The organism is Microcoleus sp. w1-18aA5 (assembly GCF_036701705.1).
Classification (GTDB): Bacteria; Cyanobacteriota; Cyanobacteriia; order Cyanobacteriales; family Microcoleaceae; genus Microcoleus.
Window position 1 is genome coordinate 1 of the sequence record NZ_JAUPTE010000006.1, and the last position, 57,671, is coordinate 57,671.

Below are 57,671 nucleotides of genomic sequence, written 5' to 3' on the forward strand. Positions count from 1 at the left end.
TTGGTTCCGCTGCGGGTGTGGGTGTTGGTTCCGCTGCGGGTGTGGGTGTTGGTTCCGCTGCGGGTGTGGGTGTTGGTTCCGCTGCGGGTGTGGGTGTTGGTGGTATCGGCGCGGGTATCGGCGCGGGTATCGGCGCGGGTACCGGTGTTGGTGGTATCGGCGCGGGTATCGGCGCGGGTGCCGGTGTTGGTGGTGTCGGCACCGGTGTCGGCGTCGGTATCGGTCCCTTAAGGGGAATGAGAGAGACAGTGGCGACTGCCGCACTGGTGGCGCCGAGGTTATCTGTAGCGCTGTAGGTGAAGTTAGCCCCTATGAAATTGCCCGATGCCTGGAAGAACAACTGGGTAATTTGCTCGGCTGTAAGGGTTTGACCTGCCGTGACCCGCACTCCTTGGCTGGGTTCGCCTAAGAACAGCGTGCCTTCATTGGGTGGCGGCAAGGTGTTTACGGTAAAGGAAACCACCGTCCCGTCTGGGTCGGTTCCTCCGAGTCCGGGGATGTTCACGGTTGTTTCCAGCAACAAAGCGACGCTGGAGTTGTTGGCGACGGGTGGCTGGTCGATGGGAGGTAATAGTGCTAGCAGGGAGGCTGTAGCGGGGGCTGGACTGATGGCGCCGCGGCGGTCTGTGGCGCTGTAGGTAAAGTTGGTGGCGGCGAATTCGCTGGTTGCTTGGAAGAATAACTGGCTGATTTGAGTTGTGCTAAGTCTTTGGCCTGCCGTGACCCGGATTCCCTGACTGGGGTCGCCCAAGAACAGGACGCCTTGATTGGTCGCCGGTAGGGTGTTGATAGTGAAGAATTCGATCGAGTCGTCGGGGTCTTTGGCCGTCAGCCCTGTGAGGTTGACTGTGCTGTCTGGCGCCAGGGTCTTGCTGAAGTTTGTGGGTACCGGCGGGTAGTTGAACGCCAGCGACAGCAGAGAAACTGTGGCGGCAGGACTGCTGCCACCGAGATTGTCCTGGCTGCTGTAGGTAAAATTAGCTCCTGTGAAATTGCCGGCCGACTGGAAGAATAACTGTGTCATTTGCTCGGCTGTCAGGATTTGACCTGCTGTGACAGCGATTCCCCCCGTTGCGGGGTCGCCCAAGAACAGGACGCCCTGATTTGTCGGTGGCAGGGTGCTGATGGTGAATGTAACCACTGTGCCGTCAGAGTCTCCGCCTCCGAGTCCGCTAATTTGGACAACGCTGTTTGGCGCTAGCGCAGCGTTGCTGCTGTTGGCTGATGGAGGTTTGTTGGGTGTGGGCTGGGCGAGTAAAATGGCGGTGGTGACGGTGGCTCTGGACTCGGAACCGTTGTTATTGCTGAGTTCGGGGTCAAAAGTGGTCGATCGACTCTGGGAAGTATTGCTAATAGTGCCCGTCGCTGGAACGACTAATGTTACCTCGCGGTTGATGTTGCTGCCGCTAGTCAAACTGGGAATTGTTGGGAAGGTGACAACCCCTGTCACCGGGTCGTAAGTGCCGTTATCGGATGCGCTGACTCCCGTTAAACCGGGAATGATGCTGTCTGTAATCACTACGTTTTCAGCAGCATTCGGCCCATTGTTGGCAGTAGTTATAGTATAAGTCACGGAACTACCAGCAGGAGCAGATGTGAGACCGCTCTTGGACGTAACCAGGTCGGCCACAGGCTCGATCGAGGTAATGACTTGACCCCCCGCTTCACCCGGCACTGCGACTGTCGAGCCGTTGTTGTTTGTTAAGTCCGGGTCAAAAGTGGACGATCGACTTAATACAATGTTGGTGATGCTCGTCAGGGTAGGCGGGGGTACAAAAATTAGGCGGCGGATGACACTGCTGCCGCTGGCTAAAGTCGCGATCGCTGGGAACTCGATCACTCCTGTGGCAGCATTGTAGGTTCCGCCATCGAACACGCTGACATTACTTAAGCCGGGAATCAGGCTGTCGGTGATGACTACGTTGGTCGCAGGACTCGGCCCGTTGTTGGTAGTAGTAATTGTATAAAGGAGGGTGTCGCCCACCTTGATGCTGGCCGGAGCCGTTTTTTGGGTGACAACATCGGCCACAGGCTCGATCGATGTGGTGACGGTGGCGTTGGGGTTTGTACCGTTGTTGTTGGCCGGAGTTGAGTCGGAAGTGATGGAGGTACTTCTGGCCGTGTTGCTGATGGAAGTTAGGGTGGGCGGTACTGTGAAGTTGAGCGTTCGGGTGACAGTCTCCGCGTTGGCGATTGCCACGGGCGCGAAGGTGACAATGCCGGTTAGTGGATCGTAAACGCCGCCGTTCGATGCCGTGACTCCGGTTAACCCAGGAACTATGCTGTCCGTGATGGTTACAGCTTCTGCAGGACTCGGCCCTAAGTTGACTGTGGTGATCGTATAGCTGACCGAACTACCAGCATTAGCACTCGTAGAGCCCGTTTTTGTGGTTGCGAGGTCGGCGTTGGGCGCAATACTTGTCGTAACCGTAGAGTTAGTGGGAGTGCCGTCTTTGTTGGTTGTCGAACCGTTGTTGTTAGTGACGATCGGATCGAAAGTCGCCGCGCTACTCCGGGCCGTGTTGCTGATGGCAGTAACGGTGGCTGGGGCACTGAAACTGACAGTGCGGGTCGCAGTAGCCGCATTTGCCAGCGCCGTCAGTGCTGGAAAGGTGACAATGCCCGAAACACGGTCGTAAGTCCCGCCGTCCGATACGCTGACTCCTGTTAAACCCGGAATAATGCTGTCAGTGATGGTCACATCGGCAGCCGGGTCGGGGCCTATGTTAGTGGTAGTCAATGTGTAGGTGACGCTTGACCCGGCCGAGGTAGTCACAGGGCCACTTTTGGTAGTAACTAAATCCGCGACTGTATCAACCACTGTGGTAGAGACTACACCAGGCCCCTCGATTTGCCCTGGCGCAAGTACACCGCTGTTGTTACTGAGGTCGGGGTCGAAAGTCGAGCTAGTGCTGAATGCAACGTTGGCAAAACTGCTACCGCTGGTTAAACCGGGCGGCAAATCAATTGTCAGGGTGTAAGTCACAGTCTCGCCGGCATTGAGAACCGGAATTAACGGCCAGGTGACTGCCTTGGTTTGGTTCACGTAAGTGCCGTTGTTGGAGGCACTGAGAATCGGTGGCAATCCGCCCGGACGCAGCAGTTCTAAAGGTATTTCGTCTTGAATCAGAACATTTGTAGCAGGCGCTGGCCCCTTGTTTACTGTAGTAATCGTGTAGGTAATGCTGCCTTCGGATTTGACGAACTGCGGACCGGTCTTGATAGTGGCAACCTCAGCGGCGATACTCGGAGGATTGATAGTTTCAACTACCAGGTTTTGAAGTTCGTGAATGTTGTTGGCGGCTCCTGTGGAACTGCCAAAACCAAATTTGAAAATTGGCGGTACTGGGCCGTTTTCAGTTGCTAAGTTGCGGATGTCGATCAATGTAGTTTCGTAGATGCCGTCTAAATTTTCATCGAAGGCAACGGTGAGGCGAGAAGGTTCCACCGGATCGTTAGATGGATTCAGCGTAATTTGAACGGATCTTTTGGCTAAATTGCGATCGCTCGTGAACGTATTGCTGAAGTTAAAAGTGGTGCCGGGAGGGCCGATAAAGTTAATACTCGTAGGAATGTTATCGATGCCGAAGGGAACGATCGCATTTGTTAAAAACCGATAACCGTTTGCTTGATTTCCTCTAACAGTTACTGAATCAGGTCTGAAAGAACCAATAGAGGAGCCGGGAATCGGAGGTGGCTGTGGGCCAGAGCGCCCTTCTGTAGACGTTGAAAAATTGCCAAACTCGTCGAGCCCAATGCCTAAATAACCTCCCTCAATACCGGGTATACCCGTTCGTGGAGCGTAAGCCACAGAACCGCCATAACCCCCAGTCCTGGTTGGGCTAACAGTGCCGTCAATCAGGAAGAAACCCAGCCCGTCCCCAGGCTGAGGGGTAATAAATGGTTGCGGAGTATTAGATTGCTGGTTTGAACCGTAAGAATAAAAATCAAACTGAACTCTGATACCGTCGGTTGAAGGAATGGGGTTGTTGTAGATGACGAAGGCTTCTCGAAGGTTTACTGCTGGAGTTAATAGCAGAGCGCCATCGCCGGGACTTGCACCGCCCAAAGCCGGAAGTACGCCGGATACAGTGCCTCCGGTAATGCCGGGGATACGTTGATTGGCTGCTGCAACCCCGTTGCTGGGATCAAACAGTGCCCCGTCGTTTCCCCCGTAAATCCAAGGCCCCCTAACTGTGGAGTTTTTGAAAGTTTCGTTAACTAATGTGCCGAGGGCGTAAGGGTAGGCTGCGAGCACTTCTTTTTCAATGGCGATTCTCGCTTTTATTTCCCCGGTCGCAAATTTTAATTCCCAGTCGCCACCGAGTGCCGCACTCCCCGTCAAGTTGTCGGAAGCTGCAATATCTGCACCGACTATCAAGCTCAGCCGCCGCACGAAGGCCTCGCCGCTTTCCCCTGCTGCGACGCTGCACCCGAATAACAAAATACCTCCTCTCTCGCTGAGGGCTTTTCCCCACTGCTGTAGGAAATGGCTGTAAGTTTCTAAGTTGTCGCTGCAGAGTTCGATCGACCCTAGCTGCACCCCCGCTTCTCGACCGTGAGAAACTATCTGAAGGCTGTCTAAATCGCTGTAATTAGCCAAAACTCTAGTAATTTGCTCGACTCCATCCCCCGTCGAGTCCAATACAAATACCTCTGTATCGGCTGTTCCTCCTCTTGCCAAGCTGTCGCAGTTCTCTACTCTGGCATCGAGGAACAGTACATTTTTTAGAGTCTGGACACCCAGAGACTCGGTGGCTCGCAAAAATTCTCTGTGGGGATGCCCAATTCCTCTGTCGCCACGCAGTTTCTGGGACAGGAAATACTCCTCTGTTTTTACTTGTTTTATGTTTTTTTTCTGATGATAAGTTGCGGTTGTTCGGGATTTTGCGACCGCATTCCTTGCGGTGGAGTCACATATTTTGGGGGTGATAAAAATTGGTTTGTTGCAGATGCTGTGCATGGTCAAATTGGCTCACGAATTGTAGATGATGTACCCATTTCCAGATGATCATTATCACTTCTTGAAAAGGTTTAATTGCAGAGTAAGAGGCGGTGCAGCTTGACTTGAATCAAGAGCAAAAAGCGAATTTTACTCAGCACAAAGCCCTGCTATCTTGATATTTAATAGCATTGCCAAGATCGCCGGCAGAAGCGCTGAGGATTTGGGGTTTAAATCCCCAGAATCTCTGTATCGGGTGATATTTGGCTTTCGACTTTTTTCTTTTCTGTTAGCGAGTGTATCTGTTACACGCTTATCTCTTACATCGCGCAGTAGATAATAACACCAGTTCTCAAAAATTTACTTAATGAGGTTTTCTGTAAATCGTCTAATGCACTTTATTTGCAGATAAAATTCACTATTTCTAGACGTATAAACCTGGTTTGAGGGACGAAAAGACTTCTTGGCAGCCCTCGCTCCCGGTAAAAAAACTCGGTTTCTTTGCTTTTGGTGTGCAAGCCCTGTTCACAATAGCAACCAGACATTGATTAGGGAGTGATAGCCGTCACATAATTATGCCGACCTTGCCCGAAGTGTCATTCAACTGATATCTTTTACCATTCTCAATAACCTTTCTATGGGTAGTTCTCCTGCCCAGCCCATAAGAAAATTCACTTATTGTGGAACAGGCCACAAAGCCTATTCTTGAAAATGGTGCAACATATGAGATTCAATTGAAATTGGCATACCCTGTATCGACGAAGCGTCTTAAAAATTCATGACTTGCAGTCTGGAGATAGCAATCTAGGTTTGAGATTGTTTCGCGACGATCGCAAAAACAGATTAGTGCTGCCCACAAGCAACTTCTCAAACTATCAACAAGCTAGTCTTGGAGCTGGTTTCTGTTTAAGATAAAAGCTCGGAACAATGTTTCGTGCAGAATTTTTCATGATGTTTGGGAGAAACTGATTTAGAGACTGGCCCCTCAGCTACTTACGATTTTTGTTGGCTAATTTTTTTAACTGCAGGAGTTACGCGCAGGAGACTAGAAACCCAATTTATTTCTAGATTTCTCGCCACCCAACCAAAATTTATTATCTAAACTTCGTTTCTGATCGTAAATCCTCAACTAAAAAAACACCGATCGCAATTCCCCTGTTATGGCAACTTTAACCACCAACTGTAACCAAGCAATAATGCTCGAATAGGTTTTAACTGCTGAGTTTGGGCGGGGTTCGTCCAAAACAAGCTTCAACCATAATCCTTACACGTAAGTACATATTAACTCATTGATTATTACATCCGCAAATAGGCGTAGATACAAGCACCAATATAAGCTATATCTTTTCACCACGAGCGTCAAGAGCTCTGGCTTGGTAGTACCGACAATCTTGACAGGGCCCAGAAGGATTGACCGCGCAGCGAATGTAATTAGAGCGGGCGTTATACTCGCAAGTGATATCGCCGATCGCATAACCGAGGCTTTGTATGTAAGTGCGATCGGCAGTTTGTAGTTGAGTTCGCATGGATCTATTCGCTACCGCCTGTCTGGCCGCAGCAATTCTATCGCGGGCTTGGCTTTGGGCAGAGCGCATCACCCACAAAGACAGCACCGACGGAGCTAAACCTATGAAAATAATCAGGAGAGCAGTTAGCACTTTTTCAGAGCTTATGTGGAGAATATTTGTTTTAATTTAGGCGATCGGCAACAAAAAATCCTCCTCGACAAGACGGTTTTAAATAAGAAAAGTTCCCGATCAAGTCTCAAACTATGCCGCCCCTGTGTTAACCGTTAGCTGGCGGCTGAGGAAGGCGAATTAAATAACTTACAATTTTAATTGTTATTGTGGGACGGGCGGGACGCCCATCCCACAAACTTTTTGAGAAACCCGGTTGCTCTTCAAAACCAAAACGGTTAAACCTTAGCAATATCCCCCGCTAAATCCATCAACGAACCCGCACCTTCCACCTTAGCAACATCCAACAAAGTCTTCAAAACCGAATCGGGATTCAAACTAATCGAATCAATTCCCAACTCAACCAAGAAACGAGCAAACTCAGGATAATCGCTGGGCGCTTGACCGCAAATCCCAATCTTGCGATCGTACTTCTTGGCCGCTTTAATGGCAATTGCTACCATGCGCTTGACAGCTTCATTCCGTTCGTCAAAAATGTGTGCGACCAAAGCAGAATCCCGGTCTAATCCTAATGTTAACTGAGTTAAATCGTTAGAGCCGATCGAGAATCCGTCAAAAACTTGGGCAAATTCGTCAGCAAATATAACATTGCTCGGCAATTCGCACATCACATACACTTGCAAGCCGTTCTCGCCCTTAACTAAACCGTGTTTTGCCATCTCGGCTAACACTTTTCGCCCTTCATCCGGGGTGCGACAAAATGGAATCATCGGAATCACATTTGTCAAGCCCATTTCGTCGCGAACTCGCTTTAATGCTTTGCATTCTAAAGCGTAAGCTTCGCGGTAATTTGGGTCGTAATAGCGAGAGGCGCCACGCCACCCGATCATCGGGTTTTCTTCCTTGGGTTCAAACTGCCGCCCTCCCAAAAGATTAGCATATTCGTTGCTCTTGAAATCGCTCATCCGCACAATAACTGGATTTGGATAAAATGCGGCGGCAATTGTGGCAATTCCGTGGGCGAGTTTGTCGGTGAAGAAATCGGGTTTGTGTTGGTAAAGTGCTGTCAGTTCTGCAATTTCTTCTTTGACTGATTCATCCACCAATTCGTCAAAGTGAATCAGTGCCAGCGGGTGTGCTTTAATGTGATTGGCAATTATGAATTCCAACCGCGCTAAGCCTACGCCGTCGCAAGGAATTGCGGATAAACCAAAGGCTTCTTCTGGGTTCCCGACATTCATTAAAATTTGAGTGCGGGTGCGGGGTAAATTCTCGATCGCAGTTTCTTGAATTTCAAAAGGAAGCAAACCGGCATAAACTTTGCCTTCGTCTCCTTCGGAACAAGAAACAGTGATTTCTTGCCCGTTTTTCAAGATTTGGGTGGCGTCGCCAGTGCCGACAATGGCGGGAATTCCCATTTCTCTGGCGATGATGGCGGCGTGACAAGTGCGACCACCGGAATTGGTGACGATCGCACTTGCTTTTTTCATAATCGGTTCCCAATCGGGGTCTGTTTTGTTGGTAACTAAAACTTCTCCTGATTGAAATTCAGCGATTCGGTGAACATCTAAAATTACGCGGGCTTTGCCTTGTCCGATTGATTCGCCAACGGCGCGTCCTTTTGCTAAAACTCCACTGCTACCTTGCAATTTGTAGTTTCGCAAAACTTTAGCAGATTTTTGAGATTGTACTGTTTCGGGTCGTGCTTGGACGATAAACAATTCGCCCGTATTGCCGTCTTTTGCCCACTCAATATCCATCGGGGTATAAGTCCCGCGCACTTTAGAGTAGTGTTCTTCGATGATGACGGCCCATTTTGCGAGTTGCATAATTTCATCATCTTGGATGGCAAATTTATTTTTTTCGGCTGCGATGACGGAGACGTTTTTGGTGTATTTAGAACCGCCGATATCGTACACCATTTTGAGGGTTTTGCTGCCGAGACGTTTGTCTAAAATCGGACGAAAACCTTGTTTTAAGGTTGGTTTAAAGACGAAGTATTCGTCGGGGTTGACGGTGCCTTGGACGACGTTTTCGCCTAATCCGTAGGCGGCGGTTACTAATACGGCGTTTTTGAATCCGGTTTCGGTGTCGATGCTGAACATGACGCCGGAGGATGCTAAGTCCGATCGCACCATTTTTTGGACGCCGACTGATAGGGCGACTTCAAAGTGGTCGAATCCCCGCTGTTGGCGGTAGGAAATCGCGCGATCTGTGAATATGGAAGCAAAGCATTTGTGACAGCATTCGAGGACGCCAGCGCAAGCTTGGACGTTGAGGTAGGTTTCTTGCTGTCCCGCGAAACTGGCGTCGGGTAAGTCTTCGGCTGTGGCAGAGGAACGCACTGCTACGTCTGTACTGTCGCCGTAGCGATCGCACAATTTTTCGTAAGCATCCGCGATCGCCGCTTGGAGTTCTCGCGGAAATGGTGTGTCGAGAATCAGTGCCCGCGCTTGCTTGCCTTTTTGTCGCAGGTTCTGCAGATCTTCTACGTCTAAATCGGCAAAAATTTCGCGCAATTTAGCTTCTAAACCCGCTGACTGGATGAAGTACCGGTAAGCATATGCTGTAGTTGCAAATCCGTTGGGAACTCTAACTCCTTGGGGGCTTAACTGTTGAATCATTTCGCCCAAAGAAGCATTTTTTCCCCCTACTAATGGGATGTCGGCGATGCCGACTTCATCAAACAACAATACTAAGGCTTTTTCTTTGGGAATTAAACCGGTTTTTTTTTCAATTGCTAAATTGTCGAGCATTGCTTTTTTCCTCTCAACTTCAGCTCATTTCGGTCAAAGGACAGTAAACAAAAGACAGTTTATTGGGAATTGTAATTTTGTTACAAAAATTCTCAATTTTTCTCCTAGGCTGTATCAACCGAATTTTCGATTGCCTCTATTTAAAGACTATCACTTTTTGGCTAAATAGCAAGGCCTATGGAGATATTTTATTTGATTGCAAAAAGTAAAGAAATTGCAGTAATGAGTTTATGTAAGGTATTATAAAAGAAGGGGTAAAAATATGAATAGCGAAGATATTTCCCACGGCTTTTTTGGCGTTGAGCGCTCATGGGTGTGGGGAGATAGCTTGGATTGTGTTGGTAGCGGAATCCAATGGCAATAAAGGGTGGGGTTCGATCGCGCGATCGGCTGAACCCGCCCAAAAACCGATACTTATTTTCCGAGAAGAGTCGTGAGTCGCCGAAAATTGGAGATTCTAGTTCCACATCCCCGATTCATCTGTGGACTAAATCTAAAATCTAACATCGTGTCACAGGGGCGATCGCCGAAAAAAATACTAAGCAGCTTAGTTTCCTCCTGAAACCCAGCGTCTAAAAACCTTAAAAAATTTCCCCCTGATTGCGTTAGCCTACTTAGAGGAAAAACACAATCGCATAGATATCAGATATTGTACCATTTTTAATAAGCCTTTTAAGGGCTGGTTAGAAGAAACCCTCCCCAGAAAATTTACTATTTGTGAAATCGGCAGGAAAACCCCTTCTTTAGAACCGTCCAACATCTGAGATAAAGTGCATTGTAATTGTTGAACCAAAGAGTTTTTAACTGGTAACGGCAGGATTTGTGGCTAGACAATTCTTTATATGCTATAATAGTTGGCTACACTGCCTTCTGACAAAAAATAAGGTATATGATATCAGTTTTGAGCCCACCCGCAAAGCGAAACGGCTTTAAAGTTCTTCTGGTCGAAGACAATCAAGCAGAAGCCGATCTGATCGAAGAATTATTATTAGAAACAAATGTCAGTAGAGCCGAACCCCAAAGGCTATCAGTAAGTTGTACAGACCGTCTCAGCAAAGCGCAGCAACTTTTGGTCAGCGAACATTTTGATGTGATTTTACTAGATCTTTCGCTGCCCGATAGCCAAGACTTAAATACAATTGTCAAAATACAAGAATATAGCCTAAATACTCCGATTGTCGTACTGACTGCCCGCAACGATGAAGAGCTTGCCGTGCAGTCAATCCAAGCCGGAGCTCAAGATTATCTAGTGAAGCGAAAAATCGACAGCGAAGTGTTAATTAGATCGCTTCGTTACGCAGTCGAGCGACAGCACAACCAAGAAGCTTTGCGAAAAAGTGAAGAAAAATATCGCTCGGTAGTCGAGAATTCTCTCGTCGGAATTGCCATTCTTGCTCCTCCTATTTCCCCCTCAGCACCAGAAAAATGCGAGTGGTTAGAAGTGAACGATGCTTTGTGCGATTTGCTGGGATACGATCGCCAGGATTTTTGGCATGAGAATTGGGAGATGTGGGTTTTTCCTGAAGACTTGCAGGCAAGTTTAGAACAGTTAAAAAAAATTTTTGCAGGGGAGAGTGAAGGCTATGTTCTAGACAAAAGGTGGCGCAGAAAAGACGGACAAACAGTTTATACTAGAGTTTCCCTGCGCTGTATTCGCGCCCTAGACGGCTCGATCGACCACCTGATTAAAGTAGTCTTGGACGTGAGCGATCGCTACCGTTACGAAGCTCAATTAAAAGCATCAGAAGAGTTTTTAAATCACACAATTAATTCTACTCCTGACCCGATTTTTGTCAAAGATGAGCAGCACAGATGGATCGTATTAAACGATGCTTTTTGCAATTTGATAGGAAAAAGGCGATCGGAACTGATTGGCAAGTCAGGATACGATTTTTTACCCCCAGCACAAGCGGCTTTTTTTGGGCAACGAGACGAGCAAGTATTGCAAAGAAGTTTTGCTGAGGAAACAGAAGAATTGTTTACCGATGGCGGCGGTCAAGAACGCATTATATCTACTAAAAAAACAGTATTTAAAAAAGCCGATGGGACTAAAATGTTGGTCGGAACAATGCGAGATGTGACTGACTACAAACGCCAGCAAATAGCGTTGCAGGAAAGCGAAGCTCGATTTCAAATAATGACGGACAACGTGCCGGGAATGATTTATCAATATCGGCTTTATGGAAATGGAAAAACATCTTTTACTTACGTTTCTTCTGGCAGTTGGCAGCTCTACAATTTAAAGCCAGAACAAATAGAAGAAAATGCCACGTTGGCTTTTGCAACTGTTCACCCGGACGACATCTCAGACTTGCAGCGATCGATCGCAAATTCAGCGACGACTCAGCAAGCTTGGCAACACCAGTGGCGGCAAGTTATGGGAGATCGAGTGAAATGGCTGCAAGGCGCGTCAAAGCCAGAAAAGCAAGCCAACGGCGATATAGTTTGGGACGGTTTGGTGATGGATGTTACGGAATTGAAACAAACCCAGCAAGACCGCGATCGATTTTTTAATCTCTCGCTGGATTTACTTTGCATTGCAGGTTTTGACGGCTATTTCAAACGATTAAACCCCGCTTGGTCAAATTTATTAGGTTATAGCAGTGATGAAATCTTAGCCAAACCTTTGATAGAATTCGTGCATCCAGAAGACCTAGAAATTACTCTAGCGGAATTAGAAAAGCTTAAAAAAAGCCACCCCGTTATTAGCTTAGAAAACCGCTATCTTTGCCAAGATGGTACTTATAAATGGCTATCGTGGACAGCATCGCCGTTTGCAGAAGAAGGTTTGATTTATGCAGTGGCTCGCGACGTTACATTTAGCAAGCAAGCTGAAGCTGAATTGCGTAAGAGCGAAGCCACCAACCGCGCTCTTTTAAATGCGATACCAGACATGATATTTCGCTGTCTGGCAGACGGCACTTTTGTAGACTTCAAACCGGCCAAATATTTCGAGAATATCCTACCACAACAAGCATTAATTGGCAAAAAAGCACAAGACATATTACCGCATGCTTTTGCTGAAAAAATCTTGTCCGGCAATCAACAAGCGATCGACACTGGCGAGATTCAAGTTGTAGAATATCAAATGCCAGTTAATGATGAATTGTACGATTTTGAAGCGAGAATTGTTTTCTGCACGGATGACGAAATTATCGCGATCGTCCGCGACATCACCAATCGCAAACGTTTCGAGTCAAAACTCCACCGGCAAGCAGCAGCAATGGCTGCCGCTTCCGAAGGTATCGCCATATTCAGTGCCGACCAAGAGGTGATTTATTGCAACGCAGCCCGACTCAAAATCTACGGTTACGACTCTCTCGAAGAAATCTTAGGTAACAGTTGGAAAATATTCTACCAAGGTGCAGAGCTGCAAAGGTTCGAGCAAGAAGTCCTGCCGAATTTAGTGCAGAAAGGTTCTTACAGCACCGAAGCAGTAGGATGCCGTCGCGACCGCTCGGAAGTCCCTATAGATGTCTCGCTGACAATGCTGCCCGACGGGGAAATCATTTGCATTGTTCGCGATATTTCCCAAAGAAAAAAAACAGAAGCAGCACTGCGGGAAAGCCAGCGGTTAACTCAACAAATTGCTGGGGCAAGTCCTAATATGTTGTATGTTTATGACTTAATAGAACAAAAAAACATCTATGCGAACGCTTCTATATACCACATTCTCGGCTATACAGTAGAGGAGATTCAGGCAATCGGGCCGTGGATGATGTCAACTTTAATCCACCCCGAAGATTCAATCAAAATGCCTGATTATTTACTGCAAGTAGAAACAGGCAGCGAAGGAGATATCTTTGAAATTGAATACCGAATTAGGCACAAAGATGGTTCTTGGCGCTGGATGGTCAGCCGAGATACTGTATTTGCGAAAACAGGAGACGGTAAGTTAAAACAAATTCTCGGTACGGGAACTGATATTACAGAAAGCAAGCAAGCAGAAGATGAAATAAAGCTGTTGCTGGCAGCAACTCAAGCTATTAGTCAGTCGGCAGATTTTCACAGCGCTCTCCCAGATATTTTGCGGTTGCTGTGCAATGCGATCGGCTGGAATTTTGCGGAAGCTTGGATACCGAATGCTAATGGTACTTTTTTGGAACACAGCGAAACTTGGTACGCTAGCGATCGCGATTTAGATAGGTTCGGCCGCGAAAGTAAAAAAATTAGATTCGCCGCCGGAGTGGCAGTACCTGGACGGATTTGGTCAACCAGAAATGTAGAATGGATTGAAGATATTTCTCTAGCCAAAAATCATCTTTTTGCCCGATCGCAAATGGCGAAATCAGTCGGATTGAAAGGTTGTTTCGGAGTGCCAATTCACGCTAGCTCAAAGGTGCTGGCAGTTTTAGTATTCTGCAAGCGCGATCGCTCGATTATGGAACCGCGTATAGTAGAGTTGGTCAAGGCTGTAGCGACTCAGTTGGGCGATCATATTCAGCGCAAACAAGCTGAAGAAGAATTGCGTAAAAGTGAAGAACGCTGGCAGTTAGTTCTCAAAGGCAATCAAGACGGAATTTGGGACCTGAATCTTCAAACAAATGAAGCTTTTCGATCGGCCCGCTGGCAAGAAATTATCGGTTACGCAGAGGGCGAAATCGACAGCAACAACAGCGCATGGATCGAGCGCATCCATCCAGACGATCACTCACGAGTGCAAGCAGCGATCCAAAGTTATCTCGATCGCCAAACCCCCAATTACGCCGCCGAATACCGCTTGCAGTGTAAAGACGGTAGCTATAAGTGGGTTCTCGCCCGCGCTCAAGCAGTGTGGGACGAAGCCGGAAACCCTCTGCGGATGGTGGGTTCAATGACGGATATTAGCGATCGCAAAGCAGCAGAATTAGCTTTACTGCAGGTCACTCAAGCCGTCGAAAGTACCAGCGACGCGATCGTGATCGCCGACTTGAAAGGGCGGTCTATTTACCACAATCAAGCCTTCATTCAGCGCTACGGCTACACGGTGGAAGAACTCAATGATATTGGCGATATGACCGCGTTTTATGTCCGGTATAAAAATTACAAACAAATCTATAAAAACCTTCGCCAAGGTCGCTCTTGGTGTGGCGAAGTTGCGCTGCAAACTAAAAGCTACGAAGCAGTAACTGCTCTGGTGCGAGCCGACAGTATTCAAGATATTAATGGAAATTACATCGGCTTAATTGGAGTAATTACCGACATCACAAAACGCAAAGAAGCTGAACTGATTTTGCGGCAGAAGTTAAAGCGCGAACAGTTGGCAGTAGCCATGCTGGAACGCATTAGATCTTCTCTCAATCTTGAAGAAATTCTTACCAAAAGCGTCGAAGAAGTGCGGCATTTTTTGCAAGTAGACCGCACTATTATTTACCAATTCAATCCAGATTGGAGTGGATTTATCGCTGTCGAGTCGGTTGCCGAAAATGTCCGACCAATTGTAGGAATGGAAATTTATGACCCCTGTTTCGGGGCAGCCTACGTTCCTCTTTACCAAGACGGCAGAATTAAAGCCATAGAAGATGTTCACAATGCTGGCCTGGCCGACTGCCACTTGGCTTTGTTGACTCGTCTCGATGTTAGAGCGAATCTGGTAGTGCCGATTTTGCAAGGCGAAAACTTGTGGGGGCTGTTAATTGCCCACCACTGCACGGGCCCGCGTCCCTGGCAGCAATTGGAGGGAGAGTGCCTAAAACAATTGGGGGTGCAGTTGGCGATCGCCATTCAGCAATCAATGCTATTTGAACAAGCACAAAGCGAAATTGCCGATCGCAAACTTGCAGAAGCCGCCCTGCAATTAGCTAAAGAAGCCGCCGAATCCGCCAACCGCGCTAAAAGCGACTTTCTCGCCAACATGAGCCACGAATTGCGGACGCCTTTGAACGGCATTTTGGGATACATCCAACTGCTCAAAGTCGATAAAAACTTTACCGCAGATCAGCAGGAAAGCCTTAACAACATTCACCAGTGCGGCAACCACCTGCTGATGCTGATTAATGACGTTTTAGACCTCTCGAAAATCGAAGCTAGTAAAATGGATCTGTCGCTGACAAACGTGCATTTTTCTAGTTTTGTGAAAAGTATTATTGATTTGTTCCAGATGCGCTCTGCTCAAAAAGGAATTGCCTTTAATTACGAGCAGATGTCAGCGCTGCCAGACGGCATTTTGGCAGACGAAAAAAGGTTGCGTCAAGTTTTGATTAATTTGCTCAGCAATGCCGTTAAGTTTACGAACAGCGGCAGCGTTACATTCAAAGTCGGTTATGCAGAAACTTTCCCCGATAATTATCCTCAAACCAACTGCAAAAATTCTAGTTTGACAGCGGAAATTGCCCCTCCAACAATTAATTTGACCGCGAATATAGACGCGGAGCAAATGTCTAACCCGCCGCTAGGAACAACAGAAGCGCGCGAGGTGAAAACAGACAATACTGGCCGTGCCCCTACCCCTAAAATTCGCTTTCAAATCGAAGATACCGGCATTGGCATCGGGCAGAATAAATTAGAAGAAATATTTTTGCCTTTTCATCAAGTTGGCGATCATAAAAATTTCGTTGAAGGTACGGGACTGGGACTTTCCATCAGCCAAAAATTAGTCAAAATGATGGGCAGCCAAATTTGCGTCCAAAGTACCTCTGGCAAAGGCAGCATATTCTGGTTGGATCTAGACTTACCCGCAGTCGCCCAGTCTTCGGAACTCCCCTCCCGGCAAGAAAAAAGGCGGCTTGTAGGTTTTATCGGCCTCCAGCGGAAAGTGCTAATCGTGGATGATCACGAAGTAAATCGCGCCATGTTGCATAGGCTGCTTTTTCATTTAGGCTTTGAAATTGCAGAAGCTACAGACGGCGAAGACTGCTTGCACAAAGCACAGGAATTTCTACCGGATATAATTTTAATGGATTTGCTGATGCCCGTAATGAACGGTTGGGAAGCTACCAGGCGGCTACGACAGTTGCCGGAATTAAAAGATACGGTTATCCTTGCTTTGTCCGCTAACGTTTACGAGACTACCAAGCAAGAGAGCATACTTGCAGGTTGCGATAATTTTCTCACCAAGCCGATTCAAACTAATGAGCTTTTAGAATTATTGCGCCTGCATTTGAGACTAGAATGGGTTTACGAAGAAAGAGCACAAACCAAAAAGCGCACAGATCAAACTGCAAAAGCATCTTCTGAGATTGCTGCTGCTGACTCAACGATGGTGTCTCCTGCCTCAGAGTCAGTCTTGGCGTTGTTAAGATTGGCTGCAATGGGCGATATTGAAGCTATTCTGGAAGAAACTGCTAAACTCGAACATTCTGACCCGACATTAGTGCCTTTCGTTCATCACCTGCGCCAACTTGCTAAAGGATTTCAGCTCAAGCAAATTCGAGATTTTTTGAAGCAACATTTGTCCTAAAATTGACGGTAGCTAACAGACAACTCAAAATCAGTTAAATCTCGCGCCCAGAGTACCATTCTCAATTAGGTGTTGTGGCCTCCCGCGAAGCGACAACTTAATTTGCTTGGGCGGCCCGGACTCGCAGCCGGCTCCTCAAAGGGTTATTGCAAATAGAAGCATCTAGGAAGCAACCGGGTTTCTAGAGCCGCCAAAAATTCATTGAATCCGATTTAACGTCACAACCCACAACTCAAAAATCAAAAATTTGAATGTTTCCCTTGAATATGAACGATAAGAATTCCGACAGAAGCATCATACTAATTGTCGATGACAACCAAACAAATCTTGACGTGCTTTTCGAGTTGTTAAGGAATTACGGGTTTAAAGTATTAGTGGCTCTAGACGGCGAAAGTGCGATCGAGCAAATTGACTACATCCATCCCGACTTGATTCTTTTGGATATCATGATGCCAGGAATTGACGGTTTTGAAACTTGCCGACGTTTGAAAGCAGACCCGTCAACGCAAGATATTCCCATCATATTTATGAGCGCCCTTTCCGATACGCCTGATAAAGTAAAAGGCTTTCAGACAGGAGCAGTTGACTACATCACTAAGCCTTTTCAGCACGAAGAAGTTTTGAGCCGGATTCAAACCCACTTGACAATCCGCAGCTTGCAAAAAAAACTCGAAGAAAAAAACCTCGAACTTGCCCACCTCAACCAAAACCTTGAAAGACTTGTTGAACAAAAAACCAAGCAATTAATAAACCAGGAAAAAACAGCCATCATCGGACGTTTGACTCAGGGCATGGTTCACAACCTCAAAAGTCCCCTGCAAGTGATCCAGACTAGCGTCGATTTGATTGAAACAAAAGCCACACAAATTCAAGAAGACTCTCTGTTTAACTATACTAAGTATATTTTTCAAGCCGTCACAAAAATCAATCAGATCATGGATACCCTGATGATGAAAAGCCGAAACGAGCAAAAGCAAGATTTGCACCCGGTGAATATCAACGATTTAGTGCAGCGAGAAATTCAGCTATTGGAAGGCAACCTGTATTTTAAAAATAAAATTAGAAAAAAATACTTTTATGACGAAGAAATTGCCAGTATTCCATTAATTTATTCCTATCTTTCTCAAGTATTTTATAATTTAATCAATAATGCAATGGATGCTATGTGGGAAAAGAAAAGCAGAGAAATAACTATCGTGACTCGGCAAGACGACTCGAACATATACATGGATATTGCAGATACGGGATGCGGCATATCATCTGAAGATTTGCCAAAAGTTTTTGACCCTTTTTACACATCCAAGCCGCCTAAAGGCGAGGAAAAAACCGCAGGCGAACCGACAGGAACAGGTCTAGGACTTTATACTTGTATTGAACTTTTAAAGCCTTTTAACGGTGAGATTGCTATTAGCAGCAATGTCGGTCAAGGCAGCGTATTTACAGTTGTGCTGCCCAAACCGCAGACAAATTGAGCGACTCAACTGAGTTAAATTATGTCCGGTTAGACAACCATAATTAAGTTTGTAATTAAATTTGTAGCAAGGAATGCAAGTCTTGGTTACTCGATCAAGAGAGGACTTGCATTGCTCAATACAAGCGCTAATGGCGGGCAATTAACCGGACACAATCTCAGAGCGTATTTTGTAAATCAACGGTAATTCTCGTAGCTTAGTAGTAATACCATTTCACAAATAAATAATTTAACTTTAGGCAAGCTTTAAGCGGCAATTTAAAATCTAAAATTTCAAAGGCTATCAGCAATGCCAATCCTGATTACTCCGCGCTCTTTTGACTTGCCTCTTGCTATTCCCCTGCCAAAGGTTGTAAATTAAAATAGAGTAAAGTTGCAATATTTGTAAGACTATGATAATTTTGGCCCACTAGGTTTGGGGCCAGGCGGAAAACTTGCAGCGAACAACTCAATTCTACAAATAAATCTGGGGGGTCGGCAAGCACACAGCGCACTCTAAAGCGTGTGCTTCAAGTTCCCCAATCATGAGCTAGGTAGCTGCATCCGTTGCTGAGATTTTATAATTACTAAAAAATAGCAAAAGGATAGCAGTAAAAAAATGCTACTGTACGCAATAACCCAACTGCGATAGTCATCAGTCATTCCAAATCTCAAATCAAAAATATAAAATATAAAATGGTATGACATCTGTTTTTGAGTCAACTTTAACGCCTGGTTTAAAAATTCTTTTAGTAGAAGATTGTGCAGAAGATGCAGAATTCATTCAAGAACTGCTGTCTGATCCCCAACTAAGACAATCAATTGATGTCACCAATGTAGTTCGCCTCCGGCAAGCGATAGAAATTTTAAGCGACAAAATTTTTGATGTAATTTTATTAGATCTTTCACTTCCTGACAGCCCAAAATTTAATACTTTTTTCCGAATTCAAGGTTGCGGTATCAATACTCCGATCGTCATTCTGACAGCGGCCGATGACGAAGAACTGGCTGTGGAGTTAATTGCCGCCGGCGCCCAAGATTATCTGGTGAAAAGACAGGTAGACAGCCGGCTGCTGGTGCGGACGCTTAGGTGCGCGATCGCCCGCCAGAAACGGCAAGCAGAATGGCAAAAAAGTCAAGAAAAATACCAGCAGGTTGTTGGCAATATCAAAGAAGTCGTTTTTGAAACAAATACTGCTGGCAATTGGACTTTTCTCAATCCGGCTTGGACAGAAATTACCGGATTTACCGTTGATGAAAGCTTAGGAACTTCCTGTTTGAGTTACATTTATTCTGAGGATCAATACCAATATTTAAATTCGTTTAGATGTCAAAGACAAAATCAAGAAATATCCTGTTGTTACCAAAGTCGATATGTTACCAAAAATGGGGAAATTCGGTGGGTGGAAGTGCAAGAATTTTTTATGTTTGGCGGGAACGGCGAGGCGCAGGGGACGACAGGAACTATCAATGATATTACAGATAAGATTTTAGCACTTTCCGAACTAGAAGCTAGTAAAAAGTTTTTAAATTATACAATCGATGCAGTTGCCGATCCACTTTTTGTCAAGGATGAACAGCACCGCTGGATACTGTTAAATGATGCTTTTTGCAAGCTGATAGGTAAGCAGCGCGAGGAACTGCTGGGCAAATCTGATTATGACTTTTTCCCAAAACAAGAAGCTGAAATTTTTTGGCATACTGACCAACAAGTGTTTAGGACGGGGAAAGAAAACGAGAGTGAGGAAATATTTACGGACGCCAACGGTACAAAGCACATTCTGTCTACTAAAAAAAATGTCTTTGAAAATACCGACGGCAGTAAAAATCTCGTGGGGATAATTCGAGATATCACTGAGGATAGGCGCAAACAATTAGCGCAGCAAGAAAGCGAAGCTAGACTTCGGCAACTTGCAGCCAATTTACCGGGAATAATTTATCAATTTCGTCTTTCAACCGACGGTCATAAAAGTTTTCCTTATATTTCTTCTGGCAGTCGCTATTTATTTGAATTGGAACCAGAAAATATTCAGCAGAATCCTCAACTACTTTTTGATTTTATTCATCCAGATGATCGTCAAAAATTTGAAGAATCTATTGCTGTTTCTGCAGCAGATATGCAGCCCTGGCAGCAGGAATGGCGGGCGATTGTACCGTCGGGAAAACTTAAGTGGATGCAAGGGGTTTCGAGACCGGAACGAGTTGATCGTCCGACGGAAATAGGACAGGAAGGGGATATAGTTTGGGAAGGCATGGTGCTGGACATTACTGATTTAAAACAGGCTGAAGCAGCTTTGCGGGAGAGCGAAGCCAGATTTCGATCGCTCGTTGAGAATATCCCAGGCGCTATCTGCCGCAGCTTGTACGATGCTGAGTGGACGATGCTATTTATTAGCGATGAAATTGAGGTAATTAGTGGGTATCCTGCTGGGGATTTTATTCGCAACAACCCCTTGAGTTTTGCGAGCATTGTCCACGAGGCAGACAAGGAAATGGTCGATCGACAAATCAGCGCAGCAGTAGAGTCGAAACAGCCGTACAATCTAGAATACCGGATTGTTCGCGATGACGGGGCGGTGCGGTGGATGTCGGAAAGAGGTAGGCCAACTTACAATCTGGAAGGGCTGGTTTTGTGGCTCGACAGAGCGATTTTTGATATTACCGATCGCAAACAAGCCGAACTGACTCTGTGTCTGGTAACTCAAGCTGTAGACAGCGCTAGTGATGCGATCGCGATCGCAGATTTGGACGGTTATTCCGTTTATCATAATCAAGCATTTATTCAGCGCTACGGCTATACAGTTGAGGAACTAAATAATGCCGGCGGCCCAGCAGTAATGTACCCCAAATCTCAAGATTTGAGAAAGTTATTTAAGGTGCTACGGAAAGGTTTTTCCTGGGAAAGTGAAATTGAAATTAAGAGTAAAAAGGGCGATATTATAGAAACTTTTTTGCGAGCTAACTGCATTAAAGATAGCGCTATGCAACCGATAGGAATGATAGCTATCATTGCCGACCTCACAGAAATAAAACGCACCGAATCGGCATTAAAACTCAGTCAAGAGCGATTACAGTTGGCGGTTTCCGGCAGCTCTTTGGGGCTGTGGGATTGGAATATAGCTACTGGCGAAACTTATTTCGACTTTTATTGGAAATCAATGCTAGGCTATGCAGAAACCGAAATTGAAAATAACCTCAAATGTTGGGAAAGTTTGTTGCATCCAGAAGACCGAGTGAAGGTAATGGAATGTTTAAATTCCTATATAGAAGGTGAGACTGATATCTATGAATTTGAATTTCGGATGCTCAACAAAGCGGGCAATTGGCAGTGGATTCTGGCGATGGGCAAGGTAGTCGAGTACGACGAATGGGGTATGCCGCTGCGGATAACAGGCACTCACAAAGATATCAGTGCTCGCGTTGCAGCAGAAGCCGAAAAAACGCAGTTGATCGCATCTTTGCAACAACTGGCCGAACAGTTGCAAGCAGCGCAAAAAATAGCCCGCATCGGCAATTGGGAATTCGATAGGGAGGCAGGAGTTATTACTTGGTCGGAAGAACTGTTTCGAGTTTACGGTCGAGAATTGAATCAGCCGCCAACAATGGAAGAACTTTTCGAGCAAATTCATGCCGATGACAAAGAAAGGTTTGCAGAAGTTGTCCAAAAGGCAGTGACTGAAGGGACAGCTTACGATATCGACCACCGCATCTATTTTCCATCAGGAGAAATCAGGCACGTTAACGCTAAAGGACAATCTGTTAAAAATGAGTTGGGTCAAGTGGTGAGGCTGTTTGGCACGGCAATGGACATTAGCCATCGCAAAAAAGCAGAAATTGCTTTACAAGAAAGCGAACAGCGATTTCGCGCTGTATTTGAACAAGCGGCGATTGGCATTGTCAAAGTGTGGCGCGACGGTCAATTTTTGAATGCAAATCAAGGGTTTTGCAATATTGTCGGCTACTCAGAATTAGAGCTAAAATCGCGAAATGTTGGGGAGATTTCTCACCCCGAAGATGTAGCAGCAGATGTTGAGTCGCGCGACAGACTGTTAGCTGGGGAAATTTTTAATTATTCGATTGAAAAACGCTTTATTCGCAAAGACGGTTCATTTGTTTGGACTAATATGACGGTATCTTTAGTGCGGGATGGGTTTGGGGAACCTAGCTATGTAATTGCTGTGATTGAAGATATTAGCGCTCGCAAACTTGCCGAGGCTATCTTGCGCCAGCAATTAAAGCGAGAACGCCTGGTGGTAAAAATGCTGGAACGCATTCGCTCTTCTCTCAATTTAGAAGAAATTTTGACAAAAACTGTTGCTGAAGTACGGCAATTTTTGCAAACAGACCGGACAGTTATTTATCAGTTTAATCCCGATTGGAGCGGTTTTGTAACAGTCGAGTCTGTGGGCAAAACTTGGCTGGCTATTCAGGGAATAACTATTGACGATTCCTGCTTTGAAGACCGCTATGCTTCTGCTTATGAACACGGTCGTACTGTAGCTGTGGATGATATTTACCAAGCTGATCTTTCCGAGTGCTACATTAATTTATTAACTCAATTTCAGGTGCGAGCTAATTTAGTAGTGCCGATTTTGCAAGGCGAGAAATTGTGGGGGCTATTGATTGCCCACGAGTGCGCGGGCCCCCGCCACTGGCTGGAAATTGAGGTCGAGTGTCTCAAACAAATTAGCGTGCAGTTGGCGATCGCGATCCAGCAATCAATGCTGTTTGAGCAAGCACAAAGTGAAATTGCCGATCGCAAACAAGCCGAGTCAGCTTTGCAGGAATCGGAAGCGCGAGAACGTTCAAAAGCGCTAGAGTTAGAAGCAGCTATTAACAAACTCCGAACGACTCAAGCTCAGCTCGTTCAAAATGAAAAAATGGTGAGTTTGGGTCAGTTAGTTGCTGGTGTTGCTCACGAAATTAATAACCCTGTTAGCTTTATTCACGGCAATCTCAGTCCGGCTCGCAATTACACTTTAGATTTGCTGGAATTGATTAAAGTTTACCAGCATTACTGTCCTCATCCTCCAGCCCAAGTCTTGGAGAAAATTGATGAAATAGACTTGGATTATATTGCTGAGGATTTCCCAAAATTGTTTAATTCGATGCAAGTAGGAACCGAGCGAATTGTCGAGATTGTGAAATCGTTGCGTAATTTTTCCCGATTGGACGAGTCCGCTGGGAAGTCGGTTAACATTCACGAGGGAATTGATAGCACTTTGATGATTTTGCAAAATCGGTTAAAATCTCACAGCAGTTATGGAGAAATTCAGATATTTAAAGATTACCAACTATTGCCGCCAATTGAATGTTTTCCGGGCGAGTTGAATCAGGTATTTATGAATATTTTAATTAATGCGATCGATGCTTTGGAAGAACGGGACAAGCAGCGTTCGATCGAGGAGTGCGATCGACATCCCAGCACGATCGCTATTCGCAGTTATCAGGCTGGTGCGGGCTTCGTAGCAGTATCGATTGCGGACAACGGGCGAGGGATACCGGAGTCCGTGCGATCGAGGCTGTTTGACCCCTTTTTCACGACTAAACCTGTGGGCAAGGGCACGGGTTTGGGACTGTCCATTTCTCACTCGATTATCGTCGATCGCCACGGCGGCAGATTGAGCTGTATTTCGACACCGGGAGAGGGAGCGGAGTTTTTGATTGAAATTCCAGTGCGGCCGAATTTAATATCAATTCCGGTTGCACCGGAATGATTGTTGACTGTTGACTGTTGACTGTTGACGGGCGGGTCGAAAAACTGAATGGTTGAGTGTTAACTGTTGACTCGATTTTATTATTCCGATGCAACCGGAAACGATATAACAGGTAGAAATTCAAGTTTGGCGCAATAAATTAGCAATTGGTAATTGGAAATTGGGGAGCCGAAATGGGTAATATCTCACATATTGCACCATTTTCAAGAACAGGCTTTCCGGCCTGTTCCACAAAGAGTGAATTTTCTTGTGGGAAAAGCCGGAAAGCCTGTTCCTAAACAAGTAATTGAGAATGGTGCAACATCTCAGTAATATCAAAGAGTGAATTTTCTTCTGGGAAAGGCCGGAAAGCCTGTTCATAAACAAGTAATTGAGAAGGCTGCAACATCTCAGTAATATCAAATACCGTAACATCGGAATTATACCCTGCAAGCGAGCATTATCCTTGCTCCGGGTCACTCGATCGCATCCCGCTGACAGTGCACTCAGAAAATTATTATTCTGATGCAAAGGTCAACAATATGAGTTATGAGTTGTGAGTGAAAAATAAAACACGATATTACAAATTACCTTCAACTTTTACATAAAAATCGGGGAAGATTCCGAGTTACTGCTGGCGTGACAAATGCGATTTTTGCCTTCGGTTTTGGCTTGAAAAAGGGCGCTGTCAGCGCTGCGAATTAGGGCATTGGGAGATTCCTGGGCAGAAGGAATCGCTGTCGCAATGCCGCAACTGAGGGTAACGTAGGGGCCGATCGACGATCGCGCGTGGGGCAGTTTCAAGCTGGCGATGCCGTCGCAAATTTTCTGGGCGACAGCGTTTGCCCCTTCGGCGCTAGTGTTGGGCAGCACTAGCGCAAATTCTTCGCCACCGTAGCGGGCAGTCAAATCCCCAGCCCGGTTGGTGGCGCTGGCGATCGCCCCCGCCACTTGGCGCAAACAATCGTCCCCGCCGAGGTGCCCATAAAACTCGTTGTAAAGTTTAAAAAAGTCGATGTCAAACATAATTAAAGACAGCGGCAGTTCCTCTCTTCCCAATCTGCGCCACTCTAAGCTCAAAACGCGATCGAACTGGCGACGATTGGCAATGCCAGTCAGTCCGTCAGTAGTTGCCAGTTGCTGCAATTTTTGATTGGCTATTGCTAGCTTGCGGTAGAGTTGAGATTGTTCGATCGCGATCGCCACTTGATTTGCCAAGTGCTGTAAAAAATCTATTTCCCACTGCTGCCATTCCCGGACACCGCTGCAATTGTATGCTGTCAGCATTCCCCACAAACTATTGCTATTTTCTGCGATCGAATCCGGCAAATTTTTACCCTGCGCCTGCGGTTTGCCACTCGCCTGGTGCCAGATATAATTTTCCGCTGCATCTTGATTGTTCTCGACTTCCCAAACAGTAGCTTCTTGTGTTTCTTTTGCCGTTTCCCAATCGCCTGATTGCCAAATTGGCACGCTGATAACTGCTGCAATTTCACAATCTGTCAACAATTCTTTGCAACTGCCAGCCAAGGGGGCAGTGTTGACATCTGCTATTGCTTGTACCGACTGGGATTCGACTAAAACAAAGCATGACACCGCCAAAGCAGCACTAATATTTTGGTTTTCAATATAACCTTCTGGCAAACCGTCACCTGCGACGATCGCACCTTTTTGCTCTTCCCCGTCCAATTGAGACACCCAATCTTGACAGCGATAAATTAAAACGCGGTCTGTTTGGAGAAATTGGCGCACTTCTGCAACGGTACTTTGGAGAATGCTTGCCGGATCTATTGACGATCGAATATGTTCGATCATTTTGCCCAACAGCCGCTGTCGCAGAGCCTGCTGCCGCAATTGTTCTTCGATTTGCTGGCGTTCGATCGCGTAATGGATTGCCCGCACCAGCAGAGTTCGGTGAAATCTTCCCTTTACCAAACAATCTTGAGCGCCCCAGCGCAATACTGACCGGGCAATATTTTCATCGTTGATATCTGTCAGCACCACAATTGGCAATGTGGGCCATCGCCCTTTCAAAACTGCGATCGCCTCGCTTCCCTTTAAGCTGTCTGACAGTGACAAATCTAATAGTACAGCGTCAAACTTCTCTACTTCCAGACGCCCAACTCCTATCTCCAAAGACTTAACAGTTTGGAGAAGAAAGAGAGACTCGCTGAATGACCCTAGAAGGTCTTCGATCATTGTCGGATCTCCGAGGTCATCCTCAACCAACAAAATTTTCAGACATTGGTTACGTGTTAACACAACTATAGCGTTCGGAGCGAGTCGAAGGCAACTTTTTTGTTTTGAGAGCGATACTTGCGATCGGCAAATATTTCAGCTTATCAAATTCACTATACACTCTAACTAGACATTTAGCGCTCCATTAAAGCTTACATATCTGATGGGAGTGAAACGATCTCAAACCAATACTCACATAAAGTCTTCATGACTTCCAGCAATCCTTCAAAAGTTACTGGTTTGGATATGAAAGAATTGGCTCCCAATCGGTAGCAAAGTAAGACATCTCCTCTGCGGTGGGAAGTTGTGAGCATTACAACCGGAATTTGTTGCAAATGGGGGTCAGCTCTGATCAAAGTTAGTGTTTCTCGCCCGTCCAGCCTCGGCATATTCAGATCCAAAAGTATCAAGTCGGGCTGATGCAAATTGCTGCTACCAAGATATTGACCGCGACGGTACAAGTAGTCTAGCACTTGTTCTCCATTTTCCACAAATTCGCTCGTAATTGCTAATGAAACTTCTCGCAGTGCTTCCTTTACCAAAAAGCGCGTGTCCTCGTCATCGTTTGCTATTAAAAGAGTAAATTTTTTCTTTTGATAATTCACGGCTTTGTCTCACTACGAACGTCTTTTGTGAGGTTGCGGGACTTTGAGCCGTGTCTGAGTACCTGCAAAGAATCTCTTACCATCATCCGGTAAATCTGGCTGAGAACACTGAAATTGTGTTGCAGTAATTTACCGTTTTTCTCTATTTGCAAAGGTTTGCGAATCATGCTTGTTTCACTTGGCAGTCTTTCTGAGAACCTGCAAACTGCCAACACATCACAAATCCTTCTGGGCGAACTACTAGGGAAACTATTGCATCCCAAAGCAAGATGCTCTGGATACACTTGAAAAAAATTAACAAGTCTTGCGCGCACCGCTGATTTATAAGTTGTGTAAGGATAGAGCTAATAGATTTATATTGATAGATTTATAGCTCGATGTCATCAGTGAATATGCTACACTTTATAAGCATTTTTGTAAAGAACAGATAAAGATATTTAAAGCTTAAGTAAAGGACGGGTGACAATCAAGCAATTTGCTCACAAGCCCCCGGATTCATCCGTGGGGTCGCTTTCTTAAAATCTAAAATCTAAAATCTAAATTCTAAATTCTAAAATCTAAATTCTAAAATCTAAATTCTAAATTCTAAAATCTAAAATCTAAATTCTAAAATCTAAATTCTAAAATCTAAATTCTAAAATCTAAAATCTAAATTCTAAAATCTAAATTCTAAAATCTAAAATCTAAATTCTAAAATCGATTGGCTGCTTCAGGCGGACTGCTAGCTTCACTTTGGTATAGGAATAGAAAAATAAAAAGTTGAGCCTCGATTGGGTGCTGATTCTACCCACAGATTGCCGCCATGCCGATCGACAATTCTTTGACAAATTGCTAAACCGATACCGGTTCCCGAATACTGTTTTTGGGTGTGCAAGCGCTGAAAAATCTGAAAAATTCGCGGATGGTACTGTGAGGCAATCCCAATACCATTATCCTGCACTGAAAACACCCAGCTATCCCCCTGACGCGAAGCGTCCACCTGCACCACCGGCGCCTCACTGCTGCGGTACTTAATGGCGTTACCAATTAAATTTTGAAACAGTTGCAGCAGTTGAAAACAGTCACCTTTTACCTTTGGCAAATCTCCCCTAGTAACTGAAGCTTGATTCTCGCGGATGGCCAAATGCAAATTAGCACAAACATCCTCAAAAACCCGATTGCAATCTATCATCTCAAAAGGTTTCTGACTGCGACCGACCCGCGAATACTCCAGCAAGTCATCAATCAGCGCCTGCATCCGCTCGCAAGAAGTAACAATATTGCGGATAAATTTATTCCCTTGGGCATCAAGTTGGTTGGGAAAGCGTTTTTCTAATAGTTGAGCGTAGCCGGCAATCGTGCTCAAAGGCGCTTGCAAATCGTGAGAAGCCACGTAAGCAAACTGTTCTAGTTCGGCATTAGAACGAGTTAATTCTTGAGCGTAGCGGGTTTGAGTGTCTAAACTCGTTTGCAGCAGTTCTTGTACCAGCTTGCGTTCGGAAATATCCTCGATCGCACAAATCAAATACTGTAGCGTCCCCTTGACATCGCGCATTGCCGAAACAGTAACATTTGCCCAGCGCACAGCTTCATCTTTGCATAGCAAACGCTTTTCCACAGAAAAAGTTTGAATCTTCCCGGATAACAGCGAGCGCAGGTATTCTCGATCGGCTTCTCTGTCATCTGGGTGAGTAATTGCCTCCCAATTTTGCTGTAACAATTCGGATTGTGCATAGCGGACAATTTGACAAAAGCCAGGATTTACCCGCATAAATTTACCACAAAGTGCGGTTTTAGCTATGCCTACCGCAGCTTGCTCGAATATCGCGCGGAAGCGTTCTTCGCTGTCTCGTAGGGCAATTTCTGCTCGTTTGCGATCGGTAATATTGCGAAATGTTACTGCCAGACCGTCGTTTAATTTGACCGCCACAAGGTGCAGCCAAACAATTGGCTCTTGCTCCTGTTCGTAATAAAATTCTTGGTCTACAGTTTCTCCTGTTTCTACTACAGAAACATACAAATCAAATAACCCATTATTGCTAACTTGGGAAATTTCGGCTAACAAATTCTTGCCAAGGATCTCATTTAATAGCAGACCATAAAATTTTTCGGCAGCCGGGTTGATCAAGAGCCACTGGAAATCTACAATATTTCCCTCACTGTTGCGGACAGCAGAATAAGCCACCACACAGTCTAAGGAACTATTTAATATGCTAGCAAGCAGCGACTGTGACTGTTGCAGTTGATAATTTTGTTCTTTTAATTGCTGTTGCAGCTTTTGCAAGCGGACTTGCTTGTCTATGCGTGCTAAAACTTCTTCAACTTGAAAGGGTTTAGTAATATAGTCGGAACCTCCTACTCGAAAAGCTTGTAATTTATCATTCATTTCATCTAATACGCTTAAAAAAATTACCGGAATTTGTTCAGTTTCTGGTGTCGCTTTCAGTCTCCGACAAACTTCATAACCGTTCATTTCTGGCATTCTAATGTCGAGCAAAATTAAATCCGGGCAATGGGCGATCGCAACATTCAACGCCAGTTGACCGCTAATAGCTCGGTAAACTTGATAGCCCTGGGATGTTAGCAGTTTGGATAAGAACCGCAGATTGCTTGGTTGGTCATCAACCACCAATACTTTAATTTCGCTATTATCCATTTATTTTAAACTCGATTGAGTTAAATTCATTATCTTGTCGAGTCGGTAATCGGCAAGCAAATCTTTTAAAGCCTCAGCTAAGGTTGGATGACTTTCCCAGATGCGATCGACAAGTTGAATCGCCAGCTCTTCATTAACATCATTAGCTGCGTCATGGAGTTCCTTCACCCAGCTTTGAGGCATTTGAGCCAGCAGCCCTCCGAAAAATGAATCGGGTTTTTCGTTCACACAATAACGCCGTAAAGCCCCGACTGGGAGCCGGGGCAACTCTTGATAAAGATAGCGCACTCCCAAGTAGCAAGCCATCTTATCAAAAAGGATTTGTTCTTGAAAAGGTTTCCGCACAAAATCGTCGCAACCTGCGGCGATAATTTCGCCTTTTCTTTCCTCAAAAGTGCTAGCAGTCAGAGCAATAATTACAGTTCGTCGCTGAGTTTGTTTCTCTTTAGCTCTAATTTGTCTGACAGTTTCAAAACCGTCCATTACTGGCATTCGCGTATCCAGCCAAATTAAATGAGGCTGCCAACTTTCCCAAATTTCAACCGCTTGGTAGCCATTTTCCGCTTCTCGGACTTCAAAACCAATTGGTTGCAACATTTTAACCAGCAGCAGCCGATTTTCTTGATTGTCGTCAACTGCTAAAATCCGATAAACCGGTTGATCTGCTTCTAGTCCGATCGCGCGCTGGAATGTCGCCACGGTTATTTCCGACGAAATAGCGGCAAATACTCGGATATTAAATTTAAAACTGGTTCCCTCACCTAAAACACTTTTTACCCAAATATCCCCACCCATTATCTGCACGTATTTTTTAGTAATTGTCAAACCCAATCCCGTACCATCAGCCGCTTTTCTCCCCGCTTGTGTTTGCACAAAAGCATCAAATAAAGTATCAATTTCTGCTGCTGCTATGCCAATTCCCGTGTCTTCAACTTCAAACAAAATTAACAATGGATCGACGAAAGTATAGTTAAGATGACTTTCCGATTCTGCCGGCTGTTGCTGGTTGTTTTCCACGCTCACGCGCAGCCAAATACGGCCCCCGTCGTTAGTAAATTTCATGGCATTTGCCAGCAGGTTAATTAAGCAAACGCGCAGCTTTTTTTCGTCAGTTTTTATATATTGGGGAACATTAGCCTCGACGGAAAATCTCAGTTGCATTTTTTTTGTTTCAGCTTTAATTTGAAACATTTCTTCGAGAGTGTCGAGGAGTTGATAAAGGTCAAAGCTGCGTTGATCTAAGCCAATTATCCCTGCTTCTATTTTCGACAAGTCTAAAACATCGTTAATTAGTTCCAGCAAATGTTGACCGCTGCGGTTAATAATTCGGAGATTTTCGAGATTTTCGTGGCTGAGCAAAGAGTCGCGGCTCATGACTTGGGTAAAACCAAGGATGGCGTTCAGGGGAGTCCGCAATTCGTGGCTCATGTTGGCAACAAATTGACTTTTTGCGAGCGATGCAGCGGCCGCTGCTTCTTCGGCTTTTTTGCGTTCTATTATTTCTTCTTGCAGTTCTTTATTGCGATCGAGCAATTGTTTTTTCAGTCTCTGAATAGTCAGTTGGTGTTCGATTCGTGCTAAAACTTCTGCTACATGAAACGGTTTTGTGACATAATCAACCCCTCCCACTTGAAAGGCGGTTAGTTTGTCCAATACTTCATCTAAAGCGCTGATAAAAATAACTGGAATTTCGGATGTCTTCGGATCTTCCTTGAGCTGGCTGCAGACTTCGTAGCCGTCCATATCCGGCATTTTGATGTCGAGCAAAATCAAATCGGGACAACCAGAGCGCGCGGCCCTGATTGCCATTTTGCCGTTAATTACGCCGCGGACTTTGTAGCCCCGATCGCACAGCGTTGCTGATAAAACTTGTAAATTTTCTGGAGTATCGTCAACAATTAATATGTTGCCTTTATTTTCTTCTATTTGATTGTTGGTCATTGCTGGCTATTTTTTGTTAATTTAAGAAGTGTTGAAATTAGGAAAACTTGTTAAATAGTCACTATAGCACTCCCTCTTCAATCAACTGCTTTGATATTTACATAACTTATCGTAGTTGAGATTTTAGATTTGATATGTGAGATTAAAGAATTGGGAATGACGGATGATTAGCAGGGTGTGGAGCTTGGCTACAGGTAAATTAGTCTATCGCCCGCAAGCGAGTTTACAAATAGGCGATCGACCTACACGATCAATAATCCTGAACCTGCCCCTATTATCCCTTCTTCTTTCATCCTTCAACAATTTCTAAACTCGTCAATCAAATCGATAATCCGATCGCACCGGAAGTTATTCGCCAAATCGGCGATCGCGCTGCGGAAACTAGCATTAATAGGAGGAATCGACAACAACAGCCGAAAAATCTCCTCGTTATCAACCGCATCCGCCGCAGAATACAATTCATCAACCCATTCAGCAGGCATAGCTCGCAAAAATGAAGTATTCAGCGTAAAACCCAAATCAGCCGTTTCAGTTGCCGTGGAAACCTCGGCGGACACCGCAGCATCAGAACTTAGCGAAGCTTCTCGATCATAAACATAGCGGACTCCCAGATACTTAGCCATCTTTTCCAGAATCACTTGCTCCCGAAAAGGCTTCGCTACAAAATCATCGCAACCAGCAGACAAAATCAGCGATCGCTCCTCATCAAAAGCACTTGCAGTCAGAGCAATAATCACCGTTGCTTGACCTTTCAAATGCGCTTTAATCTGTTTAGTAGCTTCGTAACCGTCCATCACCGGCATCCGCATATCCATCCAAATCAAATGAGGTTCCCAACTCGACCACATTTCCACAGCTTGAACGCCATTTTCAGCTTCCTGCACCGCAAACCCAAGGGATGTCAGCATTCTGACCAACAGCAAGCGGCTTTCCAGGCGATCGTCAACAGCTAAAATCCGGTATTCTGGCTGTCCGGGTTCCAGACCCACCACTCGGCGAGCTGTTTGAGCCACCTGAATTTCCACTGCATTAGGGAGCGAAACTTTAACATCAAATCTAAAAATGCTGCCGCGACCGAGGGTGCTTGTTACCGTCATCTTCCCTCCCATTAACTTAACGAACTGCTTGCTGATTGGCAAGCCCAAACCGGTTCCTTCTTGAGCTTTTTTACCGCTTTCTGTTTGCGCGAAAGGTTTAAACAAATTGTCCATTTCATCTGCAGAAATTCCTGAACCAGTGTCTTCCACTTCAAATAGCAAAGAGCAATTCTCACTTGGCGAAATTTCTGGGATTTTTTTATTTTTTAGCAGCTCATGTTTAAGTCTCAAATTAACACCACCTTCCGCAGTAAATTTAATAGCATTACCGACTAGATTTATCAATACTTGTCGCAACTTGCTTTCGTCAGCTTCTATATATTGAGGTAGATTTGGTGGGCAATCAAAAATTAACTGCAACCCTTTTTTATCGGCTTGCAATTTCAGCATATTTTCAGTATTTTTTAGCATTTTATGCAAGTCAAAGGTACTGTTATTAAGTGTCACCAGCCCGACTTCAATTTTTGACATTTGCAGAATATTGTTAATCAGAACAAGCAAATGTTCCCCGCTCTGGGTAATAATTCCTAAGTATTGCTGTTGGTCGGCATCGAGGTCTGGGTCGCGGGCTAGCAGTTGACTGAAACCGAGAATTGCGTTGAGGGGAGTTCGCAATTCGTGGCTCATATTCGAGAGAAATTCGCTTTTTGCCCTGTTCGCTCTGTCGGCTTCTTCTTTGGCTTTTTGCAGGACTATTTCAGCTTGTTTGCGTTCGGTAATATCGCTAGCAGTGCCTGTTGTGCCGATGATGTTTCCTTCAGCGTCCCTGCGGGCGATCGCCTTGGTATTTACATCAATCTTTCGGCCGTCTTTTCCTAATACTATGTTTTCGTACTGAAACACAGTTTTGCCCGTCAGCAAGCGCTGCTGAAGTTCCCATTTCCAGTCTATTTCTCCTGGAGCCAAGAAATCGCTAAAAGAACACCCTAGCATTTCTTCAGGCTCGTAACCGTAGATTTGTTTAACTGCTTGATTCACAAAAGTAAGGTGTCCTTCAGCATCGCAAGACCAGATAATATCTTGGGAAGTTTCAACTAAATGACGGTATTTTTCTTCGCTCTCTGCTAGGGCTATTTCTGCCCGCTTGCGGGGGGTAATGTCCATCAAAGTTGTGAATAGTTTTGTCACTTTACCTTCTTGATTGACAACTGCTTCTCCTCTGGCTTCGATGTAGCGGATGAAGCCGGCTTCACTTATTTGTGACTGGCAATTATCCGCACCCATTGTCGGTGCCAGCCGCAGGATTCGATATTCCAAACTGTAGGATTGCCCATTAGCAATAGCAGCGTCGATCGTTGTTTGCCACTTTTGTCGATCGTCCGGATGCACGTATTGCGAAAACTCAGTTAGTGTTGGCGCAGCCTGGGTTGGCTCAATTCCAAAAATCCGAGATAACTCTTCCGACCAAGTAGTTGTGTTGGCAGAGAAATCGCATTCCCAATTACCAACACGGGCGATTCTTTGCGCTGCTGCTAAAGAAGCCGCTAGAGCTCGGAGTTTTTCTTCGGCTAATTTGCGATCGCTAATATCTTGAATCACAGAAATCACGCAGGTTTCGCCATGAATGTCAATGATCTCTGCTGACAGCAGCCCGGTTCTGAGTCCCCCTGTTTTAGTGCGAAAATCAAATTCATAGTTGAGAACAATTTTTTTTTCGTCTAACATTTTAAACAACTCAGCGCGGGCTTGTATCTTTTGCCAAAGATTCAAATCAAGCGCCGTGCGGTCGAGAATTTCTGCGGCCGAATAACCGATTGTCTGGCAAAAAGCCTCATTAATTTCTAAATAACGACCGTCATTAAGTCGGGTAATAGTAATCGGGTTGGGAGAAGAACGAAAAGCTTTAGCAAACTTTTCCTCAGACAAGCGCAGTTGTGCAGTCCGCTCCTCGACTAAAGTTTCCAATTCTTGATTTAGCTTTTGGAGTTGAGCATTTTGTTGTGCTAATTGCTTCTCCATAAAATAGCTATTAATCGCTTCTTTTACCGTCAACTTCAAATCTTCTGACTGCCAAGGTTTCGATATGTATCGGTACAATTTAGCATATTTAATAGTATTCGCCACTGCTTCTAGGTCTGCTTGCCCTGTCAGCATAATTTTGATAGTTTTTGGCGAGATTCTGTGAATCTGCTTCAGTAATTCGTCCCCTTTGATATTCGGCATCAGATAGTCTGAAATCACTGCTACGATTTCACAGCCCTCTGCCAGTAATTCCTCGATTAACTCTAAAGCATCTTCACCGCCTTCAGCGGTTTCTAATAAGTGCTCTTCCCCCAAGGTTTTTTTTAACTCAATTTTCAAACTTTCAAGAATTATCGGTTCGTCATCAACACAAATAATCACAGGTTTATTGTTCATATTTTTGTCCAACCAGATTTTATAGTTTCTACTAATTCTTTGCGTTCCCACGGCTTGTACAAACAACGGTGCAAGTTTGCTTGCTCTTTCACCCGTGCTATTGCTACTTCGTCTGCTTGCCCGGTCAGCATAACTTTCACAATTTTAGGATATTTTTGGTGAACCATAATCAAAAAATCATCTCCTTTAATCCCTGGCATTAACCAGTCAGATACTATGACTAAAATATCACTTTCATCTTCTTTTTGAATTTCCTCCATAATTTCCAGAGCTTCATCTGCATTTTCTGCTACTTCATAGAGGTAAGCATCCCCAAATTCTTTTTTAAGTTGAATTTTTAAACTATTTAAGACTACAACTTCATCGTCAACGCACAAAATTACTGGTTTAGGCATAAAACTTTACTTCTATTAAATTTTAAATATTGGGGCATTTCCCTCTTTTACTTCTTGCTATCAAGGGATTCCGACCGGCAAGAATATAGTAAATTTTGTTTGACCAGGCACGCTTTCTACTTGCAGTTCACCTTGGTGTTTTTCCAGAATTTTTTGAACTATATCTAATCCCAAACCGCTACCTTCCCCTGGAGGTTTAGTTGTGAAAAACGGCTCAAAAATTCTCGGCATAATCTCTGGAGGAATGCCGGGACCACTGTCTGTAATACTAACTGATATTGCGTTCGCTTGGTGTTTGACATCAATTTTTAACACGCCTTTGTTGCCCATCGCTTGTAAAGCATTGTGAACTAAATTTGTCCAAACTTGACTGAGTTCATCAGGATAGCATAGCACAGAGGGTAAATTAGTACCATAGTTTCTGACTACTTCCACACCGTGTTTGATTTGGTAGTGGTAAAGCGTTAAAACAGTATCAATACCATCGGTGATATTAGCGATTACTTTGGTACCCGACTGGTCGTAACGAGAGTAGCTTTTCAAAGCAAAAACGATTTTGGCTGCCCTATCCGTGGCGGTAGCAATATTTTTAGTGCTTTTTTGTACCGTAGCAAATTGGTAGGCGGTTTGTACAATATTTCTACTTTGGCTGTCTTTCAACAAAGGTAAAAAAGGTTCTACATTATTGCCGATGCCGATATCTAACAAAGTACAGGCAAGACTGGCGGCGTCGTCAATCTTTTCTGATTCTAATTGCCCCTGCAAAAGTTTTTTTAACTGACGTTTTTCTTTACTAGATAATGTATCTGTTTCTTGGCTGGACTTGTGTAGCAAAGCCAAGAAATCCTGCCGCCGTTCCGGGGATAGTTGTTGAAAAAATATCGGCAACTGCTGCAATTGTTCCGTCCAAAAGTCGGCGATGTTCTGCACAGAAGAGCGAATCGCCCCTAAAGGAGAATTGATTTCATGAGCAACTCCGGCAATTAACTGTCCGAGGGCTGCCATCTTTTCTGATTGAATAAGTTCTTTTTGAGTCCGCTTCAGTTCTTCTAAAGTATGAGATAACTCTGCATTTTTTTTGCACAGCGCTGACTCGGCTATTTTGCGGGCGTTGATGTTGCGGGCAACCCAAATGACTGCATCTTTTGAAAACAGAGAAATGCAGGCAGAAAACCAAATTGCGCGGCCACAAACTGTTAAACTATAGTCAAAATTTATAGTTTGTTGGGTTTCTAAAACTTGCTGAACTAACAGCCACCAATCATCCGGTTTGTCGTCATCAAAAAAATGTTCTATGGTCAAGCTGACTATATCACAATCTGGCTCAGAAGCCGCTGCCACATTCGTTGGCAAAACTTCTATGTTCCGCTGACTGTCTAGCACGAGAATGATGTCGGTCATCGCTTCAAAAACGGCGCGGACTTTCCTTTCAGAAAAGTGCAATTTTTCTTCGAGCAATTTTCTACCACTAATTTGTTGCTGCAATTCTTCGTTACTGGCTGCTAGTTGAACCGTGCGGTCTAGAACTCGCTGTTCGAGTTCGGTGTTCAGGCGGCGAACTTCAGCTTCTGCGGTGGTGCGGTCTTGTATTTCCTTTTTTAACTGACTGTTGGCATTAATTAATTCTAAAGTTCGCTGTTTGATTTGTTCTTCCAAATTATCATTTAATATTCGCAATTTTTCTTCTATTTCTGTTCTCCGCAACGCTTCTTTTTGCAATTCTTCGTTCATTTTGTTCAACTCCTGAATTTTGTCGGCAACTGTTTCCTGCAAAAGCTCGACATTTGCGTGCATTTCTACCGGATCTAAGGCCTGCAGCAGGCTAATTTCAGTCACAATTCCAGCTAAATATCCTTCCTCGTCCACCACCACCAAGCGCCGGATGCGGTGCTGCTGCATTAACTGGTGAGCCTGCCACAAGGTGGCTGTTACCTGCAATGCTATCAGCGGAAAACTCATGGCGGCGGTGACGGGAGTACGTGCGAAATCTAGTCCAGAAGCTTGGAATTTAACAATGTCGCGTTCTGTAATTATGCCCACAGGTTTTTGATTTGTGTTGTCGCTGTCAGTGCAAATGACTATGCAGCTTTTTCGCTGGGTTCTCATCTGTTTTGCGACTTCTAAAACTGAGGCGCTGCTTGAGGTAACTATTAATTGTCTAGTCATAATTTCTTCGGCACGCCACATTTTCAGCAAGTCTGCCGGTTTGAGGATTTTACGGATGCTTTCGCAGGTGATAGCGCCTAGCAAGTTCCCACCTTCGTCTAGGAGGGGTAAATGACGGATTCTTTTCGATCGCAATATGCTCAATACTTTGAAGATATTTCCCCCTTGATCGATGGAAATAGCGATCGGGTTTTCAGTCATCACCTCAGAAATTGCTACCCCCGCTAGCGGTATTTCGCTAGCAGTTATTTTCACAACATCGCGTTCTGTAAAAATTCCGAGCAATTGCTGCTCAAACGCGATTAAAATACAACTGGCACTCGCCTCAGTCATGGCAGCAATTGCGACTTTCACAGGTGTGTCTGGAGGCAGCACCGGTGGTTTGGCGTCGATCGCCTGTTCTAGCAAGCTTTGGGTATCAGAAACTGTTGTTGACATGGGCAAATCAAGGGGGATAGATGCAGGCGGAACCGGCACTTAATACCATTTTAGATTTCCGACTTTACAGTCGCGGTAGGCTAACCGCCATCCTGGTTTGACATCGGTCTAGAGGTTAATTTTTAGTCGCGCATTGGTATAATTTTTAGTGTGATCGCGCTAAACGGCGATCGGAATTGACACAATACACGTCCTTTGACCGATAACTGATGTTACTTCTATTTTACCCGAATACTTTTCCACACTTTTTTTAATAATCTCCAGTCCCAACCCGCTGCCTTCGTCGGCGGGTTTTGTGGTAAAGAAGGGAGCAAATATTCGTGGCAAAATTCCCGGCTAATTCAGTTGCCACTGACGATCAGGCTCGGATTTTCGGCTCTCACCTCTACTTTTAAAACTCGGCAATTCTCTATAGCTTGTAAAGCATTGTGCATCAGATTTATCGAAACTTGTTTTAGTTGGTCTGGCTCAGACAACAATTTCGGCAGTGGCGCTTGAGAATTTATGACAACTCCTACTCTCTCTTTTACTTATTTTAATCAAAATTTAATAGAGTTTTAATGGATCAGTAATATTGGCTATTACTTTTCTCCCACACAGTTATATCGAGATTATTTAAAACTAACAATTAAATTTGTGGCTATCTGTAGCCAATTCTCTTTCTCTTCTTGGGAAGCTGTGAATAAATGGCAGAGACTATCTGCCTGACTCAGCAAGTTAAGCACCCTTTAATGAAATATTTGATTGTAGTGCAAGTTTATGGATTCATTCAGTTGAGCAAGCAGGTTGCTAGAGTCAGCAATTTCGCGTTTTATTTCTCTAACTTATGGAGCTACAAAATAGGAATATTGAGATTTTGGGTACAATAACCGACCACTTCAAACTCAGCGTTTTTGAGAACACTTTAATAGCTTTCTCGGAATATTGGCTGGGTTTCCCTGACATGATATTTGCTGTGAGCGATACAAGCTGGTACTCAATCTAATATCTTGCCTCTGAGGCTTTTGGCATTGAACATCGATAACTGTAGCAACCTGTTGCAGTAACTAGCAGCCAAAAAAATCACCGTACCCGCAATTGTAAATAATAACCCTGCCTTTGCGCGCAAGCATTCAAGGCAGGGTTATTATTGAGTATTCCGAATTCTCAAGGGTGAAGCGAGGACGCTGCTGCCGACTTCGGCTGCCCAGCAGTGCACTACTCGCCCAATCGAGTTATTTTAGCGCTGCGTTCGGCCAACATCAGCACTACATAAATAGTCATTACATAGCCGGCGGCCAGAATGGGAATAATTAGAGGAATATCGCGATAAATCATAATTAGAACCAAAAGTCAAGGACGAGGAGGAGCAGGACAAGTTCAAGACCTACTACATTAAGTCAGCACGCAAGACCATGCCTTGGTTCTGAAGGCTGTTTTTCCATATCAAGCCTGCGGGAACATTTAGGCGTTCCCGGTCATCAATAATGATTTACTGCTTTACAGATGCTTAAACAGCCTAAAACTATCCACTTTAGCTGCTTTGAGCTACCGTGTACATAAGATGCGCTACTCTTAACTTCTGATAACTTTTAGCCGCGAGGAACTAAAAATCTGTCCCAGAAATTTTGGCTGCGATCGACTAACAAGGCTGGCTCTACGAAACTTTTACAGGCACCTAAAAGCTACCTGCCAGTCTGGCTGTACTTAATGTATAGAATTGTTTAAATCCTTAATACCCATAATAACACAGGGTTTTTGGGATTTAGAGATTTTTTGGCAGTGTCCTTAACAATTCGATACAATAGGGGCAACCCCTCTGAGAGTCGGCAACTCGCCGATGGCAGTCGGGTGACTCCCATCGGGCGGCAGATGACAAATAACTGCCGATCGCCTAGATTTTTCTTTTCTATTGCAGAGAATTACCTTAAAATAAAGATATGATATGTAAAATTTTGTTACTTTACGGCTTGAGTCGGCGTATCCATGATCTCTAGCACTCTCCTATTTTCCTCGGTTGAAGAAGACCTGCGACTGTTGACAGAAAACTTAAAACAGTTAGTGGGTGCCCGTCATCCCATCTTGTACGCGGCTGCAGAATACTTATTCGGCACAAAGGGAAAACGAGTGAGACCCGCGATCGTTCTGTTGATGGCCAAGGCGACTATGCCCGATCGGGAAATCACGGAAAAACACCGTCGCCTCGCTGAAATTACGGAAATGATCCACACAGCTAGTCTAGTCCACGACGACGTGGTGGACGAGTCGGATCTGCGGCGGGGAGTGCCGACGGTTCACAGTCGGTTTAACAACCGAGTGGCAGTATTGGCGGGAGACTTTCTGTTTGCTCAATCTTCCTGGCATTTGGCCAATCTCGACAACCTGCCAGTAGTCAAACTGCTTTCAGAAGTGATTATGGATTTAGCTGAGGGGGAAATTCAACAGGGACTCAATGGATTTGACACCAGCTTGTCGATCGAAGCGTACCTCGAAAAAAGTTATTACAAAACAGCGTCTTTAATTGCCAACAGTTCCAAAGCAGCGGGCTGTTTGAGCGAGGTGTCAGCGGAAATAGCAGACGATTTGTACAACTACGGTCGGAACATTGGTTTGGCATTCCAAATAGTAGATGATATATTAGATTTCACCGCTTCAACGGAAACTTTGGGGAAACCAGCAGGCTCGGATCTCAGAAGCGGTAATCTGACAGCACCCGCACTATTTGCCCTAGAAGAAAAACCTTACTTGGAAGTTCTCATAGAACGCGAATTTGCCCAAGAAGGAGATCTAGACCAGGCCCTGGCACTGGTAGAAGATTCTAGAGGCATAGAGAGATCCCGAGAACTAGCCACAAACCACGCACAGAAAGCCGTCGAATACTTAGCTGCGCTGCCCCATTCAGAGTCCCGTCAAGCTTTGATTGATTTAGCTGAATACGTTTTGAGCAGACTTTATTAGAGGTTAAAAAGTTACACTTTATTGGTAATGGGGAATTGGTAATGGGGAATGCCCAATGCCTAATGCCCTGTTACCAATTAATAGAAAATTGAATTGTTTAGGCAATATCTGGCGGTGGAGCCGATCGATACTGTTGCAAGTAAACGTTAATTAAACTCTGTACTTGCTCGCGAGGGATTTCCGTCCCGACTTCCTGATTTCCGGGACTTTCAAAAAAAACAATGCTGTCAAGACCTTCCAGAGCTATCATCTGAAATAAAATGTGAGTAACAGGCAAAAGCACCGGTCTGAGACGATCGCCCCCAGCAGCCGCAGCCTGCGACGCATCTTTAATACTTGTCCAAGCATAAATCACCTTCTTCTCCCGTCCCGGTTGCTTGAGGTTGCTCAAAACCACGATAGCCCAACTTTGGTCTACCGCTTGCAGGATCGAGTATTCGAGGTGCTGTAGCTGTTGGGCAATTAACACCAGGGCCGGGGCGATCGCCTTTAAGATTTCTGGCGTTGAACCGTCGGGCGGAGCTTTTTCGATCAATGCTTGAATCTGTTGGTCTAAATCCATCAGTCAGTTCTTTGATATCTAAAATTAAAAATTTCAGGTTAGCAGGTCCGCATCCAAGTATATATTACCCAGCACTGCCCTATTAAAGATAAGCTGACACCCCTCTAAATTTAAGATTTTGCAGCCTAGAGTCCTTGTAGCGAGCATTTGGGCCAAAAAATTAAGTGCGTAAAAGCTTACACAATGTCATCCAAAAAGTCTAACCATAGGGTGCTGAGCGCTAGCGCTGTCAAGGTGTGTTAAATCGGAGCCCGATAAAAAGCCGAAAACGGCTATTTCACGTTCGGATTTTTCACACTTAAAGCCATAAAAACTGTTTGGGGGAGTTTGGTTTCAAAATCAAAGCGCCCAAAGTTAGTAACTTCGTTGTGTATTCAGTCCACCGGTGCTTACCGCGCACTCATGAGCGGGCTGGGTGCTGATGGCGCACCTTACCCCAGATGGCGACTCAAAGAATTTGTTGGCCCCACTCCTATATATAGCGGTGCTCAAGCGTTGTGAGGTATGGGGGCGAGTCCTATGCCTATGCCCACGGAGGCCACGGAGGCCACGGAGGCCTATGAGCACCTCATGTTACTGAGAAAGGCTATATCTATTGTTGATATTTATAGTTGGTCGATCGTCCTTGACCAGGAATTTCAAAGGTGGTACCCGCCACGTGATTTATCCGTGGAATCAATCCCAAATCGAAAATCAAAAATTCTCAAGCCCCCGCATTTATCCGTGGGGTCGCCTCTAAAATCTAAAATCTAAAATCTAAAATCGATTGACGCTACCCATACCTGCCGCTGCACCTCGGACTCATCAGTTACACCCCTAACTTTTTCGTTGTTAACTGCCCCAGAGTCACATCCAATGTAACGAAATATTACAAGATGACGCTAAAGCAGCATAGAGGCTTGACAGCAAAGAATTAAGTGGCTAATCTGATATACATACCCGGGTAAGTCAATTCACTGTCATATGCAAGAAAAGCAAAAAGTTACATTGTATCTTCCACCAGAACTGCATCGCCAGCTCAAAATCCGAGCCGCAGTCGAAACTGAACCGATGTCATCAATTGCAGAAAGGGCAATTGTCTTCTACCTAGGAAATCCCGAACTGGTTGACGAAGTAGAAGCCTCCTACGGACAAACCCATCGGGTATACAACTGTCCAGAATGCACGGGTTCAGTAGTAATGCGAGATGGAGAACTGGCATCCGTAACAAGTCAGCCGAGCGTATTGGCTGAACAGGATCTTCCAGTAAAGCAGGTGTCGGGCGTCAGTGCCAGCACGGCCAAACCGGGAGAGGAAGAATTGGTTCCCTGCTAAGAATGCCTTGCTTCCCCAAAAAGCTAAAACTGAAATTTTCAGTAAGAGGGCTAAGGGCAGCATTGAGATTCAGCAAAGATAGCACCGTCTCTAGTGGGTCGAGGACTATGCAAGAAGAGATCAGTATTCTAATCCAAGCTCAATATCCTCTGATCTACCTCGTGACATCCGAGGAAGAGCGGTGTGAGCAAGCAATTTCGACAATAGCTCAAGCCAAACCACAGCGACGAGTATTTATCTGGACTGTAACTCACGGCATTGTGGAGTATGGTCAACCCCGCACCACCACCCAACACAACACCGTCTCGCCAGAGGCAGCAATTGAATGGGTGATCAGGCAGCGAGAACCCAACAGTAACGCTAGCATCTACATTTTCAAAGATCTGCATCCTTTCATAGATTCTCCTCCGGTAACGAGGTGGTTGCGCGATGCGATCGCCAACTTCAAAGGAACGCAAAAGACAATTATACTGATGTCTCCTTTGCAGCAAATTCCAATCGAGCTAGAAAAGGAAGTAGTGGTATTAGACTTCGCGTTGCCAGACATGAAGGAACTAAACCAAGTATTGTCTGGTCAGTTGGAGCAAACGCAATCGCGACGCATTACCACAGAAGCGCGAGAAAAACTTTTAAAAGCAGCCTTGGGATTGACCAAGGACGAAGCTGAAAAAGTTTATCGCAAAGCCCAAGTTTCGACTGGGCGCCTCACAGAAGAAGAAGTAGACATAGTTCTTTCGGAGAAAAAGCAATTAATTCGGCGCAACGGCATTCTAGAGTTTATTGAAGAAGACGAAACCCTGGATGCAGTCGGCGGTTTAGAAGAGCTGAAGCGGTGGCTGAGACAGCGTTCCAACGCCTTTACAGAAAGGGCGAGAGAATACGGCCTGCCCCAACCAAAAGGGATGTTAATTCTCGGCGTACCGGGATGCGGAAAATCACTGATTGCCAAGACCACCTCCCGCCTCTGGGGACTGCCCCTGCTGAGGCTAGATATGGGTAGAGTCTACGACGGCTCGATGGTGGGCCGATCGGAAGCCAACCTCCGCAATGCCCTCAAAACCGCAGAATCCATCTCTCCAGCCCTCCTCTTCATCGACGAACTAGACAAAGCCTTTGCAGGAGGCACTGGTTCGGCCGACTCAGACGGAGGCACCTCCAGCCGGATTTTCGGTTCATTCCTCACTTGGATGCAAGAAAAGACTTCCCCAGTCTTCGTAATGGCAACAGCCAACCGAATCGAGCGGTTGCCGGGAGAATTCTTGAGGAAAGGCCGATTTGACGAACTCTTCTTTGTTGATCTGCCTACTAAAGAAGAACGCCAAGATATATTTAAGATTCACCTGTCAAAGCGCCGTCGGGAAATTACTCGCTTCGATTTAGAGCAACTTTCCAATGTTTCCGAGGGCTTTTCAGGTGCAGAGATTGAGCAAGCGCTAGTAGCCGCAATGTACGAAGCCTTCGCTCAAGATCGAGAGTTTACGCAGCTAGACATCATCGCGGCCATTAAATCTACAATGCCACTGTCTAAAACAATGACCGAACAGGTCACCGCCCTTCGAGATTGGGCTAGACAGCGTGCACGGCCCGCTGCGTCTTCCGTCGCTGAATACCAGCGAATGGAATTCTAAAAGCTTTCTCCTGGTCCAAACAGGAGCAAAGGCTAGCAACAGCTAGCAGTTCGATTCAAGAGCCGCCCAGCGGCACCGTTAAATCCAGACCGTTGTTGTTTCTCTCTCAGTTTTATTAGGAGGAAATCCAATGTCTCACTTTAGCACTCTGCGTACCAAAATCACCGATGCCGAAATCCTGAAAGCTTCCCTGCGCGACTTGGGCATTTCTGTCAAGTCAGAAGCTGATGTTCGTGGCTATAACGGTCAGCGCGTTCGCTCCGACATCGTGGCGATTCTCGAAGGCGAATATGACCTGGGTTGGTCTCGCAATAGCGATGGTTCTTTTGACCTGATTGCCGACCTCTGGGGCGTCGCCAAAAAGCACAATCAAACTGAGTTAATCAACTCCATCAACCAGAAGTACGCAGTCAACAAGACCTTGGCAGCAGTCAAGCAGCGCGGTTTGCAAAATGCCAACGTTAAGCTGGTAGTGCAAAACTAATTGAACTGCATGTTTCCAAGCTCGCGGGTTAACCCAAAAAACGGGTTAACCCGTTTTTAGCTAGTTAGGGTGTAGAGCGCGGCTTTGGGCCACCACATACTTTTTTAGCACCCCCAAGCAGCAGCTTTCAACCTGAAAGCTGCTGCTTTATGCTTTAATGGTCGGCTACCTAATGCTTCGGGCAATCGTCGATCGTTTGTTGATAAATATCAAGTATTCGATCGACTTTGCGTTCCCAATCAAAATGCTGCTGGACTCGTTCCCGTCCCGCAGAACCCATACTCTGTCGCAATTCTGGTGAATGAGCCAGCTTGAGCATCGCATCTGTCAGTCCCTGGACAAATCCTTCTTTAGAAGTCGGTTCTACTAAAATACCGCAAGTGGAATTCAGATAATCTGCAGGGCCACCCCAGTTCGTTGCTATGACAGGCAAGCCCACTGCCATTGCCTCCATCACCACTGCCCCCCCGCATTCCCGCAAACTGGGAAAAACCATTGCATCAGCTTGTTGCATTTTGAGAGCGCAGTCTTCCTGAGACAGCCAGCGACTAAATACAACGTTGCTGTCGATGCCTAAACGAGCTGTTTGAGCTTCGAGTTCCCCTCGGAGGTGCCCATCACCGATGATTTCCAAGACTGCATCAGTTTGAGCGACGACGGGTGCGAAGGCTTCCAGCAGCAAATCTACAGCTTTCCAGCCGATCAGCCTGCCTAAAAATATAAAATGAACCTGCCCGGTCGCTGCTCTTGATAAGCTAGAGTCCAATCGCCACACCGAGAAATCCACGCCGTTTTCCACAAGTTCAATAACTTTACCCTGCACTCCAGATGCCAGTGCCTGCTTCGTCCGATCGTTTGCCACTAACAGCGTCTCGGCTTTGATTTTACCGGGAAAAAGACGATTGAAGAAATCGACGCACTGGTAACCGATCTCGATTAAAATATCAATGATAGGACTTTGGCGCGATCGAAAAGCCAGAGGAAATTTAACCGACGTGTTCATCGGCCCGATAACTACCGGAACTCCCAACCCGAACATCAACGAAGGAACTGTTGCCGAGACTGGTGTCGGTTCGTGTACAATATCAATCTGGTGTTTGCTCACCAGCCACCGGACAATACGACGCTGTAGCACTTGGGTGTACAGGTGAGATAGCAGCCCAAAAGTAAACTCATTAACTCTTTCAGGGATAAATCGCCCGAAATTGTGAAGCAGTCGGTGCAGCCAAGTGTCCGGTACAAAGTGCATTCGATCGCAGTCTTCTGGAAACAGCTCTGTGAGTTCTGCCTGGGTGCGGGCGTGCGCCACTAACCATGTCTCTATTTGGCGCGATCGAAGTATCCGGAAATAGTTGACCGGCAGCAATGACTCGCCACCGAATTTAGTTGAAGCGTTCTGAGCAACAATTAAAATTCGCATAACTTGTTTGGACTCAACTGGATTTATGTAATCTGAGATTAAATTTGTTCTTTGGCATAACTAAGACGGGTTAGTTTTTCCAAGTTTTTCCAAACACTGAGCTAAAGTTTCTGCACTGCGGCCGTGGCTAAATTTCGCCATGATTTTTTTCCGGGATTCCTGACTGAGGCTCAAAGCAAGTTCGGGATTTTGCAGTATATTGACGATCGCATCGGCCATTTCTTCGGGTTTTTCTGATTGGACTAATACAGCATCCACGCCGTCATCTACTAGCTCAGAAGTTCCGCCTACATTAGTAACAACCGACGGCACTTCCATCGCCATTGCTTCCATCACAGCAACCGGAACTCCTTCATTCAAACTTGCCAAAGCGAAAATGTGAGCTGCTTCTAGACCTTGGCGAATTCGCTGTTCCGAAACAGCCCCAAGTAGCTCCACGAATTCGGACATCGATTTATCTTCAATGATTTTTTGTAGCTCTTGGTGATATCCGCTGCCCCCTTGTTCATCCTCGCCTGCAATTTGCAGCCTCACGTCAAATCCCCGATTTCGCAGCAATTCTACAGTCTCAATCAAGTATTTATGACCTTTCACCGGGTTGAGGCGGCCGCAAGCAAAAATCTTGCACGGACTTCCTTCTTGCCAAGGCTTGTAAGGGCTGCTGCGTTTAATTTCTGCAATATTAACTCCCATGGGAGCAACAGCTAATTGTTTGGGAAGAAAGTTCGCTAATTTATTTTTGACATCATTGAGAAGCAGTTGAGATATGACGATCGCAAAAGCAGCATTTTTCCACTTTTGTTCCTGATTTGACCCGTACACTTCTAGAGTAGGCCCGTGAAGAGTGATACTGTAAGTACAGCCTGTAAGAATTGAGTTAAATAAGGCTATATTGGCGGAATTGGCACAGGAATGAACGTGGATGTGAGACCAACCTTTTGTTTTTGTTAACGCGGCTAGTTTCCCAGCAACCAAAATCAGTGCTAAGAGTTTAACTTTTTCAAATAACGATGTATCTCTCGCTTTGGCAATAACTGCTAAGCACTGCCACCATGCAGCGGGGCCTGCTTTGAGAACCTCTAGGAATGAGTTAATAAAATCTTTCGCAGCAAAGGGAAATAGATAAATAGTATTTTTTTGAGCTTCTTCTGCCCATACGTGAGAAGCGATCGCTCTGGGTGGCGGTTGAGTTGATACTAAATCTGTTTCAATTCCAAGTTCTGCAAGAAATTGTCGCTCCCGCCACAAAAAGATGTGTGTTTGTCCCGGAAATTGGGGAATAAAGTATCCGATTTTTGCCTTCATTTCTCACCTACTTTCTAATTTTTACTTCAAGAATATTTATCTACTCTACTATGCCGATGCACGAACACCTTTCTCACCGAGCATTTTTTCGTAAATCTCGACGATTTTTATGCCCTTGTTCTCCCAAGCAAATTCTCTGGCTTTTTCGATCGCCTTAGCTGACATACTTTCCCGCAGCCGATCATCTTCGACTAACAGCTTAATTTTACTTGTCAACTCCTGTGTTAGATACTCTCTAGAAATCGGCTCGATCTTAAAACCAGTTTCTTCATTCACGTATTCACCAATACCGCCGTTATTGGCAACTATGCAGGGGAGTCCGCAAGCCATAGCTTCCATTACCACTGCGCCCCCGAACTCTCGGATTGAAGGGAAGCAAAAAATATCTGCTTTCCTGTAATAATCCAGAGTTTCTTGTTGATTTACCCATCCGGCAAAACTAACTATTTCCCCTAGATCAAGCTCCTTTACTCGGTTTTCCAAGTTATTTTTTTCTGCCCCGTCTCCTACTATAGTTAAGCGGATTTTACTTTTAATTTCCTGCTCTAATTTCCCAATAGACTCAATAACAATATCGGCACATTTGTAAGGCACTAATCGACCCACAAAAAGCAGATTGATATGGTTAACATCTTTAATTGGGATACTTGTCTGGTTTAAGAAATCCTCCGAAATGCCATTTTCGTAAAACAAATCAATTTTTTGGTCCGGTATTGCAAACAAATCTTTTAGCATATTTAAAGTATATGTTGAACCTGCTAAAATTTTGTCGGCTTTTTTGTAAGTTTCTACATAACCTGGAATTAATGCTCGACCAACTGCTCTCAAAAAGTTGAATTGAGCAAATTCTTGTTTCGCCGTTTCTTGAAAACCTGGTGGAAAGGGAATGCCCCCATTCACAGGGCCTAGAATAAAAGGAGTCTGCTGGCAAACACTGACTACCTTAAACGGATACCGCGGCATCATCGGGGTAATTGCATGAACTATGTCATAATCTCCGTTAAGGATTTTTCCTTTAAATTTTTCATATACTTGCTGATTAAATTCTTCATAAATTGGGTAGCTCAAGGTATTATAAAGAGGCCAATTGACTCGCCCGTTTGCGGTGAGTTTTTCGACTATTTTATAATATTGTTTGGTTAACTTTCCTTCTTCAAGGTAGACAACTTTTTCGTATTCTGGGTGTTTTTCGAGAGCTGGTTTATTTCTAATATGGGTGACGAGGGTTACATCAGCTAAATTATTGATTTCTTGAAAAAAATTGTACCCCACCAAAGGTACTGATGCCCAGTCAGGATTGCACTGCTCTACAATTAGTAAAACTTTTAATTGTTGATCGCTCATTTGTTTGCTACTCAGGGGTGGACTTTCTGGGACGTTAGCTGTAATTCTAGCTGGCTGAATGAATAGAGTTGGTTGTTTTGTATTCGATCAACTTGCTCTGCTGCCCCAGCAATCGGCGCTGGTGAAACTGGATTTGACCTTGTAGCTGGGGAAATTTGGCTAATACGCAAGACAAAGCGTAGATGGCTGAGTCTTTAGTGGTGAGAGCCCGATGCTTTAGATAATAGTTATAGGTGCGATAGGTTGCTAAGGGGTAGCCACTCAATAGTAACAAGCTCCAGCCTTTTGTCGGCCATATCATTGCCAAGGCTAGGGCTGGCAAAACTAAGCCCCAAAACCAGGTGCTCCGGGTTTCTTTGACCCAATGGCGCTCTGGTTCGCTTCCGTGCATCCAGGAACCCTCGGCGTAGGCGTAACCAGCTCTTTGGGCGCGCTTCCACCACTGAACAAAACTGGTCATTTGCGCGTCGTGCAGGGTCATTTCTGCGTCTAAGCGGAGGATTTTCCAACCTTTTTGGCGAAGTCGCAAGCACAGTTCGGGTTCTTCGCCGGCTATTAGTGCGGGATTGAAACCTTCGACTTGCTGAAATGCCGTGGCGCGCATCATGGAGTCGCCACCGCAGGCTTTGGTTTCGCCAATGGGGGTATCCCACTCGATGTCGCACAATTGGTTGTAGATGCTTGCTTTGGGGTATCGTTCGCGCCTGCGCCCGCATACTGCTGCTACGTCTGGTTTGGCTGCGAGTTCGCTGTAGGCTCGATCGATCCATCCATCAACTACTTCGCAGTCACCGTCCACAAATTGGACAAATTCGATTTCTGGTGCTATTTCCAGCAAGCGGGCAAAGCCTTCGTTTCTGGCGCGGGCTGCGGTAAACGGTATAGATAAGTCTAGTTCTACTGTATCGGCTCCGAGCGATCGGGCTAACTCTAGGCTACCGTCTGTTGAGCCGGAATCGACGTAGACGACGCGGGCAACTTTGTCTGTGGCTGAGACTAGGCACTGGCGGAGGCGCTGCCCTTCATTTCGTCCGATCGCCACTAATCCAATTTGTTTCAAGTTTTACCTTTTGAATGCGACTACTGAGCAGTTCCTTTTATATTTTAATAAAAGTCCAGCTAATTTCATAATTTTTCTGCGACTTTTAGAAATTATTTGTCAGACTTCCTGGGTTTTTTTTCGATTATTTTTGCCGGTATTCCCACTGCGGTTGCACCGGGTGGCACGTCACAAATCACCACAGCATTGGCACCAATCAAAGCATGATCGCCGATCGTTACGGAGCGAATAATTTTAGCTCCGGCACCAATATCGACATGACCGCCGATTTTGACATCAGCAACAATTGTCACCTGCTGAAGAATCAGACAGTTAGGGCCAATGGAAGCACTGGGATGAATGACAACGCCATTAGGATGAGTCAGCAGCAGTCCTCCTTGTATTTGGCAGTTCAAAGGGATGTCTGTTGCAGTGACAACGCTCCAAAATCGATGCTGGATCACGTTCCAACGGCATAAAATATATCCTCCAATTCCACCCTGCTGCTGCCACTTTTGATAGTTGCGGATAGATTTGAGCAGTTGGCGACTGGGTTCCCACCACTTGCTAAGTTTTTCGCGGCTCCAGTCTGGTTCTGTAGCAGAAATGATTGACTTAGTGATTGACTCAACCATTGTTTGTACAATTTTTTGATGATGTAGACAATTGTGCCTATTTGTGTGGTTTATCTTAAGATTAATCTCTAACTAGACTAGGGAGATTTATTTAATCTCCGCAGAGTGATAGCAGAATCCATAAGAAAGAAAATGATTTAAGCATTGTTTTCAGCAGGCCGGGATTTGATAATTTTGGCAGGGATACCAACGGCAGTTTGGCCTGCGGGAATATCTGATAAAACTACAGCATTGGCACCGATATTTACGTCGTCTCCTAGGTTAACCTTGCCGAGGATTTTTGCACCAGCGCCGACGTTAACCCGATCGCCCAATTGAGGGGATTCTAGCGGTTTGTCCAAATAGCGGTTTCCCAACGTTACACCTTGGCGGAGAATACAGTCGTCGCCGATCGTACAATATCCGTGAATAATAATAGCGTTTTGATGTTCAATCACTACGCGACGACCGAGCTTCACAGTGTAAGGCAAGTCTATCCCGTAACTATTGCGGACTTTTCGGTAGAGTGCTCGATAAATAATGCTCAAAGGAGCTCGCAGTAATTTCGGTTCTACCTGCATTCTCCAGACGCCAAAACGCTGCACTGCTACGGCGCGAAATCCCGGTTTTGTCCAATCTCGACCATGAGCAATCCAGTCTTCTTTAATTTGCTGCCACAATCCCAGGCCGGGGCTTTCTACTTGATTTTCACTGGTGATTAAGTTTTGCTCAGTTACCATAAGCTCTAATTCACGCTATTTCTTGTTTACTCTATTGCTAGATGCCGACGATATTAATGGGTCTGTCAGGTTTCTGAGGAAGGAGCAATCCGGTTTTATCGATCGAGAATACTAATTTCTCGGCTGCATCCTAAAATATTTTGCTTGCCTAGGTTAACCTGGTTTAGTTAGCTTTTACCGATTTACCAACTCCCTTTAAAAGTTTTTGGATTTTTCAATCTTACCCCCCTTAAAAAATACACTATTTAATACAAAATCCCTCAGCAATTCTGGTGGATCGCCATCGGGTTTGCCTTGAAGTACGCGGCGAACCCTCCACGCTGCAAAACCGGAAGCCCAGGATATATCAGTTAATGCTGTGTAAACCAAGCCGTAGTTTTTGATAAAGTACCTACGTCGGGAATCAAACCAATAGGTGGGCAGCCGCTTGGCGGGCTTTTTGGTGTCAGTGACGCCTGAGCTTTGGCCGACTAAGTGGACAACACGACTTTCGGGTACGTACCAGCAACTCCAGCCAGCTTTGTTCGCTTGCAGACAAAAGTCCATTTCTTCGCAGTACATGAAATAAGCTTCATCCATCAAGCCAATCTTTTCAAATACTTCGCGACGCACGATCATGCTGGCTCCAGCTACCCAATCAGTTTGACAGGTTTTTTGAGAAATGGGAGGCGCTGCGGCCCAGTTGGCTAATAACTTGGATATAAAGCCTGTCCGCCAACCAAAATCGAGTTCGGTAAAGAGGTTGTGAAACCGAAAAGCTGACTCTTGGGGCGTGCCGTCGGGGTCTTCCAAGCGGCTGCCGGCGATGCCGGCTTCGGGGTGGGATTCCATGAAATCGACGAGGGCTTTTAAGGCACCGGGGCGAACTATGGTGTCTGGGTTGAGCAGCAGGAAGTAAGGAGGAGGATTGGTGGATTGGAGGGCGGGACGGATCACGGCGTTGTTGCCGAAGGCAAATCCGCCGTTGCGGTTTAGGGGAAGGAAGGATGCCCATTCATTCCAGCCTTCTGAGGCGATCGCACTACTAATTTCTTCGACGGAGCGATCGCCTGAAGCATTGTCGCCAACTACAACTCGCATACCGGGCAGCGATTGAACTTCGCTAACTAGAGAGCGCAAGCAGTCTATTGTCAAACTAGAGGTTCGGTAGTTAACAATGACAACCAGCAGTGGATAGGGGTGATTGGACTCGCTGGCCTTCGACATAAGTACCGTTGTTGGTTTAACAACTTTTTAGCTCAAGTTGTATCCATCTGGCAAGCTGGAGCGATCGCCCGGAGTGCAGGTATCGCCTAAGTAGATGAGTCGGAAAATACACAAGTAGTCAAAAGCGAGGGTCACTCCGTGAAACGAAGCAATCCCAAAGCTTCTGACAGCTTTACATTCCTTTACACAGCCCGGTTTATTTGCGCCTACCTACTTACTTTTTTGATTGCTCCAACATTCTTAACAAAAGCTGCCACCGCTGCCGGTGCATTTCTTCGTGAGTCAGGCTGCGAGCCTGTTTCAGACCTGCCATGCCCATATTTTGAAGTAGGTTCAAGTTTTCTCCCGACTGTTTGAGCAAGTTTGCTAAATCAACTGGGTCATTGCAATTACCGATCAAGCCTGTGATAACGTTTTCGATACAGTCGCGGAGTCCGGCGGTGTTGTTTGCCAGTACCGATACGGCCTGGGAATAAGCATCGTATGCTATTCTGGGCTGTTCGTCTGAGGTACTGGGAACCACAACAGCATGATATTGTTGCAGCCGGCCGAAGAATTCTCTGCCGTAAGGAATAGTTCCCAAAATTTCTATCTGTACCGATTTTTGCATTGCCTTGCTGGCTGCTTGGCAGTTGCTTAACAGTTCGCCTTCACCTAGTATGTCCAGCTTGACGGGAATGTTTTCCTCCTCCAAGACTTTCATTGCTTCTAGGAGAACTAACAGGCCTTTCTCTGGAACCAATCTGCCCGCAAATAGAATTTTTAGTTGTTTGGGCGAGGCTGACAGTTTTTCGTGCCATATTTTAGTCGCCTCTGCTTCCGAAATAATATTTTCTTCATCTATCCACGAAGCATGAATTATCTGACTTTGCTTGTGTCGTTTGTTTAATAAACTTTGCTGATATTCTGCCTGTGTAAAGATTGTCAAGTCGGCGCTGTTGATGCACCAGCGATTATATGTTTCGTATATGTAAGCTTGAATTTTGGCTTTAATGCTGGCAGGGGGGCCCGGCAGCAGCAGCCACGGTGCGGACTCAACTATGAGCAGGTATGGTTTCCGCTGTATCAGGACTATTGGCGTCACTAACCATGCCATCGGAATCGGCCAGCCTGCTACGGCACTATGTACGATATCTGAAGATGCGATCGCGCCCCAAAGCTGGGCAACCGTTGCCGGCAGCAGCAATATTGCTTTGGCAAAGCTATTTGGGGAGGGAAGGTCAATAAATTTAGCATCAGCAAATGATGTTTCCGAATCCACCTTTATTGTATTTTCGGGGGGGGTTCTCGCACGCACGGAGATGCTAGCGTGAAGTTTTTCAAATACTTGAAGTGTTGGGTTATGTCTTTAGCCCACACACATTAAATCGAGATACCTGCTGCCTTTGAAATCGCAGAACAATGGGATGTTGAGGACTAGCAGGTAGCGCTTGTCTATGGGCATCAAAGTTGGTTCTTTATCTCCATCTTCTGTGATATTTAACGAGTTGGAGTTCATAAAATACACTACAATTAAATGCGATATATCTATTTTAATACCACTTTCAGCTAATCCGCATTTAAATTGCATAGTAAAATAAATTTTTCCCCTTTTGGGGAGTAGGGTTGGGCCCGAAAGCCCGCCCTCAAAATACAAATTAAATGCACAACAGCTTAGCCAGTTTTTAGTATTAATTGACACCCTAAACACGGAATCATATCGCCAAACAATACTGAAGTCAATTTTAAATCTCGCCCCTCTGGATCAAAGTCGATACTGCCTATAGGCTTGACTGGCAGCTCGGTGCAGCAGCGAATGCCGATAAACTAACCCCTTAGCGTCATCGCAATAGCCCCCGCCAATCACGCAGGCAACGGGATAGCCACCAGCCAAACACGCCATCAAAACTTGCATTTCCCGGCGAAATAAGCCCGTATCAGTTAAAGCTAATTTTCCCAGTTTGTCACCGTGATGAGGGTCTACTCCAGCATCGTACAAAACTAAATCTGGCTTGACATTTGACAGCAAATCTGGTAGGAATTTATCCAAGGTTTGTAAATATTCGTCGTCCTCCATACCTACAGGCAAAGGTACATCTAAATCGCCCTTTTGTTTGATGCCGGGAAAATTGACTTCGCAGTGCATCGAGAAAGTAAAAACGCTACTGTCATCTTGGAAAATTACAGCGGTTCCGTCTCCTTGGTGGACATCTAAATCGACAATTAAAACTTTGCGAACTAAACCATTTTTTTGTAAGACGCGAGAGGCGATCGCCAAATCATTAAAAATACAAAAACCAGACCCAAAAGCAGGGAAGGCGTGATGAGTTCCGCCCGCAGTATTGCAAGCCAAACCGTAGTCTAAAGCGAGCTTGGCAGTTAGTACAGTTCCTGCAACCGCAGTGTAAGTGCGATTAGCAAGAGCCCGACTCCAAGGCAGACCAATTCGCCGAGTCGCTTTGTTATCGAGCGTCCCGTTGCAGTAAGCTTGAACATAGGAGTGGTCGTGGACTAATTCAATCCATTCTTGAGGGGGAAGTTCGGGAGCGTGAAATTGCGATTTATCTGCTACCCCGTCCGCGAGCAGCATCTCGTAAAGCATCCGAAACTTTGCCATCGGGAAGCGGTGAGCCGATGGCAGAGGTGCAACGTAATCTTCGTGGTAAATAATTGGTAAGTCCATTAAAATTATTGTATAACGAATGAATCTCCAATTGAACACCTGCAATCTCAAATTAAAATTCGCTGGAGAACCTGTATATGCAACAACTAAAAACAGTCTGGCAGTCCGGCAGCACCGACCCCGAAAATGCTGACAATCTCGATAATATTAGTCAGTGGTGGGCAAACCTGAACGGGAAAGAAATTAGCTGGGTAGAGCGACTGATTCCGCAAATCGGCGGTCTGAGCGAAATTCACTGGCATCCCCAGCGTTTTGACGAAACATTTGTGATAGTCAATCCTGAAATTCGGGAGGAAACTCTCTATTGGTACATACCCGATTCTCCTGTCCAACGTAACAACACTGTTGACAAATTAGAACTTGACAACTTGCAACAGCAATTGTACATCTATCCTCAGTTGGAAGCGGAACTGGTAATTCGCGTAGGAATTCCCGAAGTTAAATATCAAACACTTGAATTAAACAATCCCGAAATCGCCTTGGGCGAAGATAATCTGCTGCTGCTGTGGGAATCCGACCAAGAACTAGAAATTAAAATTTACTTAAGCAATGAAAATATTGCTAAACTTAAGGAATTGCTGGCATAGAAAAGACAGAGAAAATATTTTATATGGTAGGCTGTGGGTGCCAATGGATGGATCGCATCTATACTCTTAGTTACCTATAAATATCTTAAGACTGATGGGCGGCTGGGTCAAAACCAAGGTTTTTCACAGCCATACTTTGTTGCAGCGACAAGAGTAAAAAAAACGGTTTCTTTGCCTCGTGGTATGTCTAGGTGTGTATCTCGGCTAAAACCCTTTGAATGTGGCAGCAGAATGTCCAGAAAATTGCGTTATCCTCCTGGGAGTTTTAATCCTAAAGTCAAGCAAAAAACAGTCCTGGGCGCATCAACCGGGTTATACCAAAATACTTTGTCGCAGCTATTGAACAAAGTTAAAACACCCGGTTACTTTGGTCTGGAGTGCCTAAGCAATGATGGTTTTTTTGGCAGACTTAATTTGTACAGAAAATCAGGCGATTTTTGGGGGCAATAAAATGTGGTTAAGTACGGTTAGTTTCAGTGGCAAACTTAAGACAAGCAACCAATAAGTTTAAAAAATAGAAGGTGCGTTAGTTGATGGCTACTATCTAAAGTTAATCCTCTATTTGCTGAGTTTGAAAAGGTTTAATAAATAATTAGGATCGGAAGGAATCGCTAAATTTATTAAATCATCAATCTGCTGCTATTACTAAAAAAATCACCATAACCCGACAAAAAATGATATTTGACAAAGAAAGTATTCACATTTTAATTATTGATGATCAGCCCCAAAACCTGCGCTTTATATCAAACATATTGACGAAAGAAGGGTATAAAGTTCAGCGGGCGATTTCGGGAGAAATGGCGGTCAATGCTAATTTAACCGTTCTCCCAGACTTGATTTTGCTAGATATTGCTATGCCAAAAATGAACGGATATGAAGTATGTGCTCGACTTAAATCCAACGAAAAAACGAGGGAAATTCCGGTTATTTTTTTGAGTGTGTTTGAGGAAACTTTTCACAAAGTTAAAGCTTTTGAAGTCGGCGGTGTTGACTACATTACTAAGCCTTTTCAAGTGGAAGAAGTTTTAGTGCGGATCGAAAGTCAACTGACTATACAACAGCTATCAAAACAATTAAAACAGCAGAATGCCCAACTGCAAAAAGAGGTAGAATTCCGCAAGCGAACAGAACAATCACTCCGGGAAAGCAAAGCGCGTTTGCAGAAATTGGCGGTCAATATACCGGGAGTTCTTTATCAATTCATGAAGAAGCCTGATGGAAGTTTTAAGTTTGAATATATTAGTTATGCTTGTCGAGATATTTACGAATTAGAGAGTGACGAAATTTTAAAAAATCCCGACTTTTGCTTCGATCAAAATCATCCAGATGACCAAGAATATCTGGTGAAACAAATTGCTACTAGCGCCCAAACTTTAGAACCTTTTGCCTGTGAATGGCGGATTGTTACACCGTCGGGCAAACTTAAATGGCTGGAATCTAATTCTCGGCCAGAAATGCGTGATAATGGCGATATTGTTTGGTATGGCGTACTTTTTGATATCAGCGAGCGCAAGCACGCAGAAATAGAAATGGCTGGAGCTAAAGCTGCTTTAGAACGGCAAGTGCAGCGAGAATTGCTGATCGCAAAAATAACTCAAGAAATTCGCTCCAGCTTGCAGCCAGAACAAATATTTCAAATAGCTGCTACTCAAATCGGTCTGGCATTCTGCGTCAATCGGTGTTTGATTCATACTTACGTTACTAGCCCTCAAGTTGATATTCCTCTGGCGGCAGAGTATCTCGAACCCGATTGCGAATCTATTCGGAACGTACCTGTTCCAATTTGGGGTAATCCTCACGTCATACAAATGATGATACAAGATCTGGCGATCGCCTCCAACAATGTTTATTCAGACCCTCTGTTGCAAGCGGCTCAACCGATTTGCCAGAAGGTTGGGTTAAAATCGATGCTGGCAATTCGCACTTCTTACCAAGGCAGGGCAAACGGTGCTATCTGTTTGCACCAGTGCGATCGCTACCGGGAATGGACTTCCGAGGAAATCGACTTATTAGAAGCTGTGGCGGCTCAAGTAGGGCTCGCTATCGCTCAAGCTAAACTGATCGAACGAGAAAAAAACCGAATTCAGCAGCTCGATC

The 57,671-nt window shown here is 45.2% G+C and carries 32 protein-coding genes (1 of these 32 running past the window's edge); 9 read left to right on the forward strand and 23 right to left on the reverse strand.

Annotated features, from left to right (window positions below; genetic code table 11):
• From Q5691_RS03605 to ppsA, 3 genes are all read right to left on the reverse strand, one after another.
• On the reverse strand, positions 1–4,963 hold a 4,963-nt coding region (locus Q5691_RS03605), incomplete at its 3' end, for a DUF4347 domain-containing protein (protein ID WP_333343919.1).
• Positions 4,964–6,279: 1,316 nt separating this feature from the next.
• Positions 6,280–6,600: a DUF6464 family protein gene (locus Q5691_RS03610; protein ID WP_333209883.1), complete on the reverse strand. Its 321-nt coding sequence runs from the start codon at positions 6,598–6,600 to the stop codon at positions 6,280–6,282.
• 257 nt (positions 6,601–6,857) lie between these two features.
• Positions 6,858–9,335, reverse strand: coding sequence for a phosphoenolpyruvate synthase (gene ppsA, locus Q5691_RS03615; protein ID WP_333209881.1), 2,478 nt, complete (start codon positions 9,333–9,335; stop codon positions 6,858–6,860).
• An 889-nt stretch (positions 9,336–10,224) separates the two neighbouring features.
• Here ppsA and Q5691_RS03620 point away from each other — a divergent pair.
• From Q5691_RS03620 to Q5691_RS03630, 3 genes are all read left to right on the forward strand, one after another.
• Complete coding sequence (locus Q5691_RS03620) at positions 10,225–16,713, forward strand: PAS domain S-box protein (protein ID WP_333343920.1); 6,489 nt, start codon at positions 10,225–10,227, stop codon at positions 16,711–16,713.
• A 266-nt stretch (positions 16,714–16,979) separates the two neighbouring features.
• Positions 16,980–18,185 (forward strand): hybrid sensor histidine kinase/response regulator, encoded by a 1,206-nt coding sequence (locus Q5691_RS03625; protein ID WP_333270584.1) that lies wholly within the window; start codon positions 16,980–16,982, stop codon positions 18,183–18,185.
• Positions 18,186–18,864: 679 nt separating this feature from the next.
• Positions 18,865–23,880 (forward strand): PAS domain S-box protein, encoded by a 5,016-nt coding sequence (locus Q5691_RS03630; RefSeq protein WP_333343921.1) that lies wholly within the window; start codon positions 18,865–18,867, stop codon positions 23,878–23,880.
• 579 nt (positions 23,881–24,459) lie between these two features.
• On the opposite strand, the gene Q5691_RS03635 is transcribed toward Q5691_RS03630, so the two are convergent.
• From Q5691_RS03635 to Q5691_RS03675, 9 genes are all read right to left on the reverse strand, one after another.
• Complete coding sequence (locus tag Q5691_RS03635) at positions 24,460–26,121, reverse strand: diguanylate cyclase domain-containing protein (protein WP_333343922.1); 1,662 nt, start codon at positions 26,119–26,121, stop codon at positions 24,460–24,462.
• Between the two features lie 128 nt (positions 26,122–26,249).
• Complete coding sequence (locus Q5691_RS03640) at positions 26,250–26,702, reverse strand: response regulator (RefSeq protein WP_333209871.1); 453 nt, start codon at positions 26,700–26,702, stop codon at positions 26,250–26,252.
• Positions 26,699–26,869 carry a hypothetical protein gene (locus tag Q5691_RS03645; protein WP_333209868.1) on the reverse strand — a complete coding sequence of 57 codons (171 nt, stop codon included), beginning with the start codon at positions 26,867–26,869 and terminating at the stop codon, positions 26,699–26,701. Before Q5691_RS03645 ends, Q5691_RS03640 begins: the two co-directional genes overlap by 4 nt.
• Positions 26,870–27,429: 560 nt before the next feature.
• Complete coding sequence (locus Q5691_RS03650; RefSeq protein ID WP_333209865.1) at positions 27,430–29,337, reverse strand: PAS domain S-box protein; 1,908 nt, start codon at positions 29,335–29,337, stop codon at positions 27,430–27,432.
• On the reverse strand, positions 29,338–31,278 hold the full coding sequence (locus tag Q5691_RS03655; protein ID WP_333343923.1) for a response regulator: 1,941 nt from the start codon (positions 31,276–31,278) through the stop codon (positions 29,338–29,340).
• 296 nt (positions 31,279–31,574) lie between these two features.
• On the reverse strand, positions 31,575–34,733 hold the full coding sequence (locus Q5691_RS03660; RefSeq protein ID WP_333343924.1) for a PAS domain S-box protein: 3,159 nt from the start codon (positions 34,731–34,733) through the stop codon (positions 31,575–31,577).
• Positions 34,730–35,128, reverse strand: coding sequence for a response regulator (locus Q5691_RS03665; protein ID WP_333309728.1), 399 nt, complete (start codon positions 35,126–35,128; stop codon positions 34,730–34,732). Before Q5691_RS03665 ends, Q5691_RS03660 begins: the two co-directional genes overlap by 4 nt.
• Positions 35,129–35,188: 60 nt before the next feature.
• Complete coding sequence (locus Q5691_RS03670) at positions 35,189–37,732, reverse strand: CBS domain-containing protein (protein ID WP_333343925.1); 2,544 nt, start codon at positions 37,730–37,732, stop codon at positions 35,189–35,191.
• Between the two features lie 159 nt (positions 37,733–37,891).
• On the reverse strand, positions 37,892–38,059 hold the full coding sequence (locus Q5691_RS03675; protein WP_333209853.1) for an ATP-binding protein: 168 nt from the start codon (positions 38,057–38,059) through the stop codon (positions 37,892–37,894).
• Between the two features lie 1,638 nt (positions 38,060–39,697).
• On the opposite strand from Q5691_RS03675, the gene sds reads away from it, so the two are divergent.
• Positions 39,698–40,669 (forward strand): solanesyl diphosphate synthase, encoded by a 972-nt coding sequence (gene sds, locus Q5691_RS03680; RefSeq protein ID WP_333209851.1) that lies wholly within the window; start codon positions 39,698–39,700, stop codon positions 40,667–40,669.
• Positions 40,670–40,766: 97 nt separating this feature from the next.
• Here the strand turns inward: sds and Q5691_RS03685 are convergent, their stop codons facing one another.
• A complete protein-coding gene (locus Q5691_RS03685) occupies positions 40,767–41,231 on the reverse strand; it encodes a hypothetical protein (RefSeq protein ID WP_333309721.1) in 465 nt (154 codons plus the stop codon).
• A gap of 963 nt (positions 41,232–42,194) precedes the next feature.
• Between Q5691_RS03685 and Q5691_RS03690 the strand changes: the two genes are divergently transcribed.
• The 3 genes from Q5691_RS03690 to Q5691_RS03700 all read left to right on the forward strand — a co-directional run bounded on the left by Q5691_RS03690 (position 42,195) and on the right by Q5691_RS03700 (position 44,657).
• The gene (locus Q5691_RS03690; RefSeq protein ID WP_006635783.1) at positions 42,195–42,545 is read left to right on the forward strand and encodes a hypothetical protein; all 351 of its coding nucleotides are present in this window, start codon (positions 42,195–42,197) and stop codon (positions 42,543–42,545) included.
• Positions 42,546–42,652: 107 nt separating this feature from the next.
• The gene (gene ycf46 / locus Q5691_RS03695; RefSeq protein WP_333209848.1) at positions 42,653–44,173 is read left to right on the forward strand and encodes a stress-responsive protein Ycf46; all 1,521 of its coding nucleotides are present in this window, start codon (positions 42,653–42,655) and stop codon (positions 44,171–44,173) included.
• Positions 44,174–44,303: 130 nt separating this feature from the next.
• A complete protein-coding gene (locus tag Q5691_RS03700; protein WP_006635781.1) occupies positions 44,304–44,657 on the forward strand; it encodes a DUF1257 domain-containing protein in 354 nt (117 codons plus the stop codon).
• A 169-nt stretch (positions 44,658–44,826) separates the two neighbouring features.
• Here the strand turns inward: Q5691_RS03700 and Q5691_RS03705 are convergent, their stop codons facing one another.
• The 10 genes from Q5691_RS03705 to Q5691_RS03750 form a co-directional block, all read right to left on the reverse strand.
• Positions 44,827–46,077, reverse strand: a complete 1,251-nt coding sequence (locus Q5691_RS03705; RefSeq protein ID WP_333343926.1) for a glycosyltransferase family 4 protein — start codon at positions 46,075–46,077, stop codon at positions 44,827–44,829.
• 60 nt (positions 46,078–46,137) lie between these two features.
• Positions 46,138–47,382, reverse strand: a complete 1,245-nt coding sequence (gene epsE / locus Q5691_RS03710; protein WP_333343927.1) for an exopolysaccharide biosynthesis GT4 family glycosyltransferase EpsE — start codon at positions 47,380–47,382, stop codon at positions 46,138–46,140.
• Between the two features lie 48 nt (positions 47,383–47,430).
• Positions 47,431–48,726, reverse strand: a complete 1,296-nt coding sequence (locus tag Q5691_RS03715; RefSeq protein ID WP_333209842.1) for a glycosyltransferase family 4 protein — start codon at positions 48,724–48,726, stop codon at positions 47,431–47,433.
• A 46-nt stretch (positions 48,727–48,772) separates the two neighbouring features.
• Positions 48,773–49,786, reverse strand: a complete 1,014-nt coding sequence (locus Q5691_RS03720; protein ID WP_333343928.1) for a glycosyltransferase — start codon at positions 49,784–49,786, stop codon at positions 48,773–48,775.
• Between the two features lie 92 nt (positions 49,787–49,878).
• Complete coding sequence (locus Q5691_RS03725; protein WP_333209840.1) at positions 49,879–50,400, reverse strand: serine acetyltransferase; 522 nt, start codon at positions 50,398–50,400, stop codon at positions 49,879–49,881.
• Between the two features lie 137 nt (positions 50,401–50,537).
• Complete coding sequence (locus Q5691_RS03730) at positions 50,538–51,119, reverse strand: serine acetyltransferase (protein WP_333229247.1); 582 nt, start codon at positions 51,117–51,119, stop codon at positions 50,538–50,540.
• A 195-nt stretch (positions 51,120–51,314) separates the two neighbouring features.
• Entirely contained in the window at positions 51,315–52,325 is a 1,011-nt protein-coding gene (locus Q5691_RS03735) for a glycosyltransferase family 2 protein (RefSeq protein WP_333209836.1), read from the reverse strand.
• A gap of 214 nt (positions 52,326–52,539) precedes the next feature.
• Positions 52,540–53,586 (reverse strand): glycosyltransferase, encoded by a 1,047-nt coding sequence (locus Q5691_RS03740; protein WP_333343929.1) that lies wholly within the window; start codon positions 53,584–53,586, stop codon positions 52,540–52,542.
• Between the two features lie 87 nt (positions 53,587–53,673).
• Positions 53,674–53,823, reverse strand: coding sequence for a hypothetical protein (locus Q5691_RS03745; protein WP_333309708.1), 150 nt, complete (start codon positions 53,821–53,823; stop codon positions 53,674–53,676).
• Positions 53,824–54,069: 246 nt separating this feature from the next.
• Positions 54,070–54,987: a histone deacetylase gene (locus Q5691_RS03750; protein WP_333229241.1), complete on the reverse strand. Its 918-nt coding sequence runs from the start codon at positions 54,985–54,987 to the stop codon at positions 54,070–54,072.
• A gap of 77 nt (positions 54,988–55,064) precedes the next feature.
• Between Q5691_RS03750 and Q5691_RS03755 the strand changes: the two genes are divergently transcribed.
• Entirely contained in the window at positions 55,065–55,574 is a 510-nt protein-coding gene (locus tag Q5691_RS03755; RefSeq protein ID WP_333209829.1) for a hypothetical protein, read from the forward strand.
• A gap of 674 nt (positions 55,575–56,248) precedes the next feature.
• Positions 56,249–57,671: the beginning of a response regulator gene (locus tag Q5691_RS03760; protein ID WP_333343930.1), read on the forward strand. It continues 3,278 nt past the right edge of the window; the window shows 1,423 of its 4,701 coding nt (coding positions 1–1,423); it begins with the start codon at positions 56,249–56,251; its stop codon lies beyond the right edge, outside the window.

Excerpts from the sequence above, each read along its gene's own strand:
- Q5691_RS03725 (WP_333209840.1), bottom strand. The coding sequence starts at position 50,400 with ATGGTTGAGTCAATCACTAAGTCAATCATTTCTGCTACAGAACCAGAC.
- Q5691_RS03745 (WP_333309708.1), bottom strand. The coding sequence starts at position 53,823 with ATGAACTCCAACTCGTTAAATATCACAGAAGATGGAGATAAAGAACCA.
- Q5691_RS03665 (WP_333309728.1), bottom strand. The coding sequence starts at position 35,128 with ATGCCTAAACCAGTAATTTTGTGCGTTGACGATGAAGTTGTAGTCTTA.
- ycf46 (WP_333209848.1), top strand. The coding sequence starts at position 42,653 with ATGCAAGAAGAGATCAGTATTCTAATCCAAGCTCAATATCCTCTGATC.
- Q5691_RS03685 (WP_333309721.1), bottom strand. The coding sequence starts at position 41,231 with ATGGATTTAGACCAACAGATTCAAGCATTGATCGAAAAAGCTCCGCCC.
- sds (WP_333209851.1), top strand. The coding sequence starts at position 39,698 with ATGATCTCTAGCACTCTCCTATTTTCCTCGGTTGAAGAAGACCTGCGA.
- Q5691_RS03655 (WP_333343923.1), bottom strand. The coding sequence starts at position 31,278 with ATGACCAACAATCAAATAGAAGAAAATAAAGGCAACATATTAATTGTT.
- Q5691_RS03755 (WP_333209829.1), top strand. The coding sequence starts at position 55,065 with ATGCAACAACTAAAAACAGTCTGGCAGTCCGGCAGCACCGACCCCGAA.
- Q5691_RS03670 (WP_333343925.1), bottom strand. The coding sequence starts at position 37,732 with ATGTCAACAACAGTTTCTGATACCCAAAGCTTGCTAGAACAGGCGATC.
- Q5691_RS03650 (WP_333209865.1), bottom strand. The coding sequence starts at position 29,337 with ATGGATAATAGCGAAATTAAAGTATTGGTGGTTGATGACCAACCAAGC.
- Q5691_RS03690 (WP_006635783.1), top strand. The coding sequence starts at position 42,195 with ATGCAAGAAAAGCAAAAAGTTACATTGTATCTTCCACCAGAACTGCAT.
- Q5691_RS03700 (WP_006635781.1), top strand. The coding sequence starts at position 44,304 with ATGTCTCACTTTAGCACTCTGCGTACCAAAATCACCGATGCCGAAATC.
- Q5691_RS03645 (WP_333209868.1), bottom strand. The coding sequence starts at position 26,869 with ATGATTCGCAAACCTTTGCAAATAGAGAAAAACGGTAAATTACTGCAA.
- Q5691_RS03735 (WP_333209836.1), bottom strand. The coding sequence starts at position 52,325 with ATGTCGAAGGCCAGCGAGTCCAATCACCCCTATCCACTGCTGGTTGTC.
- epsE (WP_333343927.1), bottom strand. The coding sequence starts at position 47,382 with ATGAAGGCAAAAATCGGATACTTTATTCCCCAATTTCCGGGACAAACA.
- Q5691_RS03715 (WP_333209842.1), bottom strand. The coding sequence starts at position 48,726 with ATGAGCGATCAACAATTAAAAGTTTTACTAATTGTAGAGCAGTGCAAT.
- Q5691_RS03630 (WP_333343921.1), top strand. The coding sequence starts at position 18,865 with ATGACATCTGTTTTTGAGTCAACTTTAACGCCTGGTTTAAAAATTCTT.
- ppsA (WP_333209881.1), bottom strand. The coding sequence starts at position 9,335 with ATGCTCGACAATTTAGCAATTGAAAAAAAAACCGGTTTAATTCCCAAA.
- Q5691_RS03660 (WP_333343924.1), bottom strand. The coding sequence starts at position 34,733 with ATGAACAATAAACCTGTGATTATTTGTGTTGATGACGAACCGATAATT.
- Q5691_RS03705 (WP_333343926.1), bottom strand. The coding sequence starts at position 46,077 with ATGCGAATTTTAATTGTTGCTCAGAACGCTTCAACTAAATTCGGTGGC.
- Q5691_RS03750 (WP_333229241.1), bottom strand. The coding sequence starts at position 54,987 with ATGGACTTACCAATTATTTACCACGAAGATTACGTTGCACCTCTGCCA.
- Q5691_RS03620 (WP_333343920.1), top strand. The coding sequence starts at position 10,225 with ATGATATCAGTTTTGAGCCCACCCGCAAAGCGAAACGGCTTTAAAGTT.
- Q5691_RS03730 (WP_333229247.1), bottom strand. The coding sequence starts at position 51,119 with ATGGTAACTGAGCAAAACTTAATCACCAGTGAAAATCAAGTAGAAAGC.
- Q5691_RS03625 (WP_333270584.1), top strand. The coding sequence starts at position 16,980 with ATGAACGATAAGAATTCCGACAGAAGCATCATACTAATTGTCGATGAC.